The organism is uncultured Shewanella sp. (genome assembly GCF_947491715.1).
Taxonomy (GTDB): domain Bacteria; phylum Pseudomonadota; class Gammaproteobacteria; order Enterobacterales; family Shewanellaceae; genus Shewanella.
In genome coordinates this window covers 57,672-102,674 of sequence record NZ_CANLKR010000021.1, presented here as the reverse complement: position 1 = coordinate 102,674, position 45,003 = coordinate 57,672, and the positions used below count along the sequence as shown (strand labels likewise).

Sequence of the window (45,003 nt, the reverse complement as noted above, 5' to 3'; positions counted from 1 at the left end):
CCCTCAACTCAATGCCTTGCCTAAACGCGTTTTAATTCCAGCTGAATCCTGCATCTTCAAGTGGTTTGGGTATAGTCCCCATTGAAGGGTCGTTCAATGGGTAAACATTTTTTCTTAATATGAGTAATGTTCTGCTATTTGAGTAATATCGGCAATCAGCTCACTATTTTTGATTTGTGGAGTGATACCTGGGCTTGGAGATTGAGGCTTGATGATAGCGATTTTTTCGCCTTTTGGTGAGATAAGTGCGTATGATGCACTATGATCGACTTGATAGTTTTCTGCTTCACCCACCATGGCATAAACAAAACCTAAGCTTCGAGTAAAGGGCATTAGTACTTGATGTCCTGCTGTTGCCGCAATGAATTCAGGATTGAAAAAATTAATGTAATCTTGCAGTTTATCTTGTGTATCTCTTTGTGGATCGACCGAGACAAAAATCACTTGTATATCTAAGTGATTATTAAGCTGAGCCTGAGCGGCAGTGAGTTTACTCATTGCTGTTGGGCAAACGTCGGGACAAGAGGTATAACCAATAAAAATGAGACTCCATGTATTCATTAATTGCTGGTTGGTGAAGCGTTGACCTTGTTGATCTAATAGCTCAAAAGGGGGCAATATACGTGCTTCAGGGAAAAGATAACTGGTTTTTAATACAAGAGGTTTTTTGTGGTCTTGTTCTTTCCACTGATTCGCCGCGACGACACCTAAGGTGAGTAAAATGATCCCACTGATAATGAACAAGCTGATTTTTCTCATAAAAGATCCTTTTTTCTCCCTTTATCCTGATGATTTAAAAGGGAGGATATGTGAGTTATTGTATCCAAATATAATGATCAATAAGAAGTGCTGCGAATAACAACATCAACTGATAAATTGAGAAACGAAATAATCCCATGGCTAATTCAGGTTTATCGCTGAACTTTAATGCCCAAGCTTTATAAATAAACATACCGCTAAGTAAGCTGGAACAAACAAGGTATAAGGGACCTGACATACCGACGAGTACGGGTAATAAGCAGGCGATGGCCATTAATAGTGTATATAAAAAAATACAGGTTTTTGTGAATGCAACCCCATGCGTCACAGGTAACATGGGGACATCCACTTTGGCATATTCATTTTTTCTGTGAATCGCGAGTGCCCAAAAATGAGGGGGTGTCCAAGTAAAAATAATAATGACCAATAAGAGCGCGTTACCATGAAACTCACCACTGACGGCTGTCCAGCCAAGTAAGGGAGGCATGGCCCCAGCAAGCCCTCCCACCACAATATTTTGTGGTGTGGCGCGTTTTAAATAAGCGGTATAAATAACAGCATAGCCAATTAAGCTGGCAAAAGTGAGCCATGCGGTGAGTGGATTCACTTGGGTATAGAGTAAAATGAACCCCACTATGCTGAGGGTCACTGAAAAAAGTATGGCACGAGGTATGGATATTTTTCCTTGGGGCAAAGGACGATTATCGGTGCGAGACATTAAGCCATCAATGCGGCGATCAATTAAATGATTAAATGCTGCAGCGGCTCCCGCCATCATTGCAATTCCACTGAGCCCATAGAAAACGGCAGAAAAAGATAATGTGCCTGGCATGGCGAGGCACATTCCCACAAAGACGGTGAGTAACATTAAGGCGACGACTCTAGGTTTGGTCATTTCTAAGTAAGTGCGCCATTGAGGTAATGGTGGGGTAATAGGTAAAGAAAGTAACTTATTCATTTCAAACTCCTTAAAATAAGATGTTATGCTTTACGCCATAATGCGTAATTGATAAATACAAGACTCAATAAGAGTAAGGCCGCACCTGCGTTATGCGCAGCAGCGATACCCAGAGGAAGGTGAAAAATCACGTTACTGATCCCTAACCCTATTTGCAGTCCAACCAGAATGAGTAATACCCAAGCCGCTTGCTTTAAAGTCGCTGAGCGAGCACGCTTCATGAGTTTATAAGCCAATGTGACTAACATGATGGCGGTGACAACTGCCCACAAACGATGGGCAACATGTATTGTCATACGAGCTGGATATTCCAATACGCCAAATTCAAAGCTGGAATGCTCACCTTGAAAGGGTGAAAAAGCCTTGATAAAGTCAAGATTTTGATACCAATTTCCTTCACAAATAGGCAGAGCAGTACAGGCCATGGCAGCATAATTTGCTGATGTCCAGCCTCCTAAAATGATTTGTATAACCAGTACGCTTAAACAAGCCAGTGAAAATGTCGCTAGGGTTTTGGCTTGAGGATCGCCGTCGATAATTCTCAAAGGCTTAGTGCGTAAATATAGCAATAAGACGAGGGAGATAATGGTGAAACCTCCCAGTAGATGAGACATGACCACAATGGGCATGAGTTTCATTGTGACTGTCCACATACCTAAAGCGGCTTGAAATAGAACTAACCCTCCTATAAATAAGGGTAAGTTTTTTGGTGCATTAGCGGTTTTAAGGCATAGCCATAAAATCATCATGACTAATAGACCTAAGGTTCCCGCAATATAGCGGTGGATCATTTCTAGCCATGCCTTATCGGATTCGACGGTGAATTCTGGAAAAGCGCGTTCAGCTTGGCTGAGCTCATGGGCTTGAGTGGGGACCTTTAGCATGCCGTAACATCCAGGCCAATCAGGGCACCCTAATCCTGCATCGGATAGGCGAGTATAAGCGCCCATTAAAATGACGCATAAAGTAAAGATCAAGGTGATTTTTAATAACGGACTGAGATGCATTAGCCTATCCTCGACAATTTAAGAAGCTTGCGAAGATCGGCTATCAGGGCTTTACCTTGCATTATCTGCGCATCTTTATTGAGTACGATAGGGTAGCTCATAATGAGGCTGCCCAAGGGATCGACAATAATGAGTTTTTGCTCACTTAATAGTGCGGCTAGTTTGTCGTTGACTGAGTGAGTGATAAATTGGTAAGGCAATAAGGCTGAAATGTCACTGTGTTCATCGAGCATGATAACGGGATGCACTCTATCTTTTTCTTTTCCAAGTGCTGTGTGGCTTTGCTGTAAAATATAGAGACGATTTTGGCATTTTAGCTGGCAATTTTGGGGTAGTAGATACAATATTTGCCATTGTTGCGGTTTAGGGTTTTTCATCATTAAACTGGCATAGGTTGTATCGGCCGCAATTAAAGTGCCATTATTGGTGGCGCCTCCTCGGTAAAGATCCATACTGAGCACTAATTTAGCTAGGGCTACGGGAAGGATAAAGGCTAACATTAAGATGATTAGCGTATTTTTTCCATTTTGCTTAGTGGAGTTCATTCCATCTCCTCATACTTTAGTTGATGAGTATTGTCTAGCGCACATAGAGGCTGACTCAGAGTGTGAACTAGCGAATATAATCACTTCCCGAAGCGGCTAGGAAGGTATTGTTTTATAAGTACAGGTGATTAAAAAGTTTTTTAACTCTTTAATCAGTATCACCTTATTTGCTTTTTTATTTCTCGAAATAGTAAACCTCCCATAATCAAAATAAACACCGCTGCCATGACAAACCATTGCAAGGCATAGCCTTTGTGTTTATCTGCTACCATAGGAAAAGGTTTCCATGGATGGGGTAAGGTATGCGTGTGAAGCCTATCGGGCTGGAGTACTGCTGGAGCCAAGGTGTGGTTAAGTTCTTGCTCTAACTGTTCTAAATTTAGATTTTGAATGCGTTTAGGCCAACCTTTTTCAGCCATTAAGTCCTGGCTCATTGGATTGGTTTGTTTGTTATAAAGGCGGCCTGTTAAGGTCATTGAGTTTGGTATAGTCTTGATAGACGGCAAAATTTGTCTATTGCTACTGGCTGCGATAAAGCCTAACTCGACTAATAGCCAAGGAAGGTGGGGGAGAACTTCCACCGCTTGGTAAGCTAAATACCCTACTTGTCCTTGATAAACTTGATTATCCAATAGCAGAATATGATTTGACGTTGGATTGATGTCAGTTTGCAAACGAAGCCCTGTATATTGGGTCTGGTTAGGCAGAGTGAGCAACTGAGTATAATTGAGTGCTGTTTGATTGCTTCGTAAAGTGAGTTCTTGTTGCCACACTTTTTTTTCTTGATATCGATCTAGTTGCCACATACCTAACTTGACCAAAAGTGAAAACACGCTCACAGTAGAGATCAAAATAAATAGCCCAGATTTTGTGACTATCTTTTGAGGAGTAAGAATGGATCTCTTGTTGTTATTTAAGTTTTGTTTAGTGCTGCTACTGCTATTCATGATTGTTAACCTAGGCCGTGCTTGGTATGTCATGGTCAAAGGGAAAAAATCGGCCCCAATGAGTCGTTTTTTAGGGTGGCGAGTGTTATTTGCTTTGATTGTCATGGCATTACTCGTGATTGCTTCCTTATCAGGATTGATTAGTCCTCATCCCCGACTTGACTGACTCCCCTTACGGGTTGTTGATGTGTATAACAAACTCAAACCTATGTATGTTTGAGCTTGTTATATCTCTGTCATACCTCAAGAAGCCTGTTTTCAGAGTGCGTAAAAATATGTTATTCAAGGCACACTCTTACCAGTAACGAGACACGTTTTTTATGCCGCATTATTGAATGTTGACTTAGAATTTGTAAGCTGAAAGTTCAAATAACTTACCTAAAAGACTCAATATTCCAATCATATATGGCATATCTAAGTCTCACGTATATCCTGCTTAAAGCACATAGACAAATACAAAGAGGCACAGCCAAACGACATCGACAAAATGCCAGTACCAGCTTCCTGCTTGAAAGGCAAAATGTTTATCGTGGGTAAAATGTCCTTTTGCAATGCGAATAAATAATACGAATAGGAAGACAGTGCCTAAAGTGACGTGCATACCGTGTATACCTGTCAATAAGAAGAAGGTGCTGCCATACACACCGGCATCTAAGGTTAAGCCCATGACTTGGTAAGCATGCGTGTATTCGAGCACTTGAAGCATAAGAAAGGCAGCGCCTAAAATGATGGTGGCACCAAGCCAAGCCTTGACAGGTTTTCGGTTGTCATTTTCTAAATTAACGTGGGCAAAGTGTAGCGTAATGGATGACGTGAGTAGAATGAGGGTGTTATAAAGCGGTAATCCCATCCAGTCCATCGCTTGAGTTAACCGGCCGTCCGGTGTTGTCTCAAGAGGCCAAACGGCGACAAATTCAGGCCAAAGAATCGCTGCGGTCATAGCATTATTAGAGGCACCGCCTAACCAAGGAACGGAAATCATTCTGGCATAAAACAAGGCGCCAAAGAAAGCTGCGAAGAACATGACTTCTGAGAAAATAAACCAGCTCATTCCTTGCTTAAAGGAACGATCCATTTGGGCTGAATACAACCCTGCCATGGACTCTGCAATTACGGTTCGAAACCAGCCAAAGACCATAAAAATAATCACGGCAATTCCCGCAATTAATGTATATTTTCCTAATGTGGCTTCAGTTCCCATTTCTGAGATATAAGTGCCTGCACCAAAAGCGATGAGGAATAACCCCATTGCGCCGATAATGGGCCAAGCACTTTGAGAAGGGACGTAGTAATGTTCATGTTTGGTTGTCATTTTGCTGCTCCTTGCTCTAGTGCATCGACATAACCTTTGTCGGTGATATTGTAGAGTGTATAAGAGAGGGTCAGGGTTGATATGTTGTCCGGTAATGCGGGATCGACATAGAATATTAGCGGTAAATCTGCATTTGATTTGGGTGTTAACGTTTGCTGATTGAAGCAAAAACATTCTGTTTTATTAAAATAGGCCGCGCCCATGCCTGGTGAGACAGAAGGAATGGCCTGACCGACAATCTGCTTATTTGATAAGTTTTCTGCCGTAAAGTGAGTACGGACTAACTCTCCTGGATGGACCTTCATACGATTGACTTGTGGAGTAAACTCCCAAGGCATATCTTTTTGCACTTGGGAGATAAACTCGACGGTAATGGTTCGACTTTTATCGACTTCATTATCAATATATCGACTGGCCGTATTTTGTGTTTTTCCGTTGATCCCCAGTTGTTCGCAAAGTACATCGTAAAGTGGAACTAAAGCAAAGCCAAAACCAAACATAGAGATTGCTCCTAATAAGAGAAAACGAATTAAGCGTTTATTTGAATTTGCTTTATTTTTATCCATGATTATTTGATCACTGGTGGAGTTGAGAAAGAATGATAAGGGGCAGGGCTGGGCAGATCCCATTCTAATCCTTCAGCGCCTTCCCAAGGTTTAGCGGGGGCTTTTTCACCGCTTCGAATACACTTTATTAACACGACTAAGAAAATCAGCTGAGACAGTCCAAACGCAAATCCACCAATAGAGACGATTTGATTAATATCGGCAAATTGAATCGCGTAATCAGGGATCCGTCTTGGCATACCCGCTAGCCCAAGGAAATGCATAGGGAAGAATAAGACGTTGACTGAGATGACAGAGCACCAGAAGTGTAACTTACCTAAACGTTCGTCATACATACGCCCTGTCCATTTGGGTAACCAGTAATATACGGCGGCCATAATGGTGAAAATGGCACCGGTCACGAGGACATAATGAAAGTGAGCGACAACAAAGTAGGTATCATGATATTGGAAATCTGCGGGCGTAATGGCGAGCATCAAGCCTGAAAATCCACCTATGGTAAACAAGACTAAGAAGGAGATTGCAAAGAGCATTGGGGTTTCAAAGGTTAGTGATCCTCTCCACATGGTTGCGACCCAGTTGAAAATTTTGACGCCAGTTGGCACAGAAATGAGCATGGTGCAATACATGAAAAAGAGCTCGGCAAAGACTGGCATCCCTGTAGTGAACATGTGATGCGCCCACACTAAAAACGATAAAATGGCGATACTGGCTGTGGCGTATACCATTGACGAATAACCAAAGAGTTTTTTACGGCTAAAGGTGGGAATGATGGCAGACATGATCCCAAAAGAAGGTAAAATCATGATGTATACTTCGGGATGGCCGAAGAACCAAAAAATATGTTGAAACATCACGGGATCGCCACCGCCAGCGGCTTCGAAAAAGGAGGTACCGAAATATTTATCGGTTAATACCATAGTGACCGCACCGGCAAGTACAGGCATAACCGCGATAAGTAAAAAGGCGGTGATGAGCCAAGTCCAAGCAAATAAAGGCAGCTTCATCCAAGTCATACCAGGTGCACGCATGTTGATTACTGTTACGATGACATTAATGGCACCCATAATGGAACTAATGCCCATAATATGCACAGAAAAGACAAATAAAGCGGTGCTATCTGGACTGTATTGAGTTGATAATGGCGCATAGAAGGTCCAACCAAAATTAGGGGCCCCGCCTTCCATAAATAATGAACTCAATAGAATAATGAAAGCAAAAGGTAGGATCCAAAAGCTCCAATTATTCATTCTCGGCAGCGCCATATCAGGCGCGCCTATCATCATAGGAATTAACCAATTGGCTAATCCTGTAAACGCGGGCATGACGGCACCAAAGACCATGACCAAACCGTGGACTGTGGTCATTTGGTTGAAGAAATTGGGGTCGACTAATTGTAATCCTGGCTGAAATAATTCAGCGCGGATCACCATTGCCATCAGACCACCGGTCAAAAACATAATGAAACTAAACCAAAGATAAAGTGTTCCTATGTCTTTATGGTTAGTGGTTAACAACCAACGCATAATGCCTTTTGGTGGGGCATGGTGCCCATCATCGTGATCTTGCTCAGGATTCAGTGTGTCTTCCATGCTAACTTGATTTTCTGGGGTCAAAGTATTCATATTATTTCCTTATTGACCATGACTATTAACATGAGCAGCTTGAACGACATCACCTGTCTCATTGCCCCAAGCGTTACGTTCGTAAGTGATGACAGCAGCAATATCTTCTGCAGAGAGTTGTTTTTTGAATGCTTGCATTGCAGTACCTGGTTTGCCATTGACAATGATTTCAATGTGCTTGCTGATTTCTCCCATGACAATGGGGCTGTCTTTCATTGCAGGAAAAGCGCCTGGTAGTCCCATTCCATTGGGTTGATGACAAGCGGCACAATAGGTCAGATACACTTGCTCGCCTCTTTCCATGAGTTCTTCCATTTCAAGAGTGACGGCCAATGATGCTTCTTCTTCTAAAGCCGCTAAGGTGGCTTCTTGTTGCTGGGCTGCGAGCCAAGCTTCAAATTCATCTTCAGGTAAGGCCTCAACCACGATGGGCATGAAACCATGGTCTTTACCACAAAGTTCGGCGCATTGGCCTCGGTAAATGCCTGGTTCATCTATGTGTGTCCAAGTTTCATTGATGAATCCAGGATTGGCGTCTTTTTTAATCGCGAAGGCGGGCACCCACCAAGAGTGGATAACATCATCAGATGTGAGTAAGAAGCGGACTTTACGGCCTATTGGAACGACTAAGGGTTTATCTACTTCAAGTAAGTAATGCTCCCCTTTAGGTGCATTTCCTTCAATTTGATCTCTGGGGGTCGACATTAAGCTATAAAATTCGACACCTTGATCAAAATAACTGTAATGCCATTTCCATTGAGAGCCTGTCACTTTAATGGTTAATGCGGCATCATTGGTATCTTCCATCGCAATTAATGTTGTCGTCGCCGGAATGGCCATACCAATAAGAATGATAAATGGAATAACAGTCCAGAGGATCTCGACTTTTGTACTTTCATGAAAGTTAGCGGCGACAGCGCCTTTAGATTTTCGATGATAAATCATCGAATAAATCATGATACCGAAAACAACTAACCCTATGGCACAACAGATATATAAGATAGTCATGTGCAGGTGATACACTCTGCTACTGATATCTGTTACGCCTTCGGTCATATTTAAAGGCATTTCTGCTGCCAAGATTGCTGGCGTTAAGAGTAACGCCAAAGCACCACACCACAATTGCTTCACTAGACTTCTCCTTCGTCGTAGACAAAGAAGAGTTACACAGGAAATCTTTGCTCTATGTGAACTCTTCAGTTCTCAAAAAAGCAACGATGACTTCAAAGTACTCATGCAGTGGTTAATATAAAAATAAGACCATTACTTTTATTTCCACAGAGCACCTACGGCTGACTATATCAGGCCAATTTAGTCTTTGTATGGCATGGACGAGATTAACAATTGCTTTTCAATCCTTGAATAGGGCTAATCAGGAGCATATTAAATTGAATATTTTAATGAGTATTAATTTTTAATATTTAATTAAGTAAGTTCTCATAGAAATATAATCAAAGACAAACGACGAATCGCTCAGATATAACAAATTATCGTTGTTATAGCGGTATACATTACTTAATGTTCGAGTATTGTTCAAGCGTGTTTTTTATTCTATATACATAAAGTTGGTCACAAAAAGCATGAATAGATAAACTATTAAGCCTGATAACTGAGGGAGATTCGGGATTATAATTCACTTGGTTTACTTCCCAACCTAGTGTGAAAATAATAAAAATGTGATCTTGATCACTGTAAAAGGAGTCAAGATAAACTCGTTAACATATATTAAGTGAAATTGATAGATAACCTTGAGGGATTTTATTATTTTATTGATGTTATATTAAGAAATATATTTTCGTATTTTCAATTTAATATTGCTATTTATGTTTGATAATAGAAGTTCTCGTTTAGACAATAATGATATTTTTGCTAAAAAATGCATTAAGACTCAGTAGTGAATAACTCTTGAACATGAGTCTTAAAGAGAGATGCTATTCAGTGTAGCTCATTTTTTAACAGTGGGTGTTTTGTTGAATAGAGTCTTAATGACTCTGCTTGAGTCATATTGGGGCTGATATTTTCTTTTTTGTCGAGAATGTAGCCAGTGGCGCAGGCTTTGTTTGCAATGATTTGCAGCCTTCTATTATCTCGACTATTAAGCTCTTTAGTCCAAGTAATCACAGCACTACATGTGCCACTGGTTAATGCTTTTTCCATTGCCCATAGTGATTCAACTTCATCTTTAGCATGTACCAATAATATTCTGTCCATTCTGACACCTGCTTTTTCCAATAGGGACTTATAGCCGATATTAGGAGGACTTATCAGCACTATCCAGCGGCCTTTCTGGCTTAAACTGGCGAGGTCGTGGCTGACATGCCGCAGTTCTTCAGTCCCCTGAGACTGAGTATTGATAATAGTGATGCTATGGTTTAATGCATCAAGTTGAGGAGTGGAGGCTTCTTGATAGTGCCACAGACCGGGGTGATGGGCTGGTGTGCTGGTTAAGGTTACCGAATGTTGTTTGGTTTTATTTATTTTTTTCAAAGTAGTAACCTCCAAGGAAAGGATACAGCGTGAGTAGACTACACTGATATATTGCTCATTTATTAAGGAGTAAAATATGATTAATGTGAGTGTGAAAATGGATAAATACGCTGTTAAGTCACCGTACTTATCCTATCGAAATAAGCGATAAAAAAGTGTATTACTGCCAATTACCGTTACGGATCACACCTACCGCTAAGCCTTCAATATTGAAACTTTGCTGAGTTAAATCAATTTCAATGGGGGAGTAAGCTTCATTTTCAGCATGTAAATAGACGGTATGTCCTTGCTTTTCAAAGCGCTTAACAGTGACATCATCTTCGACTCTGGCAACAATAATTTGTCCATTTCGAGCTTGTTGTATTTTGTGTACAGCTAACAGATCGCCTTCAATAATCCCGATATCTTTCATACTATCACCGCGAACTCGCAGCAAAAAATCAGCTTGAGGGCGAAACATACCAGGGTCAACTTGGTAATGTTGTTCGACATGTTCTTGGGCTAAAATAGGCTCTCCAGCAGCTACTTGACCAATCAGCGGCAAACCTAAATCGGCTTCAGTATCGACTTGAGTTAATCTGATACCACGAGAAGTGCCTGGAATGATTTCTATACAGCCTTTTTTGGCTAAGGCCTTTAAATGTTCTTCGGCGGCATTAGCGCTTTTAAAGCCCAAACGTTTGGCAATTTCTGCCCGCGTTGGTGGCATACCTGTATCGGCGATATTTCGCTTTATGAGGGTTAAAATTTCGTCTTGTCGTTTGGTGAGCGGTCTCATAGTCAACCCTGTTTTTCTATACAGTAACTGTTAGTATATACAGTATTTTTTTGAGTGCAAGTATTAAGCAAGTTTTACGCTAAGCAAATGTTTTTATTTTCTGATAGTATGTGGCGATATTGGAATCGCTTACACTGTAAATTAATAATGTCTAAACAAGACTCGCTTTGGTATAAACCGCTTCGTTGGATCCAGAAAAAGTTAGTACATACTATTGTTGTACCACAAGATCCTTTTGAAGATCTTAATCTTGATCCTAACCGTCCTTTCGTTTATGTGATGAAAACCGAATCGATGAGTGACATCGCCGCATTAAGTGAAGTTACTGAAAAGATCGGATTGCCAAGCCCTTATAAATCGCTCGAGTTTAATGGGATCACCACACCTAGAGTGGTGTGTTTAGAAGGCGCAAAACCTATTTTTGGACAACGAGTAAGTGCTGAGCATTATACTCATTGGTTTAAACGATTGCTAAGAGCGCACAAGAGTAGCCCAAAACTGGATATTCAATTAGTGCCAGTGAGTTTGTATTGGGGCAGAACGCCAGGTAAAGAAGACGACACCATGAAGGCGGCAGTATTAGAGCGGGAGAATCCCACTTGGTTGCGTAAGTGTTTAATGATCTTATTTTTAGGGCGGCATAATTTTGTGCAATTCTCCAGTGCCGTTTCTTTACGTTATATGGCAGATGAGCATGGTACCGATGAGCGTATTGCGCATAAGTTAGCGCGTGTTGCCCGTGCGCATTTTAAGCGTCAACGTATGGTGATGACAGGACCTGAGTTGCCCGATCGTCAAACGATGTTTCATGCATTGCTGAAATCTGAGTCATTGCAAAAAGCCATCAAAGAAGAAGCCAGTAGTAAGAGAATTTCTGAGGCAGAGGCGAAAGCTAAAGCCATGGAATACTTAGATGAAGTGGCCGCCAATTATTCAGATAGTTTAGTGCGTATTGCGGAGCGTTTTTTAACTTGGCTTTGGAACAAGTTATATAAAGGGATCAATATCAAAGGCGCAGAAGAAATTCGTCAATTGCATCATGATGGCCATGAAATTGTTTATGTACCTTGTCACCGTAGTCACATGGACTATTTGCTTTTATCTTATATTTTATATTATCAAGGCATGGTGCCACCGCATATTGCTGCGGGGATTAATTTGAACTTCTGGCCCGCAGGTCCTTTATTTAGGCGCGGTGGTGCTTTTTTTATTCGTCGTAGTTTTAGAGGCAATAAACTTTATACCGCCGTGTTTAGAGAATATTTATCCCAATTATTCTCTAAAGGGTATTCTGTTGAATATTTCACTGAAGGTGGGCGTTCAAGAACAGGTCGGTTATTACCCCCTAAAACGGGCATGATTGCGATGACTATCAATAGCGTGCTTAGAGGGGTTGAACGTCCCGTGACTTTGGTACCGGTTTACTTGGGCTATGATCATGTGATGGAAGTGAAGACTTACCATAAGGAGCTTCGAGGGCATAAAAAAGAGAAAGAATCAGTGTGGCAAGTTTTTGGTGCGATCCGTAAACTCAGTAACTTCGGTCAAGGCTATGTAAATTTTGGTCAACCGATCACCTTAAGTCATTTTTTGACAGAGCAAGTGCCCAATTGGCGAGAAGATGTCGCACTTGATCCTGAGCAAAAACAACCTTGGTTTACTCCTGTTGTTAATAATCTCGCGAGTAAAGTGATGACTTACATCAATGATGCTGCCGCGGTGAGTTCCGTGACGTTAACGAGCTTAGTGTTATTGGCTTCAGAGCGTAATGCTCTAGAGCGAAGTTTATTGGAAAAGCAGCTGGATTTATATCTGCATATTTTAAAGGCACAGCCTTATACCCAATATATGTCTTTACCTGATGGTAATGGTCAGGGTTTAGTGGATCAGGTATTAGAGCTAAATAAAATTGTGGAAACTCAAGATCCATTGGGGGATATTATTTCAATTGATGATACCCATGCTGTTACTATGACTTATTATCGTAATAACATGATCCATTTACTGATTATCCCTTCGCTTATTGCCAGTTATTTGATGAGGCAAGATCATGGTACGCGAGCCGATCTCATTGATGTAGTTAATGACTTTTATCCTCTGCTAGAAGCTGAGCTTTTTATGGGGTTAGATAACCCTGCTCAATATGTTAATCAAGTACTCGATGTTTTTATTGATGAAGGGCTTATCACTGAAACTCAAACGCTTGATCTTGTTGAGTCTAAATCTGCGCAAGTACTCTTATTGGCCGATACAGTGAGTGAAACGTTACAGCGTTATGCCATTATCTTTAATCTTTTGACGGTTTTTCCAGATATGGAGCGCTCAGATCTTGAACGTGAGAGCCATCGCTTAGCTAAGCGTTTAGGGGCATTACATGGTATTACTGCGCCTGAATTTTATGATAAAAAGTTGTATAACACATTGAGCGTAAAGCTTAAAGAGTTAGATTACTTTAGCGATAATGGGCCTCATGTTGATGTCAAGCGTATACAAGAGAGGGTCAATGTATTGTTACGTTCATCGGTGAGGCAAACCATAGTCGATAGTGTTGCTGCGGAGCTTTCCTGTTAATGGCTATTTCAATGCAATCAAAAGAGACATCAAATGCTAAATCTCATCGTTCCTTATTAGGGGGGGCGATGATTATTGCAGGAACAGCTGTCGGCGCGGGAATGTTTTCTTTACCTGTTGTTGGTGCGGGAATGTGGTTTGGCTATGCAAGTTTAATGTTATTGGGTGTGTGGTTTTGCATGTTGGCATCAGGTTTATTATTGCTTGAGACTAATTTGCATTTTAACCCTGGGGATAGTTTTGATACCTTAACTAAGGTGACATTAGGGCAGTTTTGGCGAGTGATAAATGGCGTCTCTATTGCTTTTGTGCTCTATATTTTAACCTACGCTTATATTAGTGGAGGGGGGTCAATTGTCGATCATAGTTTATCCAGTTTTGATCTCGAGTTGCCTCAGAGTGTGGCTGGGCTTATTTTTTCCTTAGTACTGTCGATGATTGTCTTTATCAGCACCAAAGCGGTGGATCGTATTACGACGATTATGATCGGTGGCATGATTATCACTTTCTTTCTTGCTATTGGTAATTTATTACTTGATGTGAATACGGTTAAACTATTTCAACCCGATGGTTCTGCTATTTTTGCTCCTTATCTTTTGGCTGCGTTGCCCTTTGGTTTAGCCAGTTTTGGTTTTCACGGCAATGTGCCAAGTTTAGTCAAATATTATGGTAAGGCGCCTAAAACAATAATTAAAGCGATAGTGATTGGAACGTTAATTGCCTTAGGGATTTATCTATTGTGGCTCATTGCTACAATGGGCAGTTTAGCAAGAAGTCAGTTTGTCGATATTATCGATCAAGGCGGTAATATGGGGGTATTGGTCGCGGCATTATCTCAAGTCATCGACAGCGAATGGCTAAATACCATGCTTAATCTTTTTGCAAACTTAGCGGTGGCTTCTTCTTTTTTAGGCGTCACATTAGGTTTATTTGATTATTTAGCGGATTTATTTAACTTTGATGGTTCTAGAAAAGGGCGTTTGAAAACGGCTGCCGTGACCTTTATTCCGCCTACTGTTATGGGGATTTTGTTCCCTAATGGATTCCTTGTTGCGATTGGTTTTGCGGCTCTTGCTGCTACTATATGGGCTGTGATAGTGCCAGCTATGATGGCCTATCAATCTCGGAAATTATTTCCTGATAGTACTAGCTTTAGAGTTTTTGGTGGCACACCGCTGATAGTGATAGTGATTTTATTTGGTATTATTACCGGTGCGTGTCATTTACTTGCCATGGCTGATTTATTACCTGTATTTGGTTAAAGTGATAAATTCAATAGGCGGGCTTAATGAGTAAATGGTTTTTTTTCTTTTAAATAGAACAGCACTTTTTAACTTTTTGCCCTATTTTGGGGGATAACCTCCCCTGATAACTTCTGTTATACTGCCTGCTTGATTTTTTGGAGGCAATAATGGACGTATCTTTTTTACTGGACGGCCTAAATGATAAGCAGCGTGAGGCTGTGGGCGCACCTCAATCGAGCATGTTGGTTTTAGCGGGTGCTGGTAGCGGTAAAACCCGTGTATTGACCCATCGTATTGCTTGGTTAATGCAAGTGGAGCATCAAAGCCCTTATTCGATTTTAGCGGTGACTTTTACCAACAAAGCGGCTGCAGAAATGCGGGAGCGGGTTGAAAAAGTGGCCGGTGGCAATATGGGGCGCATGTGGATAGGCACCTTTCATGGATTAGCGCACCGATTGCTTCGTACCCATTATAAAGAAGTTAACTTACCTCAAAGCTTCCAAATTCTTGACTCTGATGATCAATTAAGACTCATCAAGCGTATTCTAAAAAGTTTGAATCTTGATGAGAAACAATATCCTCCCAGACAAGCTCAGGGTTATATCAATGGTAAAAAAGATTTGGGCTTACGGCCCTCACACATTGATGCGGGTGGCTTTCCCATTGAGCAAAACTTATTAGCCATCTATAAAGTGTATCAAGAGTCGTGCGATCGCGCAGGCTTGGTTGATTTTGCAGAAATACTGCTGCGAGCCCATGAACTTTGGTTGAATAAACCCCATATACTTGAGCACTATCAGGATAGATTCAAGCATATTCTGGTGGATGAGTTTCAAGATACCAATGCGATCCAATATGCGTGGATTCGAGTACTCGCTGGCGCGAAAGCGAATGTGATGATTGTCGGGGATGATGATCAGTCCATTTATGGTTGGCGTGGGGCGCAAGTGGAAAACTTGCATAAGTTTTTAGCTGATTTCCCTGCGGCGCAAACCATAAGGCTGGAACAAAATTATCGTTCTACAGGGCATATTCTCAAAGCATCCAATGAATTGATTACCAATAATGCTGAGCGTTTAGGCAAAAAATTGTGGACAGAAGATAAAGACGGTGAGCCGATTGGTCTTTATTGTGCCTTTAATGAAATGGATGAAGCGCGCTTTATTGTAGGCTGTATCAGTGAGTGGTTAGATAATGGTAAGAAGTTAGAAGATTGCGCGATTTTATATCGCTCTAATGCCCAATCGCGAGTCTTAGAAGAAGCCTTATTACATAAAGGCTTGGCGTATCGTATTTATGGCGGCCAACGTTTCTTTGAGCGACAAGAAATCAAAGATGCCATGGGGTATTTACGTCTGATGAATAATAAAGACGATGATGCGGCATTTGAGAGGGTGGTGAACACGCCCACTCGTGGGATCGGCGGTCGGACGTTAGATATTTTGCGCCAAACGGCTCGCCAGCATGAATTGACCTTATGGCAATCCGCCTTGCGTTTATTAGAAGAGAAAGTCTTGAGCGGTCGAGCGGCAAATGCGGTTCGCGGCTTCATGGATTTAATCGTGGGCATGAGTCAAGATACGGCGACACATTCTTTGCATCTAATGACAGATCATGTCATTAGTCATTCTGGCTTAAAAGCCATGTACGAAACCGAAAAAGGCGAAAAAGCCAGAGCCAGAATTGAAAACTTGGAAGAATTGGTCATTGCCGCTCGCAGCTTTGTGATGCCAGAAGAAAGCGATGATATGGGTGAGCTCAGCGCCTTTTTATCCCATGCGGCGTTAGAGGCTGGAGAAGGGCAAGCGGATGATTTTACCGATGCGGTTCAACTGATGACCTTGCATTCTGCTAAGGGGCTTGAGTTTCCTATGGTCTTTATGGCGGGTGTTGAAGAAGGGCTGTTTCCTAGCCAAAGAGCCATTGAAGAAGGGGACAGGCTTGATGAAGAGCGCCGTCTTTGTTATGTGGGCATGACGCGTGCGATGCAAAAGCTGTACATTTGCTATGCAGAATCTCGCCGATTATACGGACGAGAAGATTATGCGAGGCCGTCACGTTTTATTGGGGAAATTCCGAAAGAACATGTGCAAGAGATCCGGTTAAAAACCACAGTGTCAAAACCCAGTGTGAGTTTATCAAGCCGTGGAAGCAGTTTAGGTAATGAGTCTGGCTTTAAATTGGGTCAAAAAGTCATGCATCCTAAGTTTGGTGAAGGTGTCGTGACTAATCATGAAGGCAGTGGCGCTCAGTCACGTGTTCAAGTTAATTTTGCTGACGTGGGCTGCAAGTGGCTCATGTTGACTTATGCGAGATTAGAAGCCTGCTAAGGGGTTGAATAAGGTTGTTGAATTGATGAAGATAAAAGAAAGAGCATCAGCTTATTTGCGACTGGCCCGCATGGATCGTCCCATAGGGACGTTTTTATTGCTTTGGCCTTGTTTAATGGCGCTGATGTTTGCTGCTGGTGGCATGCCAGACGTTAAAAATATTGTGATTTTTGTGATTGGTGTGTTGGTGATGCGTTCTTGTGGCGATATCATCAATGATTATGCTGATAGGGAGCTAGATAGTCATGTTGAACGGACAAAAAATCGTCCCTTAGCCAGTGGAGAAGTGAGCACTAAAGAAGCCTTGAGTTTATTTTTTACTTTGGCCTTTATCGCGTTTTTATTGGTGTTAATGCTCAATGCGTTAGTAATGAAACTGGCTATTGTCGGGATCATTCTTACGGTTATCTATCCGTTTATGAAACGCGTGACGAACATGCCGCAAATGTTTTTAGGCGTTGTATGGAGTTGGTCTATTCCCATTGCCTATGCCGCGCAGCTTGGCCACATTCCTGCTGAAGCTTGGTGGTTATTTGTGGCGAATTGGTGCTGGACTGTGGCATACGACACTATGTATGCCATGGCGGATAGAGATGATGATGTAAAGATAGGGATTAAATCAACGGCGATATTATTTGGCCGTTTTGATCGCCACATTATTTTTGCTTTTCAAAGTGCGGCCTTGCTGTGCTTTATTGCTGCAGGTTATGTGGCTGATAGAGGCTTGATTTATGGCTTAGGGATTCTGGCTTTTATTGGCTTTGGCTTATATCAACAGAGACTGATTTTTAATCGTGACCGGACATTATGCTTACAGGCTTTTTTAAATAATAATTGGGCGGGAATGAGTTTATTTATTGGCTTGGGATTGGATTACTGGATAGGGTGAATTGACCTTATACCCGTGATACTCGAAGATGCATGTTTTCAGAGCCTGTAAAAGTGCCTAATTCAAGGCGTATTATTGCAAGAATGCTTATTGCCTTTTAAGGTGATACAACGCAGAAGTAGGTGATTTTACAGACTCCCAAAGGGCTGGTTTAAAAGCCTTTTATACTGCGTTATTGAACATCAGCTTAGAATAACTAAGCACGCTGTTCAAAGCCTTGCCTAAAAGGCTTTTAATTCCAGCTGAATCCTGCATCTTAGAGTATCACGGGTATAAGATCCACATTTAGAGAAGTCGTGCTATGGCTTTTAAGCGCGACTTCTCTTGGTGTTTCTTGCTTTAAGCTTGTACTAATTTTTCAAGATCTGCTGGGCGGTAATATACTGACTTAAGGACTTTTCCTTGGCGGACTATTTTACCTGCCATTTCCACATCTTTTGCGCATTTCGCAATAATAAAATCGCCTTTTTTATTGCCTTTAATCTCGACACCTTGTTTTGCATAATGGGCAATTGTTTCTGCGAGTTCATCTTCATTTCTACACACTTTACTCATATTACTGGAATGCACTTCGTTCCAGCAACTAACGAAGTCAATGTCTCTGTTTTTTGCAACATGCAAGAGTAAATCGATGACATAACTGATTTCAATATTATCATTGAGTTGGGCTGCACCAAGATGGACTAAACGTCCCATTAATACGTATACACTATCAATAATCGCATCGGCTTGCTCAATTCTAGAATCGGCTTCGGCGAGCTCAGTGAGCTCTTCAATCGCTAAGGATGTGTGCAGCATATCGGCTTTGTCATCGAGTGTTTGGGGTGATTTAATAGGCAAATCGAAAGTGGTCCGAAATTCATGGATATCTCTATAAAGGTGTTCATATAGAGCAGGAGTAAGGGCTGTGAGTTTCATCAATTTGGCCTTGAACGATTGAAAGATAAAGAAGCTGCAATTTTAAGGGAATCTCCCCGTAATTGAAAGGGGGTTTTAGTGAGTAAATAGGCGCCTATATCACACACACTGGGGAAGATTAAAAATGACTTTTAACTAAAAAGCGAACCTCGACAGCATTGACGTCTTCACCACGGGTAAAAGGAAAGGTAAGATCGATGTGTGCGACATTACCAAAGCTGGATTTGGATGAATAAACTCTTGCACCAATTCCAAATACCCCTATAGGGCCAGAAACTTCATTATTTTCATCATCCCCGCCAAAAGCTTGGCCAATATCGGTAAACGCAGCCCAGCCTAATTCAGCTAATTGATAGAGGTTGATATTAGGGTAATAGCGTAATTCATTGGTGATTAACCATTGGTTGTTACCCCATTGATAATTATCGGGATATCCACGAAGTCCAGTACTATCTCCTAATGCAAAGGGCTCATCATAGTAATGATTTTGTGAAGTACTGAGTCTAAGCTTGTTATAGAGCGTAAATTTGGGGTTGATGTGGTAGAAATGTTCACCTGTGGCATTGAGCTGGAAGTAGTCTTTTTGACTGGTTGCAAGATCGCTATACCCAGAAAAATTAAGTAGGTAAAGGTGGTCATTTTGTTCATAACCTCGGCTTGAAAGCCATTCTAGATGAAATCCAACAGGTAAATTATCCCCTAAATCTGTTGTTTCAATGCCGAATTGAGCATAATGGTACCAGCCTAAATTGAAGTCTTCATTTTTGTTTATTAAATAGATGTCATTTAAGACTTTATAATCATCTTGAATATATTCGTAGCCTATCCAAGGGTAAAGGAAGTCTCTATTTTTTGGGAGTTGTGAATCGGGATAGTCATCTGTGTGGGTGAAATCATTTTTATCTTTTGTTCCGCCTATGATAAAGCGAGATAGTTCAGTATCGTCTTTATGGAGTAGCCAACCATATTGTAATTCATAATAATTAATTTGCTGTTTAAACTCATTAACTTCTTCTCCGTTTTGTCTTAAAGTATCAGTTAATAAATCATCGATATATTGAGCCGAGTACATCTGCTTTGTTTCTAAAGAGTAAAAGGGGTTATTAAAGAAAATTTCGGTTGCTTGACCATCGTCGTTATCATAAAAACTGGTGGTTAATGTTGCATGCCTTAAAAAATAAACGGGGGTTTCTACCTCAAATTTATAACCTGTTCTGTCGATATCCGAACTGTATTTAAATTGTGTTTTTATTCCTAGTCCAAGTAAGTTATCTTCTTTAATTCCGACTGAAGTACTGGTATTGCCACCACTACTGCCAAAATCTGCGGTGGGTAATAAAGACCAATTATCCCATGTTTCAACGAGGACACTTTGGCCTTTTTCGGTGTCGTTAACACTGGGATCTTGAGGTGAAAGAGTCACTTTTGCATCGCGCAGATAGGGTTCTGCCCTTAATAATCTAGGTGCTTCTTGCAATTGCTTTAAGGTGACCTCACTATTTTCATTAAAATTGAGGTTTTTACGTATGATCCAATCTCGAGTATTAATGTGTAAATAATTGGCCCAACGGTGAATAAAGAAGGTATCAGGTTTTGATGTATCAAAGATATTATTGCTTTTAATGACAACTTTATTGATATGAATTTTTTTATTGGGATCCGTATTATCTATGTTCGGTGAATCATTAATATGCTGATTATATACTGTTTTAGTCTTTTTGTCTGAATGCTTATCGGAGAAAGGGGTGTCTTGGACATAAGCTTTTGATGAAAATAAGAGCAAAGCCATAGCGGTAGATACATTTAATGATATATGCCTCATGGCTAGACCGCCTCCTTGCTGGTGATAGTCTGTCATCGATGTGAGAGTCTGTGTGATTTATCTTATTATGTTTATTAATAACAGATGTAAAACACGGGTTAGTCAAGTTGTCGTGGGCATTATGAAGTGAAAAAATGAAATACAGTGCTGACTTTCCCATTTTTGAAGGTGCAAAGGATTAGAGAAGAGTGTTTTAGCTTTATGTCCATTGAGGGAGCTTCAATGGACTAAGTAAATTAGGTGTATTATAAAGTACGTCGTGGAGGCACAGCCACATTGGCAAAAATGAGTCCAGCGATTAATGACATGAAAATTAGAAAAATCTGGGTACCAATATGCGATTGGTTTAGCATGGTTTCACCCAAAATTAATGTGTTAAGGCCGATATAGGTTTTACTGCCTGGAACGAGAATGACAATGCCTTGTAATAGTGCGATAGAAGCTGGGGCTTTCATCCAGCGTGCAAAGAGATTAGAGTAAATTCCGACAATGAGTGCGCCAAAAAAAATGCCAATAGATTCTCCTAAATAAATTGCACCGAGCATTGAAGAGAAAAAGGCGACAATACCCGCTAAAATTCCCCATGGAGAATCTTTCATACGTGCTTTAAAAATAATGACTAAGGCCATAGAAAGTATTGGAACTGCTGACCAAATCGCCCATTGGGGGAGGGATTCAGGTTCCATAAAAGGAGCTGGCTCAAACAGTGCCCCTGCAATGGCCATACCTAAAATAGCACCAAAATAAAGCTTAAAGAGCAGCATGCCAGCGTCCATGATTCGAGCGGTGCCTGAAATCAGATCTCGTGCGGCGAGCTCCGCGAGTCCTAGAGTTAGCGCTAGACCAGGTACAAAGATAATAATACCGGATAAAATGACGACAGGAATATTAATATGGGGATCAAATTGTGCCATTGCACAGCCGAAAATGGCACATAAAATCGCTGCGAGTGGTTCGAGCATTTCGGCCATGCGTGAAGAACGTTCAGCCCGGTAGACTAAGCCATAAACCATAAACCCAAGAATGGCGGAAGTGAAAACATCGCTCCAGCTGGTTCCCATTAACATGGCAAATGCGCCAGCTGAGGTACCATAGGCTAGAAAAGTGAGTCCAACTCCATAAGGATTCGGTTTATTACTAATTTCTTCTAACCTTTCTAGGGCTTCACTGAGACTGCGTCTGCCAGAAAGGAGCTCTTCGACTAATTCATCTGTTCTTGCTAACGCACCGAGATCCAACTCGCCAGGATTCACGCGAGCCACATGGTTATATTCTTGATCCGTATCATTTTGTAATACGAATGTCATGTTAGTGGGTGATATCAAAAAATAGCCTTCAATCCCCAATAAATGAGATACTGATTGTAAGTGAGCTTCGAGTCGGTATGCTGGAGTACCAAACTTATGCAAAGCCTTTCCTAATCTTATGATAAATTTACGTTTTTTTAGAAATTGTTCGTTATCCACTGCTGCTTTTCACTATTACAAAGAAAGGTTGTGATGCGGATCCCGACGATAAATTAAAAGTCGGTGTTAATTGCTTGCTATTTAGGTTGGTGATATTACCCTATTTACGCTAAAAAGGAGAAAGCATTTGTTAATATCATTAACTTAATTTTTAAATTGATTGAGTTTGAAATAAAATAATTTTAAGAGGGATAGACATGTCACTTGCTATTACAGGTTTTTATGCCAGTTTGACTGCATTACTGGTTATTATATTTGCGTACCGAGTTATTAGATTAAGGAGTGAACATAAAATAGGTGTCGGTGTCGAGGACAATACGACATTACTCATAGCCACTCGAGTGCACGGTAATTTGTTAGAGAATGCCCCTTTGACACTGATTTTGATGATGGCGACGGAAATGAATGGTATGTCGCCTACCTTGTTACATTGTTTCGGTAGCGTGTGGATTTTTTCTCGTTTATTACATGCAGCCGGTTTGATTCTGGGTAAAGGAGGAGCTCATTTCGGTCGCTACTGGGGAACACTACTTACTTGGATAGTCATGTTGGGCTTAGCTGTTGTTAATTGCATTCAATTTTTTGATCCAATGTAAGTCGGTACTCGGGCTTGAGAGATCTTTTCGTGGAGGGGCGATATTTGGGATCACTCTTATTTCAGTGTATAATTCGCCTCCCTGAGGGGAAAGGCCTGTGTGTTTTTCTGCTCTGAATTAGATTATTAGGCTCTTATCTCATGCAAGTTGAATCGACCTTATTTACCTATCCTCGATATTGGGCAGAGTGTTATGGCACTGCTCCCTTTTTACCTATGTCCAGAAAGGAGATGGATCAACTTGGATGGGATAGCTGTGACATCATTATCGTGACGGGCGATGCTTATGTCGATCATCCCAGTTTTGGCATGGCGGTGCTTGGGCGTTTGCTCGAAGCACAAGGGTTTAGAGTCGGTATTATTGCTCAGCCTGATTGGTCAAATAAGGCTGATTTTATGCAATTAGGACAGCCTAATTTATTTTTTGGCGTCACAGCAGGCAACATGGATTCGATGATCAACCGTTATACTGCTGATCGTCGATTACGCCATGATGATGCTTATACGCCTGGAAACGTTGGCGGTAAGCGGCCAGATCGGGCGGTCACTGTGTATACCCAACGTTGTAAAGAAGCCTATAAAACCAGCCCTGTGGTGATTGGGGGGATAGAGGCGAGTTTACGTCGAATAGCCCATTACGATTATTGGTCAGATAAAGTGCGTCGTAGTGTATTGTTTGATGCAAAAGCGGATATTTTAGTGTACGGCAATGCTGAAAGACCCATTGTTGAAATTGCACATAGAATTGCTGCGGGCGAGCCTTTGGCTGAATTAAATGATATACGTGGTACGGCTGTGTTGCGTAAGGCGCCATTATCACAGTGGCGAGGAATGGATTCACGTAAGCTTGATCAGTTGCATAAAATTGAGCCATTAGCGAATCCTTATGGGGCAGATGATGTGGGTTGCAGCAATTTATCAGGCCCAAGCGATGTTAAAGTATTTGATAACGAGAAACCGAAAGCTATTAGCGTTCAGCCCCCACGCCCTAAACCTTGGGAAAAAACCTACGTATTATTGCCTGCTTTTGAAAAAGTAACACAAGATAAATACTTATATGCTCATGCTTCACGCATTTTGCATCAAGAGACTAATCCTGGATGTGCTAGAGCCTTATATCAGCCCCATGGAGATCGAGCGGTATGGGTAAATCCTCCTGCATGGCCATTAAATACCGATGAAATGGATGCTGTATTTGATTTACCTTATCAACGCGTTGCGCACCCTATTTATGGTAATGACAAAATTCCTGCTTATGACATGATTAAGACATCAGTTAATATCATGCGTGGGTGTTTTGGTGGCTGTTCATTTTGCTCTATTACAGAGCATGAAGGGCGGATAATTCAAAGTCGCTCTCAAGAGTCTATTGTGCGTGAAATTGGTGAGATCCGAGACAAAGTCCCTGGTTTTACCGGAGTGATTTCTGATTTAGGTGGGCCGACTGCGAATATGTATCGCTTAGGATGCAAGAGTGAAAAAGCGGAGAAAACGTGTCGTCGTTTATCTTGTGTTTTCCCATCCATTTGTGGTCATTTAGATACTGACCATCAAGCGACAATAGATCTTTACCGCGCGGCGCGAGATGTGCCGGGCATTAAAAAAATTCTGATTGCATCGGGTGTGCGTTATGACTTAGCCATTGAAGATCCCCGCTATGTGAAAGAGCTGGCTAAACATCACGTTGGAGGGTATTTAAAAATTGCGCCGGAACATACCGAAGAAGGCCCATTAAGTAAGATGATGAAGCCGGGGATGGGGACTTATGATAAGTTTAAAGAACTGTTTGATAAGTATTCGCAAGAGGCGGGTAAAAAACAGTATTTAATTCCTTATTTTATTTCTGCTCACCCAGGCACAACTAATGAAGATATGGTGAATTTGGCATTATGGTTGAAAGGTGAAAAATTTAAACTTGATCAAGTGCAGAATTTTTATCCTTCTCCTATGGCTAACGCGACAACAATTTACCATACTGAACTGAATTCACTAAAAAATGTTAAGCATACTAGTGAAACGGTTTCGGTACCGAAAAAAGGCAGACAACGTCGATTACATAAAGCTTTGTTACGTTATCATGATCCTGCTGGGTGGTCACTGATCCGAGAGGCACTCGTTGAAATGGATAAAGCGCACTTGATAGGTAATGGCGCGAATTGTTTAGTGCCTGCGCAAACGCGCCATGAACAGCAGCGTCATAAGCCTAAGGCTGCGGTTAAAGGTAAGCAAGGATTAACCCGTTTTTCGGCAGACCAGTTTGCCTCGAAAGGCAGTGATAAGAAGCAAAAATCTCGTACTCCAGCTGAAGGTAGCAGTAAGAACAAAAAGCCACATATTAAACGTCAAACCAAAAGTAATGCTTGGGGAACAACACCTAAACATCAAAGGTAAAGTTGAGCCTATTAAAGCCAGTTGAGTCGAGTGCTCAGCTGGCTTTTTATTTTAAATGGTGACTGAAAGTGGATATCTTTCGTATTAAAAAGGTTAGTCTCTTTTATCGAAAGTAAACTTTTGCCCTGCTAATGCGGCTTCATACATTAAGCCACCTTTTGCGACAGTAAAAGTGGCCATGCCGTTTACATAAGAAGCGGCTGCGGCAGATTTCCCTGCGCTGGCTGAATTGCCTGTAGTGCTGGTTTGAGCATTAGCACCAATAACAATGGCGACGGCGGAAGCTTGAGCGCTGAACTCAAAGTTACCACTGGTGAATTTCTGATAAGCGGCTTCATTTTGGAAGAAAATAATTTCGCTATAAGCTTGTCCACCAAGCTGAAAGCCGACAGAAAGTTGCGTCAAGCTAGTGTCGCCAGTGATCTTGCCATTTTTGTATACATGGCCATCACCGTAGGCACCTCCAACAACAAAGCCGCCTTTACCGACTGTAGGAAAGAGTGCGTAGCCATAGGCAGTATTAAAGAATTGACGGGTTTCTTTTGCTTTTTTGAAATTGCATATGGCTTTTTGGTATGAATTATCTATTTGGTAGCAATCGTTTTCATTGCTGCTATCGTTAGCTAACGCTTGTGCTGTGAAAAAGAGACCAAATATCATCAAGAATAGGTAAGTCGTTTTTGACATAAGGTGTTTCATTGCTATCTCCAAAATAAAGGGTGAACTTAAAGCATACGCACAGCTAAGCTAAAAATGAATATTTGTTGTTTAAAAAATAGTCATAGCTAAGTGTATTTTGAACCTTGCAAGCTCTGGTTCAGAGATAAAAATTATTTTTTTTCATTGACGTCAATATGTTGAATAATTGTTTGTTAATATCTGCTACTTATTTTCATTCATGACTTGATGTATAAAATCGAGTTCCTCTTCAGTGAGTAACAGCTCTTTTGCCGTTGCTGAAGGCCGGATGGGATGAGGGGACGATCGTTTTTGGTTTTTCAGATAGGTAAGATCAGTAATTTGCTTTAAGCCATAAAAAGCAAGTATGTATAAAGAAATGAGTAATATTATTCGAGATAAGAGTAAATTAAAAACACTAATACTCTCGCCTGTATAAAAAGGAAGCATGATCAAAAGACTTCTTACTAACCAGTTCATTATGAGCGCGAAAGTGAGGATGAGTAACCATTTAAATTTTATTTGACTTAACTCTGGATTTTTAAATGATCTATTTTCAAATGGAAATATATTTAATAGGTTGAATATTAATATAAAATAGAAAGCTGCTTGAAGGCTCAATAAACCGGGGAACACAAAGAAAATAATATTAAATTTTTGATCTATCCAGACATTACTGAAGAGATGAGTGCTTAAGTTTATCGGTATAAGCCAATGGTAGCTCAAAGTTAAAATAACCAATGTGGCAATAGTCACAGCAGGGTAGAAATGTTTCCAACTTAAGTCATTATTACTCGTTTCAGTTACATTTCTTTTACAATATAAATACACTAATGGCATGAGTAAAAAATACATAGGAATGAGGAGTGTAAATAATATATTAATAGGGAGCGGTGCGTTGTGTTTATTGATCATTCCCGTTAAAAAGTAAAAAGCGATGAGTCCTATTATCCAGGCTAATAAATTGTGGTCTTTTGAGGGTACTCTATGGACAAAGCGTATATAAATAAAGAGTGTAACGCAATGCAGTCCACCGAGTAAGGAGAGCCATAGATAGGCTTGAGAGAAAAACTGATTAAATTCATTCATTATGAGCGTAATGTCATCATAGGTTTAAATCTCCTATCATTTTAAATAAAAACCACAATATAAACATTAGCATAAGTAATGTTCAGCTGTTTATACTTATGACTGATTAATAAGAGATTTGTTCCGTCATCAGGGAAGTTGGCAATAAAGTTTCAACTGTATGATGATTGTTAGCTGATTATTTTAAACAATATACTATGATTTTTATAGTTGATATTTTTATATATGTTTTGATTACTTGCGTTTAATTGATCCAAGGAAGATAGAATGAAAATTATTGCCATCATTATTATTGTATTGATAGGGGTTTATCTTTATAGGCGGAATAAAGCGGTTTCGACACCCGAGGCGACAGTCAATGATGAGGTTTCTGAATTTAACGAAAAACCACAAGGTATGTCGACTCCTTTGACTGAAGAGGGGGAGGACTACTTAGGTATTGAGCCATTGACGGTTGAAGAGAAAAAAACCTTTATGCTTTTTGCTAAAGCGAGTGATCGGCTTAAGAAGCATGTTGATAGTATTGAGCAAGCCGAAATATTGGAAGATGAATATAAAGCGATGATAGCGGCAATTGCCGAATGCTATAAACAGAAACAAGATAAAGAATATGTTGATTTTGGAGTGAGCTTATCCCCTGCTTTCTTGCGTTTATGTGAGAAGATCAGTAGAGATGAATCTTTGCTAGATTTAAAAGGTGTCAGTTTTATGCAGCTGGCGACTTTACTTAATGATCAGGGAAATTTTGATGAGGCCATTGCAATTTGTCAGCAAGCGATTGATTATGGACTGACTGACGGCACAGTGAGTGGTTTTTCTGGCCGTAAAAGCCGTATCGAAAAAGCCAAACTTAAGCAAATAAAATAATGATGATTTGCGAGTCCGTTATTCGGGATCATTAGCTTATCGGGTATACTGTGGCTGAGTTTTTTTTTCGGTGTTCTTCATGCAGCTTAAGCAAGATTTCTTTACTCAGTTACCCGGTTTTTATTCGAAAGTCACACCCCAAGGTTTGCAGGATCCTCCATGGGTAGGGTGGAGTGATGCTGCTGCTCACTTAATTGGCCTTTCTCAGCCCACTAATCATTTACTGCTACAGTTATCGGGTAATGAGCCTATTGATGGAGCTTGTTATTATGCTCAAGTTTATTCGGGCCATCAATTTGGTGGCTATTCACCTCAGTTGGATGATGGGCACTCAGTCATTATTGGCGAGGCGCAAGGTCCTTTGGGGGGCTGGGATGTGGCGTTAAAAGGAGCGGGGATAACGCCTTATTCAAGACATGGTGATGGAAGAGCCGTGTTGCGCTCTGCCATTCGAGAATTTTTGATTTCAGAAGCATTACATCATTTACATGTGCCCACGACACGTGCTTTGGCTGTGATAGGATCTGAAACGGCCGTGTGGCGTGAAACGAAAGAGACAGCGGCAATAACAGTGAGATTGGCGAAGAGCCATATACGATTTGGTCATTTTGAGTATTTTTGCCATAGCGAGAAGGGGGACAAGGCTAAATTAAAGCAATTGTCTCAAGTATTGCGACGCCCTTTTGATGAGCAAGCTGACATGTTTGATTACGCCAGAGAACCAACCCATGATGAGGCAGGAATTATTCTGTCTTGCAGTAGTTGAGAAGAGTAAAATGAGAATAAAAGCAATACAGCTTAATGAAGTGCAGTTAAGTTTATCTATTTTAGCTGATGTGGACTTTGAGCATTTTTCAGACTTTGCCCAGCCATTGGTCAAGCAATTAGATTGTCATATTATTGAGCGTCAATGGGGGGCCGATCGTCATCAATGGCTGTTGGATTTCGAAGGTTGCCAGTTGCAATTACATTATGAATTCTATGGTGATATATGTTGGTTATCGGTTTCAAAAGAAGAAGATATTGAGGTACTTACCTATTTGGCTGGGTGCCTAAAGCCTTATGTGATGAGCGAGAACTAACATGAATAAACAAGTGACAAGTATGCCAATACAGAGTGAGTTTCATTATCAAGCATTAACACCCGATCTTATTTTAACGGCCATAGAATCTTTAGGTATTTATCCAGAAACGGGACTACTGGCACTGAATAGTTATGAAAATAGAGTGTATCAATTTCGGTGCGATCGCGGCGCACGCTATGTGGTTAAATTTTATCGACCTGAACGTTGGAGCGCAGAGCAAATTCAAGAGGAGCATGACTTTTCGGCAGCTTTAGTCGCGGAAGAAGTGCCTATTGCCACGCCTGTCATGATTAATCACCAATCTTTACATGTGTATGACGGGTTTAAATTTGCGTTATATCCTTCTATTGGTGGGCGATCATTTGAAGTGGATAATCTTGATCAGCTCGAAGCGGCGGGACGATTTATTGGACGTATTCACCAGTATTCATCCCAAGCTGTTTTTCAATATAGGGATAGGATGTCGCCGCAGTTATTAGGCAATGATTCATTAGTTTGGTTAAAAGCATCCGGTCATGTCCCTGAAGGATTAAGGGAGGCGTATTTTACCATTGTTGAACAAGTGCTCGCTAAAGCGACTGTGATATGGGAAAGCGTTGAGGTATCCGAAATACGATTACATGGCGATTTACATCCCAGTAATATTATATGGACGCCTAATGATGGCCCGAGCTTTGTTGATCTTGATGATGCTCGAACGGGACCTGCCATTCAAGACCTTTGGATGTTGCTTTCGGGGGACAGATCGCAACAAATGCTGCAACTTGAAGTCATATTAGAGGCCTATGAAGAGTTTTGTGATTTTGATTCTCGGCAGTTAGCGTTGATTGAACCATTGCGCGCGATGCGTATGTTACATTATAACGCTTGGTTGAGTCGCCGTTGGGCTGATCCTGCTTTTCCTATGAATTTTCCTTGGTTTGGTCAGGATAAATATTGGGAACAGCAAATTTTAGCCTTTAAAGAACAACTTGCTGCATTGAATGAGCCGCCACTGAGTTTAATGCCTCAGTACTAATGTCTCAAGACTAAAGCCCAGTTGACGTAGTCAGTAATATATTATTACGGTTTTGAAATACAGTGCAAAGCACACTATGATATGCTGCTATTGAACATTATTTTATTTGAAGTTGACAAGGAATAAGCATGAAAAAAGCATTACTTATTGCAGTGGCATTACTTATGACCCCTTTGCTATCAATCGCTGATACTGCGCCAGTTAAACCTGATGCTTCCAAGCCAGTAGTAGCATCCAAATATAAAGAAGGTGTACATTATACAGTGATCAATCAAGGTCCTGCCACGAGCAAGCCTGAAATTACGGAGTTTTTCTCTTTTTATTGTCCCCATTGTTATACTTTTCAAAAAACGGAAGTGCCAAAAATTAAGAAGCGTTTACCCACTGGTGTGACGTTCAAGCAAGTGCAAGTTGACTTTTTAGGTGGTAAAGGTAAAGGTGGCGTGAACATGGGTGATGTCATGGCACGGGCTTTTGCCGTGGCTCAGCTGTTAAAAGTTGAAGACAAAATTGAGCCTGCGATATTTTCTGCTATTCATGACAAAAGGCAGCGTTTTACCAGTCTAGATGATGTCAGAGCATTATTTGTTGCTAATGGCGTTGATGGGGCTGAATTTGATGCCGCTGCCAACTCTTTTATGGTCAATGCACAAATGGCACAAATGGTGCGTGAAACGAAAGATGCAGGGATTAAGGGGGTGCCTACATTGATTGTGAATGGTAAGTATCGTGTCGAAACTGGTGCAATTAAATCTTATGATGACATGCTCAACATTGCATTTTATCTCACCTCCTTGAAATAAGTATTTTGGTTTAACCTCTTGTTACTCGATAAGAAGAAGCCATTTGGCTTCTTTTTTATCTTATCTATTTGTCTAACAGCCTAACGCTATTCAATCTTTTATATTGTGTCCTTATTTTATTGATTCCTAAATGAATTAGCCATTATCACTTGGATACACAGCGATCAAAGTGATGATTGACTTTTAGTTATTTGGATATTTTGAGAGCATATAATGAAAAAGATGTTTTGGTTCATAGTGGCCTTGTTATTCATGACGTTGAATGTATTAGCAGCAGACTACAAAGAAGGTGTTCATTACACCGCTATTCGTGAAAAGGCATCTTTAACGCCTGAAATTACCAGTTTTTTCTCATTTTATTGTGGACACTGTTATCAATTTTCTCAGATGGAAATACCCAAAATGAAAGCGCAGCTCCCTCAAGGGGTGAGTTTCAAACAAGTACAAGTTGCTGCAGTGGGCGGACCGATGGGAGAAGAAATGACGAAAGCATTTGCTATTGCTCAACTACTGAATGTTGAAGAGGTGATAGAGGGGGCATTATTTCGTGCGGTACATAAAGAAAGGGTTCGTTTTACACAATTAGATGACATTAAAAGAGTTTTTGTTGACAACGGGATTGATAGTGCAGAATTTGATGCGGCAGCAGCCTCTTTTATGGTTACTAGTAAAGTGGCGCAAATGAAGCAAGCTGTCAAAGATGCTGAGATAGTGGGAGTACCAACATTAATTGTCAATGGCAAGTATCGTGTCGAAACTCGAGCCATTAAATCTTATGATGAAATGAGGCAAATAGCCTATTATTTAACAGGGTTGAATTAGGTATAGCCTATCAGGAAGAAAAAAGCCGTACTTCATTTTTGTGAGAAGTACGGCTATAAGCGTTATTCGCTCAATATTACCCTGAGTAACCCATAAAATTTAACAGAGAGTCATTTTTTTGGCAAGTGTCACTTTATCATTTTTGTGAAGTATTTCTCTGATTGGAAAGGTTAAATTGATTTTTTATGCTGAAAGTGTGATTAAATTCAGTTTTTATTTGTAAATAACGAAACTCTACTTCTATTGTTATGGTCGAAAGAATGAGAAGGGAGTTAAGCCATATTCAAAATGAGTCAGTATGTTTTGGATTTTTTGAAATGTGTTAATGTTAAAATCATTATAGGAGGCGCTTTATGAGAGTATTTCCCGTTTATGCACCAAAATTGATTGTTAAACACGTACGAATATTCTTAAAAGGATCAATTTGGGTTAGGGGATTAGGAAGGCTAGAGTTTGCAAAGGGGAAGGTCTTATTTCCAAAGAAAAGCCTGCCAAGTGTTCAGCAGGCGATTAATGAACTCAATGAGCTAATTGAGTCGCAAAACCTTGAAGCACAAGCAAGCTAATAATTAGCTAACCTCTTCATTGAGTAAACCAACTAATCCGGTCACTTTTTCATTCCAAGAAGTGAGCTCTTGCTGTAAATGTTGGTTTTTCTCTATTAATGATTTACTCGATTGTCTTTCTTCTTCAAGCTCCATTTTCAATAATTCAATGGTTTCAAGCGCAGTCTGGATTTTAGTTTCTAGTTTTGATAATAATTCAAGGCTCATGGGAGTTCCTTTTGTGTCAAGATTACAAATACTGATTCTAGCAGTGCGACAGGCGTAGTGAATAGCCAATTCTTTCAAGTGATGAAAAAAAAATCAATAAATTGCACTAATTTTGTATTTTACAGTGGTTATTTCCACATTATCTTTTCAAAGACTTAATCCGTGAGATAAAAGGTGCTTACCTTTGGTATTTTTATGCAAAAAAAAACCCCTTTCAAGGGGTTTTTTCTGTGATTGACTTTTTAGAAGCGATAATCAACACCGAGATAAACTTGTTGTGAATTATCTAAAGAGAAAGAGCCTTTAGAGTAATCCTGCTTCAAGTAGCGGTAACCGACTTCTGTACTTAACTTAGGATTAAGCTTATATTGCAGCCCAGTTTGGCCACCCCAGACAAATCGATTAGCTGAATCAAGGTAAGAAGTATCAGGACTAATGTGGTTCATACCTGCTGTTGCACCCACAAACCAGTTTAGTTTTTGGTCGCTTGTCACTGGGATAAGGAAGTCATAAGAGACAAGTCCCATTTGTTGCTTTGCAAAATCATCATCATTAAAAGAATAGGTCAAATATAGACGTGCTTCTTTGTTGATATACGTACCTGCACGCAGTTGGTAAGTAGGATTATTTACATCTTTTGAATAACCACTCCCTACGTCATAATCATTTTGTTGGTTACCATAAGCTGCCCCGACGAAATTATCGGCTGCCATGGCTGGAATTGAAAGCGTTGCTGCAACTACAGATGCTAAAACAAGAGATTTCGTTTTCATCATTGACTCCGCTATATTATAAGAAATTTTTTCTCGAAACATCATAGGAGAGATAAGCTGAATAATGACTGAACATAGTTACTTATTGAATTTTAATGTTTTTTGCATACCTTAATTAGTTGAGTTTTAAATGTATTTCTATGTTAATTTCGTGTTTATCCCGGTTTAACCTTTGTGGCGTGAATATAGAATGATGTTAGCTACTTAATGATGTTATTTCTCTGATATTCTATTTCATTTATTCACAAAAGAAAGTGCAGAGTGATGCTTTATACTTGACTTTAGGCTTGAGGCTCCATAGTCTGCGTCACATTGATTAAGGTGGTATTTCATGCAAATAAGTTACAATTTAAAGTCAAGCGATGAGCGTCGACACGTGGCATTTGAGCCTAAAGATAATGTCGGTTTTGGTGAACTAAGAACCGATCATATGTTTTTGATGGATTTTAGGGATGGGCAATGGATCAATCCTCGAGTCGTGCCTTATGCGCCATTTGAAGTCGCACCAGGTGCGATAGCATTGCATTATGGTCAATCTGTATTTGAGGGGGCGAAAGCATTTCGTCATCAAGATGGTGAAATTTATACATTTAGACTGGATAAAAATGCGCAGCGATTAAATCGTTCTGCGGATATCTTATGTATGCAAGGTGTGCCTGAAGCAATGCAACGTGAAGGCATTGAAGCATTAATTGATGTGGATAGATTATGGTTTCCCATACAAGATGATGCTTGTTTATATATTCGTCCTTTTATTTTTGCAACAGAAGATCGTTTATCCGTTTCACCCAGTGAGCAATACACGTTTTGTGTGATTTTAAGCCCGAGTGGTCCTTATTATAAAGCAGGTTTTAATCAAGCTATTCGTTTATTGATCAGTGAACGTTTTCATCGTGCGGTATCGGGAGGGATTGGTGCATCGAAAGCCTCAGGTAATTATGCCGCTTCTTTGAAAGCGGGCAAAGTCGCCGCTGAATATGGTGCGGCTCAAGTGCTTTATTTAGATGCCAATAACCAGCAAATAGAAGAAGTGGGGGCAATGAATCACTTTCATATATTAAAAGACGGCACTGTGATTATCCCCACTTTCACTGATACAATTTTAAAATCAATTACATCAGAGTCTATTTTAGAGTTAGGTTGCTTATTAGGGTGTGACGTTAGGCAAGAAACGGTCATGCTGGATCAATTTATTCAAGATATTGAATCTGGTGAGATTATCGAAGCGGGCGGTTTTGGCACTGCCGCGGTGGTGGCACCTGTAGGTTCTTATATTTTTGAAGATAGGCGAATATTGACTGTGGGTGATGGTTGTGTTGGCGAGCACACTAAACGGATCTACAAGGTATTAACCGATATTCAAAAAGGCAATATTCAAGGCCCAAAAGATTGGCTTGTTAAAGTGGCTAGAAAAGAAAAATAGTACTGAATAGACGTCCGTAAAAAAGCCTTCGCCGATGAAGGCTTTTTAACTTTTATTGATTCTCTACTGGTTTACCATTACTTGCTAAAAAGTTTTGATGGTCATTGATTAATTGGTGCAATATTTCATCTTTTTCTACCCATACTTGATTGAGCCAGCGTTGAAATTCTACTCGATATTGAGGCTCTGAAAAGTAACGTTTATCGTCCACTTGTGGTACGGGTAAAACACGAATGCGGATGGTAATTTTTTTAATTCGGCCATGCATGACTTCAACTAAAGCGTTTTTATTAATCGCTTCTGGGTACAAGAGTGTCATATCGAGCACATTGGTAAATTGCTCTCCCATTGCGCTTAGCGTAAATGCTATCCCGCCGGCTTTAGGCTTTAATAAATGTCGATAAGGTGAGTTTTGGCGTGCTCTTTTTTGCTCAGTAAAGCGAGAGCCTTCGACATAATTGATGATAGAGGTGGGAATATGACGAAACTTTTTGCATGCCCGCCGTGTTGTTTCTAAATCTTTTCCTTTCAATTTAGGGTTTTTCTTTAATTGGCGGGGACTAGATCGATTCATAAATGGCATGTCTAAAGCCCAGCAACCCATTCCCAATAATGGCACAAACAATAATTCTTTCTTAAGGAAAAACTTAAGCATAGGAATGTTATTACGCAATATGTATGTTTGAACCGCAATGTCAAATCCACTTAAATGGTTACTAATTAATAAATACCAAGCGTCTTTATCTAAACTTTCTAACCCTTCAATATCCCACTCAATATTAGCGAGTAGAAATAAAATACCGCCATTGCAGGTGGCCCAAGACCACATAAATCGATTCATTATCTTCGTGATAAAAACACGTCCAGAAGTGAATGGAAGAATCAGTTTAATGAGTCCTCCTATACAAATAAGGCTGCTCCAAATGGTTGTATTAATGATTAATAATACAGCACTTATTAAATATAGAAGTGGGCCGGGTAAAAAGTTAAGCATTGATTATAGCACCTCTTTATTCGGGGTCTCTTGTTGGGACATAATGGTTAATTGTTCATCTTTTCTCTTCCAGATTTTATTCAGTTCAGCTTGAAAATCAATCTTAAATTGACGATCTTTGGTATAATCGCCACGCATTTTACTGTCGATATCTGTGACCTTGATATGAACATTGACTTGTTTAACTTTGCCTGAGATATATTCCCAATATGTGGGACTGCCTTCAGGATAATAAATAGTCACATCGACTAACTTATGGATGTGCTCACCCATAGCAGAAAGAGCGAAAGCCATACCGCCTGCTTTTGGTTTGAGTAAATGAGTATAGGGTGAGGCTTGTTTTGTATGTTTACTTGTTTGAAAACGGGTTCCTTCGACAAAATTCATCACACTGACAGGTTTAGTTTTAAATTTTGAACAGGCCTTTTTGGTGATCTCAATATCTTTGCCTTTCAATTTTGGATTTTTCTTTAATTGAGACGGGCTGTATCGCTTCATAAAAGGAAAATCCAGAGCCCACCATGCTAAACCCAGTACAGGAACAAAAATGAGCTCTTGTTTTAAGAAGAATTTTAAAAAAGGGATTCGATGGTTCAATATACGTTGCAAAATCAGGATATCGACCCAAGATTGATGATTTGCTATAACCATATACCACTCTTTGGTGCTCAGAGGTTGCTCACATTCCAGGCGGATTTTTACAGGGTGGAAGATTTTTTCAATAACGCCATTGACACTTATCCAAGAGCTGGCTGAAAAATCGATGAAGTAAGTACAAGTCTTGCGTAGGAATGGGATCGGAATGAGCTTGATTAAACTGATGATAAGGATTGGTCCGACCCAGAAAAGTGTATTGAGTGTATATAACAAAAAAGCCAAACAGCCAGTGATCCCTGATACGAACGAACCCATTAAACATTGCCTCGATAAAAATTAGAGACCTATGGTACTCGTACTCGCTCTTAGGCTCAATCATGAAATGTAAATCTGGCTAAATATTGAGCTTTGATGAGTGAATTGGTTTATTTGATGTTCTATCCTTGAGTCATGAGTAGTACCCTCTTGTGTCATGGATTAATATGCTTTTAAAGTGTTAAACAATTTATCGATGGCTCGATAGCTCAAGGCTTGGGCGATATGAGAGCGATCGATGTTTTTGGCATGCTTTAAATCAGCAATTGTTCTAGCAACCCTTTGTATTTTATGATAACTCCTTACGGATAATCCTAGTTTATTGAGTATTTCCTCCAAATAAATCAAATCGGCAGGATGAAACCAGTTAGTTTTCTTGAGTTGGGTGCCAGTGAGTTCACTGTTGAGCACTCCCGAACGTTCAAGTTGTATTTCGCGGGCTTTTTTTACGCGAATGGCAATGGTTTGACTGGTTTCTTGTTGAGAATGGGGGCTGTTTAAAGCACCGACAGGTAATTTAGGTACATCCAATGATAAATCAAATCTATCTAGAAAAGGGCCTGATAAACGAGATAAATATCGTAATATTTGATCTGGATTTGCTCTTGGGTTGTTGATATCACCGCAAGGACTAGGGTTCATTGCTGCAATGAGCTGAAACTGGCTGGCATAGGTCAGTTTGGCCGCCGCGCGTGAAATGACTATTTCACCTGTTTCCATGGGTTCTCTGAGGCAATCTAGCACTTTACGAGGGAATTCGGCAATTTCGTCTAAAAATAATACGCCTTTATGAGCCAATGATATTTCGCCCGGTTGAGGAATACTGCCACCGCCAATGAGGGAGATTGCGGAACTCGTATGATGAGGATTACGAAACTTTCGTGAGAAAAATGTGTTTTTTTCTATCGTTTGGCCAGCGACTGAGTATAAGGTCGCGACTTCTAGGGCTTCTTGATAATTTAAGTTTGGTAAGATACCTAAGATCCTACTGGCTAACATGGTTTTACCTGTACCAGGAGGCCCCATCATTAATAAATTATGATCACCGGCCGCAGCAATTTCTAGGCCTAATTTTGCTTGTTGCTGACCAAGAATATCACTTAAGCAGCCAACATTGTTTGCTGAGTGTTGAGAGGGGGGATCTTGCCAATGAACATCACTTCCGATACTGGGGAGGCGAGTTTGTCCATGTAAAAAAGCACAAAGTGATTGCAGTGTATTGGCAAAATGTACGTTTGTATAACCCACTAAAACGGCATCGTCTTGATTATCTGTAGGAAGTATAATGCCAACTTGTTGTTTTTGAGCTGAAACAATAACAGGAATAAGACCTTGGCAATGACGAATATGGCCTGACAGTGCCAGTTCACCAATAAATTCAAGAGATGTTATGGATCCATGAGGTATTTGTCCAGATGCAGCCAAAATGCCGATAGCGATGGGGAGATCATAGCGACCTCCTTGCTTAGGAAGATCGGCAGGGGCCAAATTAACTGTTATACGACGGACTGGAAATTCAAAACCTGTGTTGATGATGGCGCTTCGCACTCTTTCTTTAGACTCTTTTACAGAGGTTTCTGGTAATCCCACCAAATTAAATGCTGGTAAGCCGTTACTTAAATGCACTTCAACTGTTACAGAGGGGGCGTCCACGCCTTTATTTGCTCTTGTTTTGACACAAGCAATTGCCATAAAGTGATCTCTATATTAAGGCTAAGGGTTTTGTAGAGTGTAGTTGCTGTTTCTTGCTTTGAGTATATGTTCTATTGCAGGGCGGGGTGTGGAGCGCTTTGACTAAGTCATTAATTTTTCGAAATAGAGACTTTAATTTTTTAAGCACTCTTATGTTTATGCTTATTTCGATTAAAGTGATATACACATATAACTTTACAATTTATCGCTTAAACTCATGGCTAAAATGTTATAATAAGTAACATGTTTTCTAGCTTTTAGGCTGTCAGTATGCTTGTTTCAAAACATGATAGTCACTATTTTAAAACCAGTGATAATGTGACATTACACTATGTTGATAAGGGACAAGGCCAAGCCATTGTTATGATCCCAAGTTGGACCATGAGTACTGTTCAATACCGGCATCAAATAGAGGCATTAAGTCAAAAGTATCGAACTATTGCAATTGATATGCGAGGGCATGGTGAGTCTGAATTTGTTGACTACGGTTATAAAGTATATCGCTTTGCAAAGGATGTACATGATCTGTTAGAGCATCTTTTACTCGATCAAGTTATCTTAGTTGGGCATGCAGTGAGTGCAACTGTTGTTTATTGTTATTGGGATTTATTCGGCTCCCATCGACTAGCTAAATTAGTACTCGTCGATAAGTCTGCTGCGACTGTAATTAATTCGGCGTGGACACTAGAAGAAAAGACGCAATACGGCGCTATCTTAGACCCTCAGTCTGCAATTGATATAACGAATCAACTTGCAGGGGAGGAAGGTGAAAAGTATAAATATCATTTTGTACACTCACTTTTTTCACAAACACTTAATAAAGAGGAAAGAGAGTTAATTTTAGCGGCGAGTTTTCGAGTTCCCAATAGAGAGTCTGCGACTCTTTTTTACAGTAATGCCCATCAAGACTGGCGTGATTTATTACCTAGAATTTCACTTCCCACTTTATTGATTGTAGGCAGAGCCAGTCTAGTGTCGGTGGCATCCCAAGAATGGATCCATCAACAAATTAAAGATTCTCAATTAGTGGTTTTTGAAAAAGAAGAAGGTGGGAATCACTTTTCATTCATTGAAAACCCTAAAAAGTTTAATCGCGTTGTGGATGATTTTATTCAAGGGCGACAGCAGAGAATGTGAAGATGAGATCGCAAACTATTCTTCCTTCAGATCGTGACTTTTTTATACCTCTGATAATGTCATGGAGCCCCATTGAATTATGGATGATTTTAATTAAGAAGCATCCGTTGATGCCTAAGAGGTTAATATGCATTCCTCATTTTTAGAGCATCACTATTTTACGACCAATGATAACGTAAGGTTGCATTATATCGATAAAGGTTGCGGCATACCATTGATTTTATTGCACGGTTGGTCTCAAAGTAGTGAGCAATACAAGTATCAAATTGAAGAATTAAGTCATCATTGTCGCGTTATTGCTCTGGATATGAGAGGACATGGCTTGTCTGAAAAAGTCTCTTATGGTTTTAAAATTTATCGATTAGCTAAAGATGTGAATGAATTGCTGTGCTATTTAGGTTTAAACCAAGTCGTGGTGCTTGGACATGCATCAGGTGCTGCAGTTATCTGTTGTTATTGGGAGCTTTTTGGTGATGAGCGATTGGCAAAACTGATTTTGGTGGATAAAATTCCTGTGTTAACGTCAAATCCGAGTTGGTCACCAAAAGAGGTGGCTCATTACGGATCATTTGTCGATTCAGCTTCGTCTGTGGGTTTTGTGAATGTATTATTAAGTGAGAAAGTGAATACAGCGAAAACCATTTTACTGCATCGACAGATCACGCAAAATATTTCGACGGAAGATGCACATATGTTGATTGATACCAGTTGTGATGTTTCAAATCCTGAAGCTGCGGTATTACTTTATAATGAATTTCATCAAGATTGTCGTGATGTCATTCCGCGTATTCATTTACCGACTTTAATTATCGTAGGTCGAGGGAGCCCCACGCCAGTCAGTTCCCAAGAATGGATGAATCAAACCATTAAGGATTCTCAACTGGTTATTTTCGAAGTGGAAGAAGGGGGAAAGCATTTCACCTTTATTGAGAATCCGGATAAATTTAATCGTGCTGTTGCACAGTTTATTCAATAGGGGTTTTTGCTAATTTTTGTATTTGCTCTGTGGCTTTTAAGCCATGACCGGTTATGACTGCAACGGTTTTCTGGTTGGGTTTGATAATCTTTTTTTCGATGAGCTTACTTATTCCGGCAAAGGCGGTAGCAGAGGTCGGTTCAATGAAGAAGCCTTTTTGTCCCATTTTTATTAAGGCTTGTTTGATTTGTTCATCGGTTACATCAATAAATTGGCCTTGTGTGTGACGGACAAATTGAATGATTTCTGTTATACGGGAAGAGCGAACAATGCGGATCCCTTCTGCTATGGTATTTTTAGGCTTTATTGGCGAATCGTCGTCATTAAATTGTTTGACGAAAGGGTTGATTGCTGCGGATTGAACGCCGAATAATCTTGGCATTGTACTTATTTCACCCGCCCTGAAGAGTTCATTGAAACCGATATAGGCACCAGCAATCAAACTACCATTTCCTGCTGGGGCGATAAAATTATCGGGGGCCTGATAATTATTCTGCTCCCAAATTTCATAAGCGATAGACTTTACGCCTTCAATGAATAAGGGGTGCCAATTATGGCCGACATAATAGCTACCGTGAGTTTGCAAGCTATTTATTGCGGCATTGGCCACATCTTCTCTTGTGCCATCAATTTCGATGCAGTTGGCGCCATACATTTTTGTCTGTACAATTTTTCCTGCCGCTGTTCCTGCGGGAAGGAATACATTCAGTGTCAAATTGCCCTTGGCACAATAACCTGCATAAGCTGATCCACCATTACCACTGGAATCTTCTGCGAAGCAATTTATGCCTTGATCCACTAATGTATTAATGACCATGGCGGCGCCCCTTGCTTTAAATGAGCCTGTGGGCATTAAGGAGTCCATTTTCGCGAAAATGGGGATATTATTCCAAAGCAGTTTCGGCATCGGGGTGAGAGTTTCGTTAAAAGACACCTTCACATCAGCTCTTGTGATGGGGTAGGCTTTACTGTAGCGCCAAAGAGTAAAGTCATGCTGAACAATATCTTGCTTATTTAATTTCAAACTATCATTTTTCAGCCAGAGGGCACCACCACAATCACATTTTATACGTGTGGGTGTGGCAAGATAAGTGGTTTGGCAAAGCATACACAAATACTGCATGACAGTTCCTCTGTTTTTTTATCTGTCACATAATGATGGTTTTAATGTAGAAAAAGCAATTATTTTATGACAAATGTTTTAGGTAACTTTTAGGTGAAGCATGTAAATGTTTTTTAAACACTTGAATAAAAGTGGAACTGGAGCTGTAGCCAAGATCGAGTGCAATTTGGGTAATGGATGCGTTGGTTTGTAATCGTTCAAGCCCAGTCAGTACACGTAGTTTTTGTCGCCAATCACTAAAGCCCAATTGGCATTCTTTAATAAAGATACGGTTAAGTGTTCGAACAGAGGCCCCTGATAATTGTGCTAACTCAGGTAAGGTTCGATTATCTGCTGGATTATTCTGTAATATTTGACAGATCCTTTTTAACCTAGGATCGCTTGGCCAAGGTAAATATAACGGACTTTCGGTTGCATGGCGTATTTCTTCAATGATTAAGGTCATCATGGCATTGTCTACATGGGTTGGAGTGTATGTGGATTGCCATGCATTACAGCCTCTAATTATCAATTCTTTTAAAAATTCAGAAACTTCAATAACTTTGACTTTGTTACCTATTTCTTCACCTAAGTCATCACTAATATGTAAGCTACGATACGCGACCTTAGATAAATTATTGACTTGATGCGTGACATACTTCGGTAGCCAAACGGCCCTTTGAGGTGGAATAACAAAACTTTGATTTCCCGCGATGATATTCATTGTTCCTTTGATGGCATATTGTAATTGACACCAAGTATGGTGATGCGGGGTACCAATGGTATTGGCTTTATGACTGGCTAAGATCCCTTCCATAGGATGTTGCATCTTTTTTTTAAGCTTAAAGGGGGAGGGAGTCATTTGGTGAAAATTCCTTATTGTGAACCAAAATAAGCGGACAAAATTTGGCGTAATTGATAAATAATACGTCATAATTAGTGAAGTTTGCCACTTTATTTCCCAGTAGACTGCCTACTATTATCTTACAACTTAGGAATTGAAATGAAACATAGGGACAAGAGTCAGCCTCAAGAGAGCCTTTTACAGGATCAACGCGCTCAGCAATTTTTGTTGATCAGTGCCATTTGTGTGGCGATTACTTTTTCTGTTTGGCAGGCATTGTTGAATAACTTTAGTGTTGAGCTGGCCAGTTTTAAAGGAACAGAAATTGGTATCTTACAAACATTGCGTGAAATTCCAGGCTTTCTTGCCTTTGGCGCTGTGTTTTTATTGTTATTATTAAAAGAGCAATACTTGGCCGTAATGTCTCTCGCAATACTATCAATTGGCGTTGGTCTAACCGGCTTCTTTCCAACCAGTTATGGTTTATATGCGACGACCATTGTGATGTCTATAGGTTTTCATTATTTTGAAACCATTAATACTTCACTGCAAATTCAGTGGCTAGGAAAAAAAGAAGCGCCCGCGGTGATGGGGAAAATACTGAGTAAAACGGCGATGGCGGCTTTAGTTACCTTTAGTATTATTTGGTGTGCCATGGAATTTTTACAAGTGCCTTATTGGTTGGTGTATTTAATCGCGGGAATATTAGGCTGTGCAATGGCATCTTACTTATTTATTCGTTTTCCATTATTGCCGCAAAAGTCAGTTCAACATAAGCATTTAGTATTGAGAAAGCGCTATTGGCTTTATTATGCCTTAGTATTTATGAGCGGGGCTCGTAGGCAAATATTTGTGGTGTTTGCAGGCTTTTTGATGGTGGAGAAGTTTGGATTTTCGGTAGAAAATATGGCTATGTTATTTATCATTAATCAAATTGCAACGGTATGGTTAGCCCCTAAAATTGGCCGTTTTGTGGGGCATTTTGGTGAGAGAAATGTATTATTAGTTGAGTATGTTGGTTTAATTGTTGTTTTTATTGCTTATGGGTTAGTAGACAATCATTGGGTCGCATCGAGTTTATATGTCATTGATAATATTTTCTTCGCCATGGCGATTGCGACTAAGACTTACTTTCAAAAAATTGCATCACCTGAAGATATTGCTTCAACGTCTGGTGTTTCATTTACCATTAATCATATTGCGGCCGTTATCTTACCGGTTTTTCTTGGTATGGTCTGGATGATAAGTCCAGCTTTCGTGTTTTATATCGGTGCAGGGATGGCTGTGATGTCTCTTGGACTCGCTTTATTAGTGCCACATATCCCTAAGCCGGGATATGAGTCGTTATTTAAATCACAATCTAGAGTGGCCAGTGCTTAGCTTGCAGATAAAATCTAGCAAAGGATGGTGAAGCTTAGGTCATACTGGCCTCACCTTTTTGTTTCATTACTGATTTGTTTCTACCTGATTTAGGCTCAAATCAGTAGAGCAGAGTCCATATAAATAGTCATCAACATATTGGCCGCCAATGATGGCGTTTTGCTTTAAATGCCCTTCTCGTATAAAGCCTGCTTTTTCTAGCATTTTATAAGAGTCTATATTGTTAACGGCGCAGGTTGCGCTAAGTTTATTCAGTTTTAAGCGATTAAAGGCATGATCGCGCATGAGGAAAAGCGCTTCTAAACCATAGCCTTTCCCTTGAGCTGTGGCTTTGAGCATAAAGCCTATTTCGGCGATAGAGGCATCTGGGTTAGTGATTTTTAGACCTATGCTTCCCAGTTTTTCACCTGTTTTATTATGATTTATACTCAAAGACAACCAATGTTCACTGTTTTCATTCCAAGGTAAAAGTTTGCTTTCAAAACGGGCTCTCGCCTCTGCTTCTGTAAAAGGGTCGTACACATGTTTCATCAACATTGGATCCGTTGAGAGATGTAATGCTAATGGCCAGTCGCTTTCATCATATTGCTTGAGCGTGATTTTTTCCCCAATTAACTTCATGTGATTTCACCTTTTTATTAACACCCTTGATTGCTGATGATTAAATAGCACTCGTTTCATTCTTTTTATCATACTGATAGGTTTTTATCTATTGATTAATAAGTGTTTTTATTATTTTTGTTGTCTTGAGCTATGCTTAATATATCGTGTGGAGTGTGGGGGACTCTCTTATGGCGCAAGTCAAGTGTGTGGCTAATGGTTTGTGTTACCCTGAATCTCCCCGTTGGCACGAAGGTGAATTGTGGTTTACTGATGTGTTTTTAGGGGAAATTCATGTGTTAGACCGTCATTACAATCTGAGATTGATAGCACGCTATGATGGAGTATTATCAGGTATTGGTTGGATGCCTAATGGTGATTTTTGTGCGGTATCCGTGTTTGAACATAAAGTGCTAAAAATTGATGATAAGCGATTTTATTGCTGGGCTGATTTACATGATGACGAGAGCTTTGTCAGTAATGATATGATTATTGATGGAAGAGGCCATGCTTTCATTGGTAATATCAGTTTTAATTATATGCAAGGAGAGGCACCTAGTGCTGGTAACATTAAGCACCTTAATCAAGACGGACATTGCACTACAGCGGTGGCTGAAATCGGCACGGCAAATGGAATGGCGATAAGCCCTGACGGCAGTACTTTATTTGTAGCGGAAACCTTTTCAGATTGTTTAAGTGCCTTTAATTTAGATGACAAGGGACAATTATCTCATAAATGGCAAGTGGCACATTTTCCTAATGGCAGTTGTCCTGATGGTATATGCCTTGATGAGCAAGGGGCTATTTGGGTGGCGTGTAGTCAGT

Annotated in this window: 41 protein-coding genes and 2 pseudogenes (1 of these 43 cut by a window edge); 19 read left to right on the top strand and 24 right to left on the bottom strand. The window is 40.2% G+C overall.

Annotated features, from left to right (window positions below; translation table 11 throughout):
- Positions 1 to 114 precede the first annotated feature (114 nt).
- The 5 genes from Q0779_RS14990 to Q0779_RS14970 all read right to left on the bottom strand — a co-directional run bounded on the left by Q0779_RS14990 (position 115) and on the right by Q0779_RS14970 (position 4,216).
- Positions 115 to 759 carry an SCO family protein gene (locus Q0779_RS14990; protein ID WP_298773697.1) on the bottom strand — a complete coding sequence of 215 codons (645 nt, stop codon included), beginning with the start codon at positions 757 to 759 and terminating at the stop codon, positions 115 to 117.
- A gap of 55 nt (positions 760 to 814) precedes the next feature.
- Positions 815 to 1,717 (bottom strand): heme o synthase, encoded by a 903-nt coding sequence (gene cyoE / locus Q0779_RS14985; RefSeq protein ID WP_298773696.1) that lies wholly within the window; start codon positions 1,715 to 1,717, stop codon positions 815 to 817.
- 23 nt (positions 1,718 to 1,740) lie between these two features.
- A complete protein-coding gene (locus tag Q0779_RS14980; protein WP_298773695.1) occupies positions 1,741 to 2,724 on the bottom strand; it encodes a heme A synthase in 984 nt (327 codons plus the stop codon).
- Positions 2,724 to 3,269, bottom strand: coding sequence for a hypothetical protein (locus Q0779_RS14975; protein ID WP_298773694.1), 546 nt, complete (start codon positions 3,267 to 3,269; stop codon positions 2,724 to 2,726). The genes Q0779_RS14980 and Q0779_RS14975 overlap by 1 nt, the downstream gene beginning before the upstream one ends.
- Before the next feature lie 158 nt (positions 3,270 to 3,427).
- Positions 3,428 to 4,216, bottom strand: coding sequence for an SURF1 family protein (locus Q0779_RS14970; RefSeq protein WP_298773692.1), 789 nt, complete (start codon positions 4,214 to 4,216; stop codon positions 3,428 to 3,430).
- On the opposite strand from Q0779_RS14970, the gene Q0779_RS14965 reads away from it, so the two are divergent.
- The gene (locus Q0779_RS14965; protein ID WP_298773690.1) at positions 4,164 to 4,382 is read left to right on the top strand and encodes a DUF2909 domain-containing protein; all 219 of its coding nucleotides are present in this window, start codon (positions 4,164 to 4,166) and stop codon (positions 4,380 to 4,382) included. The two genes, Q0779_RS14970 and Q0779_RS14965, sit on opposite strands and share 53 nt — an antisense overlap.
- A gap of 270 nt (positions 4,383 to 4,652) precedes the next feature.
- Here the strand turns inward: Q0779_RS14965 and Q0779_RS14960 are convergent, their stop codons facing one another.
- From Q0779_RS14960 to lexA, 6 genes and pseudogenes are all read right to left on the bottom strand, one after another.
- The gene (locus Q0779_RS14960) at positions 4,653 to 5,528 is read right to left on the bottom strand and encodes a cytochrome c oxidase subunit 3 (RefSeq protein ID WP_298773688.1); all 876 of its coding nucleotides are present in this window, start codon (positions 5,526 to 5,528) and stop codon (positions 4,653 to 4,655) included.
- Complete coding sequence (locus Q0779_RS14955; RefSeq protein WP_298773687.1) at positions 5,525 to 6,094, bottom strand: cytochrome c oxidase assembly protein; 570 nt, start codon at positions 6,092 to 6,094, stop codon at positions 5,525 to 5,527. The genes Q0779_RS14960 and Q0779_RS14955 overlap by 4 nt, the downstream gene beginning before the upstream one ends.
- Before the next feature lie 2 nt (positions 6,095 to 6,096).
- The gene (ctaD, locus tag Q0779_RS14950; RefSeq protein WP_298773704.1) at positions 6,097 to 7,686 is read right to left on the bottom strand and encodes a cytochrome c oxidase subunit I; all 1,590 of its coding nucleotides are present in this window, start codon (positions 7,684 to 7,686) and stop codon (positions 6,097 to 6,099) included.
- Positions 7,687 to 7,755: 69 nt separating this feature from the next.
- Positions 7,756 to 8,850: pseudogene (coxB, locus tag Q0779_RS14945) on the bottom strand (cytochrome c oxidase subunit II); the annotation flags it as partial.
- An 804-nt stretch (positions 8,851 to 9,654) separates the two neighbouring features.
- Entirely contained in the window at positions 9,655 to 10,137 is a 483-nt protein-coding gene (locus Q0779_RS14940; RefSeq protein ID WP_298773702.1) for a SulA-like leucine-rich domain-containing protein, read from the bottom strand.
- A 229-nt stretch (positions 10,138 to 10,366) separates the two neighbouring features.
- A complete protein-coding gene (lexA, locus tag Q0779_RS14935) occupies positions 10,367 to 10,984 on the bottom strand; it encodes a transcriptional repressor LexA (protein WP_298773685.1) in 618 nt (205 codons plus the stop codon).
- Positions 10,985 to 11,131: 147 nt separating this feature from the next.
- Here lexA and plsB point away from each other — a divergent pair, with 147 nt between their 5' ends.
- From plsB to ubiA, 4 genes are all read left to right on the top strand, one after another.
- A complete protein-coding gene (gene plsB, locus Q0779_RS14930; RefSeq protein ID WP_298773683.1) occupies positions 11,132 to 13,555 on the top strand; it encodes a glycerol-3-phosphate 1-O-acyltransferase PlsB in 2,424 nt (807 codons plus the stop codon).
- A gap of 11 nt (positions 13,556 to 13,566) precedes the next feature.
- Positions 13,567 to 14,817 carry a tryptophan permease gene (gene mtr / locus Q0779_RS14925; protein ID WP_298773681.1) on the top strand — a complete coding sequence of 417 codons (1,251 nt, stop codon included), beginning with the start codon at positions 13,567 to 13,569 and terminating at the stop codon, positions 14,815 to 14,817.
- Between the two features lie 149 nt (positions 14,818 to 14,966).
- Positions 14,967 to 17,129, top strand: coding sequence for a DNA helicase II (gene uvrD, locus Q0779_RS14920; protein WP_298773679.1), 2,163 nt, complete (start codon positions 14,967 to 14,969; stop codon positions 17,127 to 17,129).
- Positions 17,130 to 17,154: 25 nt separating this feature from the next.
- The gene (gene ubiA / locus Q0779_RS14915) at positions 17,155 to 18,018 is read left to right on the top strand and encodes a 4-hydroxybenzoate octaprenyltransferase (RefSeq protein WP_298773678.1); all 864 of its coding nucleotides are present in this window, start codon (positions 17,155 to 17,157) and stop codon (positions 18,016 to 18,018) included.
- Between the two features lie 339 nt (positions 18,019 to 18,357).
- On the opposite strand, the gene Q0779_RS14910 is transcribed toward ubiA, so the two are convergent.
- The 3 genes from Q0779_RS14910 to Q0779_RS14900 form a co-directional block, all read right to left on the bottom strand.
- A complete protein-coding gene (locus Q0779_RS14910; protein ID WP_298773677.1) occupies positions 18,358 to 18,936 on the bottom strand; it encodes a nucleoside triphosphate pyrophosphohydrolase family protein in 579 nt (192 codons plus the stop codon).
- A 118-nt stretch (positions 18,937 to 19,054) separates the two neighbouring features.
- Complete coding sequence (locus Q0779_RS14905) at positions 19,055 to 20,794, bottom strand: ShlB/FhaC/HecB family hemolysin secretion/activation protein (protein WP_298773675.1); 1,740 nt, start codon at positions 20,792 to 20,794, stop codon at positions 19,055 to 19,057.
- Positions 20,795 to 21,003: 209 nt separating this feature from the next.
- Complete coding sequence (locus Q0779_RS14900) at positions 21,004 to 22,224, bottom strand: threonine/serine exporter family protein (protein WP_298773673.1); 1,221 nt, start codon at positions 22,222 to 22,224, stop codon at positions 21,004 to 21,006.
- Positions 22,225 to 22,421: 197 nt separating this feature from the next.
- Here Q0779_RS14900 and Q0779_RS14895 point away from each other — a divergent pair, with 197 nt between their 5' ends.
- Together Q0779_RS14895 and Q0779_RS14890 are read left to right on the top strand one after the other, a co-directional pair.
- Positions 22,422 to 22,820, top strand: a complete 399-nt coding sequence (locus Q0779_RS14895) for an MAPEG family protein (protein WP_298773672.1) — start codon at positions 22,422 to 22,424, stop codon at positions 22,818 to 22,820.
- Between the two features lie 140 nt (positions 22,821 to 22,960).
- Positions 22,961 to 25,210 carry a YgiQ family radical SAM protein gene (locus Q0779_RS14890; RefSeq protein WP_298773671.1) on the top strand — a complete coding sequence of 750 codons (2,250 nt, stop codon included), beginning with the start codon at positions 22,961 to 22,963 and terminating at the stop codon, positions 25,208 to 25,210.
- Between the two features lie 93 nt (positions 25,211 to 25,303).
- On the opposite strand, the gene Q0779_RS14885 is transcribed toward Q0779_RS14890, so the two are convergent.
- A complete protein-coding gene (locus Q0779_RS14885; protein ID WP_298773670.1) occupies positions 25,304 to 25,909 on the bottom strand; it encodes a lipid-binding SYLF domain-containing protein in 606 nt (201 codons plus the stop codon).
- A 183-nt stretch (positions 25,910 to 26,092) separates the two neighbouring features.
- Positions 26,093 to 26,977 (bottom strand): hypothetical protein, encoded by an 885-nt coding sequence (locus tag Q0779_RS14880; RefSeq protein WP_298773669.1) that lies wholly within the window; start codon positions 26,975 to 26,977, stop codon positions 26,093 to 26,095.
- Between the two features lie 267 nt (positions 26,978 to 27,244).
- Between Q0779_RS14880 and Q0779_RS14875 the strand changes: the two genes are divergently transcribed.
- From Q0779_RS14875 to Q0779_RS14845, 7 genes and pseudogenes are all read left to right on the top strand, one after another.
- Complete coding sequence (locus Q0779_RS14875) at positions 27,245 to 27,844, top strand: hypothetical protein (protein WP_298773668.1); 600 nt, start codon at positions 27,245 to 27,247, stop codon at positions 27,842 to 27,844.
- A 79-nt stretch (positions 27,845 to 27,923) separates the two neighbouring features.
- A pseudogene (locus tag Q0779_RS14870) lies at positions 27,924 to 28,481 on the top strand (protein adenylyltransferase SelO family protein); the annotation flags it as partial.
- A 139-nt stretch (positions 28,482 to 28,620) separates the two neighbouring features.
- Positions 28,621 to 28,926, top strand: a complete 306-nt coding sequence (locus Q0779_RS14865; RefSeq protein ID WP_298773667.1) for a DUF3630 family protein — start codon at positions 28,621 to 28,623, stop codon at positions 28,924 to 28,926.
- 1 nt (position 28,927) lies between these two features.
- Entirely contained in the window at positions 28,928 to 29,947 is a 1,020-nt protein-coding gene (locus Q0779_RS14860) for a serine/threonine protein kinase (RefSeq protein WP_298773666.1), read from the top strand.
- 128 nt (positions 29,948 to 30,075) lie between these two features.
- The gene (locus tag Q0779_RS14855) at positions 30,076 to 30,750 is read left to right on the top strand and encodes a thiol:disulfide interchange protein DsbA/DsbL (RefSeq protein WP_298773665.1); all 675 of its coding nucleotides are present in this window, start codon (positions 30,076 to 30,078) and stop codon (positions 30,748 to 30,750) included.
- A gap of 213 nt (positions 30,751 to 30,963) precedes the next feature.
- Positions 30,964 to 31,572 (top strand): thiol:disulfide interchange protein DsbA/DsbL, encoded by a 609-nt coding sequence (locus Q0779_RS14850; RefSeq protein ID WP_298773664.1) that lies wholly within the window; start codon positions 30,964 to 30,966, stop codon positions 31,570 to 31,572.
- 353 nt (positions 31,573 to 31,925) lie between these two features.
- Positions 31,926 to 32,138: a DUF1107 domain-containing protein gene (locus Q0779_RS14845; RefSeq protein WP_298773663.1), complete on the top strand. Its 213-nt coding sequence runs from the start codon at positions 31,926 to 31,928 to the stop codon at positions 32,136 to 32,138.
- Between the two features lie 3 nt (positions 32,139 to 32,141).
- Here the strand turns inward: Q0779_RS14845 and Q0779_RS14840 are convergent, their stop codons facing one another.
- Together Q0779_RS14840 and Q0779_RS14835 are read right to left on the bottom strand one after the other, a co-directional pair.
- Complete coding sequence (locus Q0779_RS14840) at positions 32,142 to 32,345, bottom strand: cell division protein ZapB (protein ID WP_298773662.1); 204 nt, start codon at positions 32,343 to 32,345, stop codon at positions 32,142 to 32,144.
- Positions 32,346 to 32,587: 242 nt separating this feature from the next.
- Positions 32,588 to 33,118 (bottom strand): outer membrane beta-barrel protein, encoded by a 531-nt coding sequence (locus tag Q0779_RS14835; RefSeq protein WP_298773661.1) that lies wholly within the window; start codon positions 33,116 to 33,118, stop codon positions 32,588 to 32,590.
- 331 nt (positions 33,119 to 33,449) lie between these two features.
- Between Q0779_RS14835 and Q0779_RS14830 the strand changes: the two genes are divergently transcribed.
- Positions 33,450 to 34,541 carry a branched-chain amino acid aminotransferase gene (locus tag Q0779_RS14830; protein WP_298773660.1) on the top strand — a complete coding sequence of 364 codons (1,092 nt, stop codon included), beginning with the start codon at positions 33,450 to 33,452 and terminating at the stop codon, positions 34,539 to 34,541.
- A 52-nt stretch (positions 34,542 to 34,593) separates the two neighbouring features.
- Here the strand turns inward: Q0779_RS14830 and Q0779_RS14825 are convergent, their stop codons facing one another.
- The 3 genes from Q0779_RS14825 to Q0779_RS14815 all read right to left on the bottom strand — a co-directional run bounded on the left by Q0779_RS14825 (position 34,594) and on the right by Q0779_RS14815 (position 38,139).
- On the bottom strand, positions 34,594 to 35,535 hold the full coding sequence (locus tag Q0779_RS14825) for an acyltransferase (protein WP_298773659.1): 942 nt from the start codon (positions 35,533 to 35,535) through the stop codon (positions 34,594 to 34,596).
- A 3-nt stretch (positions 35,536 to 35,538) separates the two neighbouring features.
- On the bottom strand, positions 35,539 to 36,447 hold the full coding sequence (locus Q0779_RS14820) for an acyltransferase (protein WP_298773658.1): 909 nt from the start codon (positions 36,445 to 36,447) through the stop codon (positions 35,539 to 35,541).
- A 162-nt stretch (positions 36,448 to 36,609) separates the two neighbouring features.
- Positions 36,610 to 38,139 carry a YifB family Mg chelatase-like AAA ATPase gene (locus tag Q0779_RS14815; RefSeq protein WP_298773657.1) on the bottom strand — a complete coding sequence of 510 codons (1,530 nt, stop codon included), beginning with the start codon at positions 38,137 to 38,139 and terminating at the stop codon, positions 36,610 to 36,612.
- A 270-nt stretch (positions 38,140 to 38,409) separates the two neighbouring features.
- On the opposite strand from Q0779_RS14815, the gene Q0779_RS14810 reads away from it, so the two are divergent.
- Together Q0779_RS14810 and Q0779_RS14805 are read left to right on the top strand one after the other, a co-directional pair.
- Positions 38,410 to 39,276: an alpha/beta hydrolase gene (locus tag Q0779_RS14810; RefSeq protein ID WP_298773655.1), complete on the top strand. Its 867-nt coding sequence runs from the start codon at positions 38,410 to 38,412 to the stop codon at positions 39,274 to 39,276.
- A 127-nt stretch (positions 39,277 to 39,403) separates the two neighbouring features.
- Positions 39,404 to 40,252 carry an alpha/beta hydrolase gene (locus Q0779_RS14805; protein ID WP_298773654.1) on the top strand — a complete coding sequence of 283 codons (849 nt, stop codon included), beginning with the start codon at positions 39,404 to 39,406 and terminating at the stop codon, positions 40,250 to 40,252.
- Here Q0779_RS14805 and Q0779_RS14800 read toward each other — a convergent pair.
- Both Q0779_RS14800 and Q0779_RS14795 read right to left on the bottom strand, forming a co-directional pair.
- Positions 40,242 to 41,375: a threonine synthase gene (locus Q0779_RS14800; RefSeq protein WP_298773653.1), complete on the bottom strand. Its 1,134-nt coding sequence runs from the start codon at positions 41,373 to 41,375 to the stop codon at positions 40,242 to 40,244. The two genes, Q0779_RS14805 and Q0779_RS14800, sit on opposite strands and share 11 nt — an antisense overlap.
- Positions 41,376 to 41,439: 64 nt before the next feature.
- Positions 41,440 to 42,216, bottom strand: a complete 777-nt coding sequence (locus Q0779_RS14795) for a helix-turn-helix transcriptional regulator (RefSeq protein WP_298773652.1) — start codon at positions 42,214 to 42,216, stop codon at positions 41,440 to 41,442.
- A gap of 141 nt (positions 42,217 to 42,357) precedes the next feature.
- On the opposite strand from Q0779_RS14795, the gene Q0779_RS14790 reads away from it, so the two are divergent.
- A complete protein-coding gene (locus tag Q0779_RS14790; protein ID WP_298773651.1) occupies positions 42,358 to 43,578 on the top strand; it encodes an MFS transporter in 1,221 nt (406 codons plus the stop codon).
- Between the two features lie 66 nt (positions 43,579 to 43,644).
- Here the strand turns inward: Q0779_RS14790 and Q0779_RS14785 are convergent, their stop codons facing one another.
- On the bottom strand, positions 43,645 to 44,199 hold the full coding sequence (locus Q0779_RS14785) for a GNAT family protein (RefSeq protein ID WP_298773650.1): 555 nt from the start codon (positions 44,197 to 44,199) through the stop codon (positions 43,645 to 43,647).
- Between the two features lie 170 nt (positions 44,200 to 44,369).
- On the opposite strand from Q0779_RS14785, the gene Q0779_RS14780 reads away from it, so the two are divergent.
- On the top strand, positions 44,370 to 45,003 hold the 5' portion of the coding sequence (locus tag Q0779_RS14780) for an SMP-30/gluconolactonase/LRE family protein (protein ID WP_298773648.1). It continues 218 nt past the right edge of the window; 634 of the gene's 852 nt are visible here — the first part of the coding sequence; the start codon lies at positions 44,370 to 44,372; its stop codon lies off the right edge, out of view.

What these genes read in the sequence shown, in the direction of transcription:
- Q0779_RS14990 (WP_298773697.1), bottom strand. Translation starts at nt 759, where the DNA reads ATGAGAAAAATCAGCTTGTTCATTATCAGTGGGATCATTTTACTCACC.
- cyoE (WP_298773696.1), bottom strand. Translation starts at nt 1,717, where the DNA reads ATGAATAAGTTACTTTCTTTACCTATTACCCCACCATTACCTCAATGG.
- Q0779_RS14980 (WP_298773695.1), bottom strand. Translation starts at nt 2,724, where the DNA reads ATGCATCTCAGTCCGTTATTAAAAATCACCTTGATCTTTACTTTATGC.
- Q0779_RS14975 (WP_298773694.1), bottom strand. Translation starts at nt 3,269, where the DNA reads ATGAACTCCACTAAGCAAAATGGAAAAAATACGCTAATCATCTTAATG.
- Q0779_RS14965 (WP_298773690.1), top strand. Translation starts at nt 4,164, where the DNA reads ATGGATCTCTTGTTGTTATTTAAGTTTTGTTTAGTGCTGCTACTGCTA.
- Q0779_RS14970 (WP_298773692.1), bottom strand. Translation starts at nt 4,216, where the DNA reads ATGAATAGCAGTAGCAGCACTAAACAAAACTTAAATAACAACAAGAGA.
- Q0779_RS14960 (WP_298773688.1), bottom strand. Translation starts at nt 5,528, where the DNA reads ATGACAACCAAACATGAACATTACTACGTCCCTTCTCAAAGTGCTTGG.
- Q0779_RS14955 (WP_298773687.1), bottom strand. Translation starts at nt 6,094, where the DNA reads ATGGATAAAAATAAAGCAAATTCAAATAAACGCTTAATTCGTTTTCTC.
- ctaD (WP_298773704.1), bottom strand. Translation starts at nt 7,686, where the DNA reads ATGGAAGACACACTGAATCCTGAGCAAGATCACGATGATGGGCACCAT.
- lexA (WP_298773685.1), bottom strand. Translation starts at nt 10,984, where the DNA reads ATGAGACCGCTCACCAAACGACAAGACGAAATTTTAACCCTCATAAAG.
- plsB (WP_298773683.1), top strand. Translation starts at nt 11,132, where the DNA reads ATGTCTAAACAAGACTCGCTTTGGTATAAACCGCTTCGTTGGATCCAG.
- mtr (WP_298773681.1), top strand. Translation starts at nt 13,567, where the DNA reads ATGCAATCAAAAGAGACATCAAATGCTAAATCTCATCGTTCCTTATTA.
- uvrD (WP_298773679.1), top strand. Translation starts at nt 14,967, where the DNA reads ATGGACGTATCTTTTTTACTGGACGGCCTAAATGATAAGCAGCGTGAG.
- ubiA (WP_298773678.1), top strand. Translation starts at nt 17,155, where the DNA reads ATGAAGATAAAAGAAAGAGCATCAGCTTATTTGCGACTGGCCCGCATG.
- Q0779_RS14910 (WP_298773677.1), bottom strand. Translation starts at nt 18,936, where the DNA reads ATGAAACTCACAGCCCTTACTCCTGCTCTATATGAACACCTTTATAGA.
- Q0779_RS14905 (WP_298773675.1), bottom strand. Translation starts at nt 20,794, where the DNA reads ATGACAGACTATCACCAGCAAGGAGGCGGTCTAGCCATGAGGCATATA.
- Q0779_RS14895 (WP_298773672.1), top strand. Translation starts at nt 22,422, where the DNA reads ATGTCACTTGCTATTACAGGTTTTTATGCCAGTTTGACTGCATTACTG.
- Q0779_RS14890 (WP_298773671.1), top strand. Translation starts at nt 22,961, where the DNA reads ATGCAAGTTGAATCGACCTTATTTACCTATCCTCGATATTGGGCAGAG.
- Q0779_RS14885 (WP_298773670.1), bottom strand. Translation starts at nt 25,909, where the DNA reads ATGAAACACCTTATGTCAAAAACGACTTACCTATTCTTGATGATATTT.
- Q0779_RS14880 (WP_298773669.1), bottom strand. Translation starts at nt 26,977, where the DNA reads ATGAATGAATTTAATCAGTTTTTCTCTCAAGCCTATCTATGGCTCTCC.
- Q0779_RS14875 (WP_298773668.1), top strand. Translation starts at nt 27,245, where the DNA reads ATGAAAATTATTGCCATCATTATTATTGTATTGATAGGGGTTTATCTT.
- Q0779_RS14865 (WP_298773667.1), top strand. Translation starts at nt 28,621, where the DNA reads ATGAGAATAAAAGCAATACAGCTTAATGAAGTGCAGTTAAGTTTATCT.
- Q0779_RS14860 (WP_298773666.1), top strand. Translation starts at nt 28,928, where the DNA reads ATGAATAAACAAGTGACAAGTATGCCAATACAGAGTGAGTTTCATTAT.
- Q0779_RS14855 (WP_298773665.1), top strand. Translation starts at nt 30,076, where the DNA reads ATGAAAAAAGCATTACTTATTGCAGTGGCATTACTTATGACCCCTTTG.
- Q0779_RS14850 (WP_298773664.1), top strand. Translation starts at nt 30,964, where the DNA reads ATGAAAAAGATGTTTTGGTTCATAGTGGCCTTGTTATTCATGACGTTG.
- Q0779_RS14845 (WP_298773663.1), top strand. Translation starts at nt 31,926, where the DNA reads ATGAGAGTATTTCCCGTTTATGCACCAAAATTGATTGTTAAACACGTA.
- Q0779_RS14840 (WP_298773662.1), bottom strand. Translation starts at nt 32,345, where the DNA reads ATGAGCCTTGAATTATTATCAAAACTAGAAACTAAAATCCAGACTGCG.
- Q0779_RS14835 (WP_298773661.1), bottom strand. Translation starts at nt 33,118, where the DNA reads ATGAAAACGAAATCTCTTGTTTTAGCATCTGTAGTTGCAGCAACGCTT.
- Q0779_RS14830 (WP_298773660.1), top strand. Translation starts at nt 33,450, where the DNA reads ATGCAAATAAGTTACAATTTAAAGTCAAGCGATGAGCGTCGACACGTG.
- Q0779_RS14825 (WP_298773659.1), bottom strand. Translation starts at nt 35,535, where the DNA reads ATGCTTAACTTTTTACCCGGCCCACTTCTATATTTAATAAGTGCTGTA.
- Q0779_RS14820 (WP_298773658.1), bottom strand. Translation starts at nt 36,447, where the DNA reads ATGGGTTCGTTCGTATCAGGGATCACTGGCTGTTTGGCTTTTTTGTTA.
- Q0779_RS14815 (WP_298773657.1), bottom strand. Translation starts at nt 38,139, where the DNA reads ATGGCAATTGCTTGTGTCAAAACAAGAGCAAATAAAGGCGTGGACGCC.
- Q0779_RS14810 (WP_298773655.1), top strand. Translation starts at nt 38,410, where the DNA reads ATGCTTGTTTCAAAACATGATAGTCACTATTTTAAAACCAGTGATAAT.
- Q0779_RS14805 (WP_298773654.1), top strand. Translation starts at nt 39,404, where the DNA reads ATGCATTCCTCATTTTTAGAGCATCACTATTTTACGACCAATGATAAC.
- Q0779_RS14800 (WP_298773653.1), bottom strand. Translation starts at nt 41,375, where the DNA reads ATGCAGTATTTGTGTATGCTTTGCCAAACCACTTATCTTGCCACACCC.
- Q0779_RS14795 (WP_298773652.1), bottom strand. Translation starts at nt 42,216, where the DNA reads ATGACTCCCTCCCCCTTTAAGCTTAAAAAAAAGATGCAACATCCTATG.
- Q0779_RS14790 (WP_298773651.1), top strand. Translation starts at nt 42,358, where the DNA reads ATGAAACATAGGGACAAGAGTCAGCCTCAAGAGAGCCTTTTACAGGAT.
- Q0779_RS14785 (WP_298773650.1), bottom strand. Translation starts at nt 44,199, where the DNA reads ATGAAGTTAATTGGGGAAAAAATCACGCTCAAGCAATATGATGAAAGC.